The organism is Flexithrix dorotheae DSM 6795 (assembly GCF_000379765.1).
Taxonomy (GTDB): Bacteria; Bacteroidota; Bacteroidia; order Cytophagales; family Flammeovirgaceae; genus Flexithrix; species Flexithrix dorotheae.
Genome location: NZ_KB903476.1, coordinates 403,701 through 461,371, shown reverse-complemented (window position 1 = coordinate 461,371; position 57,671 = coordinate 403,701). Strand labels below are relative to the sequence as shown.

General features: G+C 35.5%; 36 protein-coding genes (1 of these 36 only partly in view). 18 read left to right on the top strand and 18 right to left on the bottom strand.

Translation table 11 applies throughout. The features are described from left to right. Positions 1 to 2,874: the 5' portion of a leucine-rich repeat domain-containing protein gene (locus A3EM_RS46525; RefSeq protein WP_052323402.1), read on the bottom strand. The gene continues 1,083 nt to the left of window position 1, outside the view; only the first 2,874 of its 3,957 coding nucleotides appear in the window; its start codon is at positions 2,872 to 2,874; its stop codon lies beyond the left edge, outside the window. 301 nt (positions 2,875 to 3,175) lie between these two features. Between A3EM_RS46525 and truA the strand changes: the two genes are divergently transcribed. Both truA and A3EM_RS0132500 read left to right on the top strand, forming a co-directional pair. Further along, a complete protein-coding gene (gene truA, locus A3EM_RS0132505) occupies positions 3,176 to 3,925 on the top strand; it encodes a tRNA pseudouridine(38-40) synthase TruA (protein ID WP_020532449.1) in 750 nt (249 codons plus the stop codon). A gap of 124 nt (positions 3,926 to 4,049) precedes the next feature. After that, the gene (locus tag A3EM_RS0132500; RefSeq protein ID WP_157638196.1) at positions 4,050 to 4,379 is read left to right on the top strand and encodes a hypothetical protein; all 330 of its coding nucleotides are present in this window, start codon (positions 4,050 to 4,052) and stop codon (positions 4,377 to 4,379) included. Between the two features lie 324 nt (positions 4,380 to 4,703). On the opposite strand, the gene A3EM_RS46520 is transcribed toward A3EM_RS0132500, so the two are convergent. After that, on the bottom strand, positions 4,704 to 8,468 hold the full coding sequence (locus A3EM_RS46520) for a PAS domain S-box protein (RefSeq protein WP_083925345.1): 3,765 nt from the start codon (positions 8,466 to 8,468) through the stop codon (positions 4,704 to 4,706). Between the two features lie 83 nt (positions 8,469 to 8,551). After that, complete coding sequence (locus A3EM_RS44305; protein WP_020532444.1) at positions 8,552 to 11,239, bottom strand: bifunctional acetate--CoA ligase family protein/GNAT family N-acetyltransferase; 2,688 nt, start codon at positions 11,237 to 11,239, stop codon at positions 8,552 to 8,554. A 117-nt stretch (positions 11,240 to 11,356) separates the two neighbouring features. On the opposite strand from A3EM_RS44305, the gene A3EM_RS0132475 reads away from it, so the two are divergent. From A3EM_RS0132475 to cydB, 3 genes are read left to right on the top strand one after another with little or no spacing between them, the layout of a single operon-like run. Then, positions 11,357 to 11,623, top strand: coding sequence for a hypothetical protein (locus A3EM_RS0132475; RefSeq protein ID WP_020532443.1), 267 nt, complete (start codon positions 11,357 to 11,359; stop codon positions 11,621 to 11,623). Beyond that, positions 11,613 to 13,004, top strand: a complete 1,392-nt coding sequence (locus tag A3EM_RS0132470; protein WP_020532442.1) for a cytochrome ubiquinol oxidase subunit I — start codon at positions 11,613 to 11,615, stop codon at positions 13,002 to 13,004. Before A3EM_RS0132475 ends, A3EM_RS0132470 begins: the two co-directional genes overlap by 11 nt. 58 nt (positions 13,005 to 13,062) lie before the next feature. Further along, positions 13,063 to 14,139: a cytochrome d ubiquinol oxidase subunit II gene (gene cydB, locus A3EM_RS0132465; RefSeq protein ID WP_020532441.1), complete on the top strand. Its 1,077-nt coding sequence runs from the start codon at positions 13,063 to 13,065 to the stop codon at positions 14,137 to 14,139. 42 nt (positions 14,140 to 14,181) lie between these two features. Here the strand turns inward: cydB and A3EM_RS44300 are convergent, their stop codons facing one another. The 3 genes from A3EM_RS44300 to A3EM_RS0132450 all read right to left on the bottom strand — a co-directional run bounded on the left by A3EM_RS44300 (position 14,182) and on the right by A3EM_RS0132450 (position 20,290). Beyond that, positions 14,182 to 17,733, bottom strand: a complete 3,552-nt coding sequence (locus tag A3EM_RS44300; protein ID WP_020532440.1) for a two-component regulator propeller domain-containing protein — start codon at positions 17,731 to 17,733, stop codon at positions 14,182 to 14,184. 275 nt (positions 17,734 to 18,008) lie between these two features. Then, the gene (locus tag A3EM_RS0132455) at positions 18,009 to 19,460 is read right to left on the bottom strand and encodes a hypothetical protein (RefSeq protein ID WP_020532439.1); all 1,452 of its coding nucleotides are present in this window, start codon (positions 19,458 to 19,460) and stop codon (positions 18,009 to 18,011) included. A 176-nt stretch (positions 19,461 to 19,636) separates the two neighbouring features. Then, positions 19,637 to 20,290: a hypothetical protein gene (locus A3EM_RS0132450; protein ID WP_020532438.1), complete on the bottom strand. Its 654-nt coding sequence runs from the start codon at positions 20,288 to 20,290 to the stop codon at positions 19,637 to 19,639. A 160-nt stretch (positions 20,291 to 20,450) separates the two neighbouring features. On the opposite strand from A3EM_RS0132450, the gene A3EM_RS44295 reads away from it, so the two are divergent. Then, on the top strand, positions 20,451 to 20,963 hold the full coding sequence (locus A3EM_RS44295; protein WP_020532437.1) for a C40 family peptidase: 513 nt from the start codon (positions 20,451 to 20,453) through the stop codon (positions 20,961 to 20,963). A gap of 253 nt (positions 20,964 to 21,216) precedes the next feature. Further along, entirely contained in the window at positions 21,217 to 21,723 is a 507-nt protein-coding gene (locus A3EM_RS0132440; protein WP_020532436.1) for a DUF892 family protein, read from the top strand. Positions 21,724 to 21,730: 7 nt separating this feature from the next. Here the strand turns inward: A3EM_RS0132440 and A3EM_RS0132435 are convergent, their stop codons facing one another. Then, positions 21,731 to 24,388 carry a TonB-dependent receptor gene (locus A3EM_RS0132435; protein ID WP_020532435.1) on the bottom strand — a complete coding sequence of 886 codons (2,658 nt, stop codon included), beginning with the start codon at positions 24,386 to 24,388 and terminating at the stop codon, positions 21,731 to 21,733. A 933-nt stretch (positions 24,389 to 25,321) separates the two neighbouring features. On the opposite strand from A3EM_RS0132435, the gene hisC reads away from it, so the two are divergent. The 3 genes from hisC (at position 25,322) to A3EM_RS0132420 (ending at position 29,078) form a co-directional block, all read left to right on the top strand. After that, entirely contained in the window at positions 25,322 to 26,431 is a 1,110-nt protein-coding gene (gene hisC / locus A3EM_RS0132430) for a histidinol-phosphate transaminase (protein WP_020532434.1), read from the top strand. Positions 26,432 to 26,809: 378 nt separating this feature from the next. Continuing rightward, positions 26,810 to 27,358 carry a DoxX family membrane protein gene (locus A3EM_RS0132425; protein ID WP_020532433.1) on the top strand — a complete coding sequence of 183 codons (549 nt, stop codon included), beginning with the start codon at positions 26,810 to 26,812 and terminating at the stop codon, positions 27,356 to 27,358. Positions 27,359 to 27,449: 91 nt separating this feature from the next. Continuing rightward, the gene (locus A3EM_RS0132420) at positions 27,450 to 29,078 is read left to right on the top strand and encodes a Gfo/Idh/MocA family oxidoreductase (protein ID WP_020532432.1); all 1,629 of its coding nucleotides are present in this window, start codon (positions 27,450 to 27,452) and stop codon (positions 29,076 to 29,078) included. A 62-nt stretch (positions 29,079 to 29,140) separates the two neighbouring features. Here the strand turns inward: A3EM_RS0132420 and A3EM_RS0132415 are convergent, their stop codons facing one another. Continuing rightward, positions 29,141 to 30,418, bottom strand: coding sequence for a Pycsar system effector family protein (locus A3EM_RS0132415; RefSeq protein ID WP_020532431.1), 1,278 nt, complete (start codon positions 30,416 to 30,418; stop codon positions 29,141 to 29,143). A 103-nt stretch (positions 30,419 to 30,521) separates the two neighbouring features. Next, positions 30,522 to 32,111, bottom strand: coding sequence for an amidohydrolase family protein (locus A3EM_RS0132410; RefSeq protein WP_026210716.1), 1,590 nt, complete (start codon positions 32,109 to 32,111; stop codon positions 30,522 to 30,524). Between the two features lie 137 nt (positions 32,112 to 32,248). Between A3EM_RS0132410 and A3EM_RS0132405 the strand changes: the two genes are divergently transcribed. Beyond that, a complete protein-coding gene (locus A3EM_RS0132405) occupies positions 32,249 to 32,434 on the top strand; it encodes a hypothetical protein (RefSeq protein WP_020532429.1) in 186 nt (61 codons plus the stop codon). 67 nt (positions 32,435 to 32,501) lie between these two features. On the opposite strand, the gene A3EM_RS0132400 is transcribed toward A3EM_RS0132405, so the two are convergent. From A3EM_RS0132400 to A3EM_RS0132365, 7 genes are all read right to left on the bottom strand, one after another. Next, on the bottom strand, positions 32,502 to 33,524 hold the full coding sequence (locus A3EM_RS0132400) for a lysylphosphatidylglycerol synthase transmembrane domain-containing protein (RefSeq protein ID WP_020532428.1): 1,023 nt from the start codon (positions 33,522 to 33,524) through the stop codon (positions 32,502 to 32,504). A 194-nt stretch (positions 33,525 to 33,718) separates the two neighbouring features. Continuing rightward, positions 33,719 to 34,120, bottom strand: coding sequence for a response regulator (locus tag A3EM_RS44290; RefSeq protein WP_020532427.1), 402 nt, complete (start codon positions 34,118 to 34,120; stop codon positions 33,719 to 33,721). A 123-nt stretch (positions 34,121 to 34,243) separates the two neighbouring features. Then, positions 34,244 to 37,300 (bottom strand): type ISP restriction/modification enzyme, encoded by a 3,057-nt coding sequence (locus A3EM_RS0132390; protein ID WP_020532426.1) that lies wholly within the window; start codon positions 37,298 to 37,300, stop codon positions 34,244 to 34,246. A gap of 204 nt (positions 37,301 to 37,504) precedes the next feature. Beyond that, the gene (locus tag A3EM_RS0132380; protein WP_020532424.1) at positions 37,505 to 38,959 is read right to left on the bottom strand and encodes a DUF4302 domain-containing protein; all 1,455 of its coding nucleotides are present in this window, start codon (positions 38,957 to 38,959) and stop codon (positions 37,505 to 37,507) included. Between the two features lie 107 nt (positions 38,960 to 39,066). Next, positions 39,067 to 39,936, bottom strand: a complete 870-nt coding sequence (locus A3EM_RS0132375) for a substrate import-associated zinc metallohydrolase lipoprotein (protein WP_020532423.1) — start codon at positions 39,934 to 39,936, stop codon at positions 39,067 to 39,069. A 47-nt stretch (positions 39,937 to 39,983) separates the two neighbouring features. Further along, positions 39,984 to 41,525: a RagB/SusD family nutrient uptake outer membrane protein gene (locus A3EM_RS0132370; RefSeq protein WP_169513446.1), complete on the bottom strand. Its 1,542-nt coding sequence runs from the start codon at positions 41,523 to 41,525 to the stop codon at positions 39,984 to 39,986. 42 nt (positions 41,526 to 41,567) lie between these two features. Next, entirely contained in the window at positions 41,568 to 44,900 is a 3,333-nt protein-coding gene (locus A3EM_RS0132365; RefSeq protein ID WP_020532421.1) for a SusC/RagA family TonB-linked outer membrane protein, read from the bottom strand. A 960-nt stretch (positions 44,901 to 45,860) separates the two neighbouring features. On the opposite strand from A3EM_RS0132365, the gene A3EM_RS0132360 reads away from it, so the two are divergent. From A3EM_RS0132360 to A3EM_RS46510, 6 genes are all read left to right on the top strand, one after another. Next, a complete protein-coding gene (locus A3EM_RS0132360; RefSeq protein ID WP_020532420.1) occupies positions 45,861 to 46,673 on the top strand; it encodes a PKD domain-containing protein in 813 nt (270 codons plus the stop codon). Positions 46,674 to 46,905: 232 nt separating this feature from the next. After that, positions 46,906 to 47,748 carry an acetyl-CoA carboxylase, carboxyltransferase subunit beta gene (gene accD, locus A3EM_RS0132355; protein WP_020532419.1) on the top strand — a complete coding sequence of 281 codons (843 nt, stop codon included), beginning with the start codon at positions 46,906 to 46,908 and terminating at the stop codon, positions 47,746 to 47,748. A 253-nt stretch (positions 47,749 to 48,001) separates the two neighbouring features. Next, the gene (gene rodA, locus A3EM_RS0132350) at positions 48,002 to 49,297 is read left to right on the top strand and encodes a rod shape-determining protein RodA (RefSeq protein ID WP_020532418.1); all 1,296 of its coding nucleotides are present in this window, start codon (positions 48,002 to 48,004) and stop codon (positions 49,295 to 49,297) included. Between the two features lie 452 nt (positions 49,298 to 49,749). Continuing rightward, positions 49,750 to 50,364, top strand: coding sequence for an RNA polymerase sigma factor (locus tag A3EM_RS44285; protein ID WP_020532416.1), 615 nt, complete (start codon positions 49,750 to 49,752; stop codon positions 50,362 to 50,364). A 222-nt stretch (positions 50,365 to 50,586) separates the two neighbouring features. After that, positions 50,587 to 51,315: a FecR family protein gene (locus A3EM_RS46515; protein WP_020532415.1), complete on the top strand. Its 729-nt coding sequence runs from the start codon at positions 50,587 to 50,589 to the stop codon at positions 51,313 to 51,315. A 16-nt stretch (positions 51,316 to 51,331) separates the two neighbouring features. Then, the gene (locus tag A3EM_RS46510) at positions 51,332 to 51,613 is read left to right on the top strand and encodes a FecR domain-containing protein (protein ID WP_020532414.1); all 282 of its coding nucleotides are present in this window, start codon (positions 51,332 to 51,334) and stop codon (positions 51,611 to 51,613) included. 82 nt (positions 51,614 to 51,695) lie between these two features. On the opposite strand, the gene A3EM_RS0132325 is transcribed toward A3EM_RS46510, so the two are convergent. Then, positions 51,696 to 55,664 carry an AAA domain-containing protein gene (locus A3EM_RS0132325; protein WP_020532413.1) on the bottom strand — a complete coding sequence of 1,323 codons (3,969 nt, stop codon included), beginning with the start codon at positions 55,662 to 55,664 and terminating at the stop codon, positions 51,696 to 51,698. A 296-nt stretch (positions 55,665 to 55,960) separates the two neighbouring features. Here A3EM_RS0132325 and recO point away from each other — a divergent pair, with 296 nt between their 5' ends. Continuing rightward, positions 55,961 to 56,644 carry a DNA repair protein RecO gene (gene recO / locus A3EM_RS0132320; protein WP_020532412.1) on the top strand — a complete coding sequence of 228 codons (684 nt, stop codon included), beginning with the start codon at positions 55,961 to 55,963 and terminating at the stop codon, positions 56,642 to 56,644. Here recO and A3EM_RS44275 read toward each other — a convergent pair. Then, the gene (locus A3EM_RS44275; protein ID WP_020532411.1) at positions 56,638 to 57,624 is read right to left on the bottom strand and encodes a glycosyltransferase family 9 protein; all 987 of its coding nucleotides are present in this window, start codon (positions 57,622 to 57,624) and stop codon (positions 56,638 to 56,640) included. The two genes, recO and A3EM_RS44275, sit on opposite strands and share 7 nt — an antisense overlap. Between the last annotated feature and the right edge of the window lie 47 nt (positions 57,625 to 57,671).

The window sequence follows — 57,671 nt, the reverse complement described above, 5'->3', positions numbered from 1 at the left end:
TTCGATATCCTGATAAGCTAATTCGGTTAATGGCCCGATGGTAGCTATTTCCTCAAAATTTGTATTTACTCCTTCGGATCTTTCAATGACGAATGAGTTTTCCTGGAAGTTGAAATTATATTCCCAGCTCAGGTCAATTCTTGAAGCGTTTATCGGTGTAGCCACCAGGTTTTTGGGTGGAGTATTGGGGTCCACCACATTACTTTCCTGAATGGTTATTGGATGACTTAATAATATCAGTTCTGGTAACAATGGATTGCTAACTTCACAAATATAAGTACCGGTATCAGTTGAAGTAAATGGAGTAAAAGTAAGTTTATTTGAACCATTTATGGTAGAGTAAAGCTCACCATTTTTAAACCACTTATAAGTGTTAGTGTTGATTTGTTCATCTATTCCCAAATCTACCGTGAAGTTTTCACCGGTTTCAACAATGTAGGTTTGAGCTTCGCCAATTTTTTCCTGAGGGGCATAGAAAAACTCAGTCAGGTTCAGTGGCTCGTAAGGTAATAAATCTTCAAAAGTGAAGTAATTTCCGGACAAACCCAGGTGAGTGAGCGGAAAAGCCGAAATATCTTGTAAGTCTTTAAATTTTCCATCTCTAATAAAAAACTTTTCAAGCTTTGTTAGATTAGGGATATTCGGAAAATCTTCTTCGAAACCTGATTCATTAAAATCAAAACCGAAAACCTGCAGATTTACCAACTGATTGATCTGGGTTGGGAAAGGTGGTTCAAAATTATTTCTGAACAAGTATAAATTGGTCAGATTAGTCAGGTTAAATAATTCTGCTGGAATTTGGCCAGTTAAATTATTTTCATTTAACCATAGAATTTTGAGTGAAGCCAGACCAGAAATTTGAGTAGGAATTTCTCCTGAAATATTATTCTTCCCCAAATTCAATTCTTCCAGTTGTTTGAAATCTCCAATTTCAATGGGAAGCGTTCCATTAAGATTGTTTTCTTCCAATTCAATTTTAATCACACAACCTTCGGCATTGGTGGTAATTCCAAACCATTCGTCTAGAGGAAGGTTGGAGTTCCAGTTAGTATTATTAGTCCAGTTATCGCCATCAAGGGCAGTGTAGAGGGCTTTTAGGGAGGCTTTATCATTATCGGTACAAAGCAACTCGCAAAATTTATCGGTTGGGTTTGCATCTGCAATGTTTGCCAGCCAGGTTTTAAATTCATCATTATCTGGGGCGCAAAGCTCAGTATCAAAAAAATGCAGTGTACCCAATTTGGTGAGCTGGGTTAGGGAATTGGGTAAAGGACCTGTCAGTTTTTTATTGTTATTTAAATAGATTTCTGACAATTCTGAAAGATTTCCCAAAAAATCGGGCGCAGCTCCATCTAAGTCATTAATTCCGACAGCGAAATATACACAACTTGTTAATGCGGCCAATGAGCCAGGAATCTGGCCTGTCAGGTTGTTTGACCAAAGGGAAAAGTTTTTAAGTTTAGTTAAATTCCCCAATTCGACAGGAATTGGTCCTGACAATAGGTTTTGATTGAGGTGCAAAAATTCCAGTGCAGTGAGTTGTCCTACACCAGTAGGAATATTCTGTTCTAATTGATTTCTGTCCAGATAAAGATGGGTGAGTTTGGTTAATTTTTGAATTTCATTAGGAATATTCCCGGAAATATTATTGTTACTAAGAATCAGTTTTTCAAGATTTTCAAAGTCTCCAATTTCTATTGGTAGATTTCCTGTAAGATTATTATTTTCCAATTCGATATTAATCACACAACCATCAGCATTGGTGGTAATTCCAAACCATTCGTTTAAGGGCAGGTTGGAGTTCCAGTTAGCATTATTGGTCCAATTATCGCCATCAAAGGCATTGTATAGGGCTTGCAGGGTTGCTTTGTCATTTACCTCACATGGGTTTTGGATTTGATTTACAGTAATTGTAATTTTTACTGTGGTCAGTTTAAGATCGATTTTATCTGTCGTAAGATTTCCTAATGCGTTTACCTTATCCTGAAAATCGGGGTTAATAATTTCGCAATAGTACTCGCCTGCATCTGCAGGGGCCAGATTAGCAAATGTCAGTTTATTGGAGCCATTAATATCCAAATAAAAGTTTCCATCCTTAAACCATTTGTATTGATTTGTCCCAACTCCATTATCAATACCTAAATCAATTTCCAAAGCATCTCCTGCATTCCCAGTATAGTTTTGAACTGTTGGTATTTCTTTTTGAGGAGCATAAAAGAAATGCGTTAAATTATTCAGTTCGGCAAAAGGCAGCAAATCTTCAAAAGTGAAAAAGTTGCCTGCCAATCCAATTTCTTTCAGATTCCCGGTGGGGAAATTGGCAGGAAGACCTGAAAGAACATGATTCCTCACATAAAATTTTTCCAGCTGGTTTAGATTATTAAGAGCGGGAATCGGATCTTCAATTCTAAAATTAGGGTTTTCCTGGTTATTGTCTAACCCAAAAACAACCAGGTTGGTAAGGTTATTTATTTCAGCAGGAACCGGACCAGTAAATTCATTATCCTGTAGGTAGAGATTTGTAAGTGTGGTTAATTCAAAAATGCTTTTCGGAATCTGGCCGGTAAACTTATTTTCATTTAACCAGAGTGATTTAATATTTGAAAAACCCTTTATGGCATCCGGAATAATATTTAGATTTAAATTACTGACATCAAGTTCTTTTACACAGCCATTTTCTACGTCTTTAACATAGTCCCAATCTGCTAAATTAGGAGGCTGGCTATCCCAGTTTCCGATTTTCCAACCCGCATTATTTAAATCCTTTAAGGTTTGCAGGTCCTGAGCAGGATTACATTGCCCAAATGATTGCACTGGAAGAATAATCTGAATACTAATAAATAGACAAAAATAAAGTAGTAACAGCCTTTGCATATGAGTAATTGAAAAAGTGATAATCAATTGAAAAAACAAGATGTAGGGTCAGGATAATTTCCCGGATTCTTTTGGTTAAAAAGATTTAGAAGTATTGTGAGTGATACTTAAAATTTATGAAAGGAGCTGATTGTCAGTTTAACAAACACCGATTGGTTCTTAACCAATTTAAGAAAATTCCTTCTAAACGCAATAGTATTATAGTCTTGATTTATTTACGCCACCAACACATTTGGGTTGATAGAATAAAGGTTTTTATTGTGTGCATTAACTTTTGTTATAGAACTATTAATTTTGAGGTGTGAGATATTTTTTAGAAATCGCTTACCACGGAGCAAATTTTCATGGTTGGCAGGTGCAGGATAATGCAAAAAGTGTTCAGGGAGAAATTAATGACAAACTCAGTAAATTATTGAGGGAGGATATCTTTGTGCATGGCAGTGGAAGAACTGATACCGGAGTTCATTGTGCCCAACAATATGCTCATTTCGATTCTTCTTCTCCATTTAATCCTGCGGATCTTCAGCATAAATTAAATGCCTTTTTAGATGAGGATATTTCCATTTTAAGCCTCAGAAAAGTAAAGGCTGAGGCACATGCCCGATTCGATGCGCTTAGTCGGGCATATGTTTACAAAATTGTACATCAAAAAAATCCTTTCACTACCGGATTGGCTTGTTTTTTTCCTCACAACCTGGATCTGTACCTGATGAATCAGGCTGCCGGGATTTTGTTACAATATTCTGATTATCAGGCCTTTTGTAAAACCAGAGTTGTGGTAAATAATTATCGCTGTTCCATTTCAGAAGCTTATTGGAAAAGTGATCAGGACCATACTGAATTCCATATCAAAGCCAATCGGTTTTTGAGAGGGATGGTCCGGTTGCTAACAGGGGCCATGTTACAGGTGGGAACCGGTAAGCTTACCCTATCCGAATTTGAAGAAAAGATACAATCCAAATCACAGGATTCTAACCGATATGCTGCTCCGGCCCATGGATTATATTTAGCTGAAGTTTGCTATCCTCCTGAGATTTTTTTAACAGACTAAACTATTAGTTGTTAATTCTATTCCCGATTACTCCGAAATTTTTCCGGTTCACTTCAAAACAGTTTTTCCTGGCCGTAAAAGTGTGCAAATTGCTTTTGTAAACAACAACAAAAGTGATTTAATCATGGAAACAATAGCAGAAGATTTGAAAAAAGTAATCATCATAGGAAAAGAAAAAACTACTAATCTTTTACAGGAAATTTTTAAACAAAGTAAGTTAGAGAATGGTTGGGACATTTCTACGCTTAACTTCTATAAAGATACTACTGAAGAAGGCAGTGATATGTTGCTGGAATTGATTAGTGGGATTGAGGCGATGGCGGGCCTGATTTATTTAAGAAATGGGAAAATTTTGCAATATGACCGATTGGTGATTGTGACTGATCCTCATCCTGATTTAAAAGAAATTGAACAGGCATTCGAAACAGGATGGAGGAAAGTTTATTGGTTTTAATCCTTATCAAAAATGCCCAAAAAGAACAAACCTTTAAATTTTGATAAAAAAAAATAATTCCAAATACCATAAGTGAAAATTAGCATTGTTGTTGTTAAAGACCGAATTCAGGCAAACACTGCAGTTAGTAATAAATTAGAAAATCAATCCAAAAAACAAAAAATGAACGAAAGCCTTTTTAAATCCAGAAAAATACAAACTCCAATTTCAAATGTAGCAGCATTTTTTAGTAAGCGTGGAACGTTTAATAGTAAAAACACCAAAATTGAGGATAACCAGTATAGGGAATTAAAGAAAAGGAAGATTTAAATCTTCCTTTTTTTGCTATATATTTCCTTTAGGAAATAAAATAATAAACTCTGTTCCTTCTCCTACCTTACTTTTTACTTCAATTTTACCTTTGTGTTGCTCGATAATTCCATGGGTGATGGATAGCCCGAGCCCGGTACCTTCCCCTACTTTTTTTGTGGTGAAAAATGGCTCAAATATTTTATCCAGAATGACTTTTGGCATACCTCTTCCAGTGTCTCTGACAGATACTTTCAGATAGTCTCCCTCGTCAATGGTTTTTATAAACAAATCTCCATTACCATCTATGGCCTGCACTGCATTGGAAAAGAGATTCATAAAAACCTGGTTAACTTTCCCTGGCATACACTTTATTGGGCCTACATCGGCAAATTCTTTATGTATGTTGATTCTGTCTTTAGTTTTATTTTTCAGTAAGGTTAAGCTGGATTCAATGGCATCAATAATATTCATGGGTTGGAAATCTCCCTCATCAGTTCTGGCAAAGCTTCTTAATCCTAATACTATTTCCGCAGTTCGGTCAGCTCCTTCTTCTATCCCTTCTAAAAGCACTTTTATTTCCTCAAATAAATATTCCATATCAAGGTCTTCAGCCAATTCCCATAATTTTTCCAAACCGTTTTTACTACCCTCGTTTGACTGATACAATTCAACCAGTTCCTGATAAAACTTATGAATATGATCAATATCCCGTTTCAGGGGATAGATATTTCCACTGATAAAATTAACCGGATTGTTAATTTCGTGGGCCACTCCCGCTGTAAGCTGGCCGAGTGAAGCCATTTTCTCTGAGTTTACAAGCTGTGTCTGGGTAGATTTTAATTCTTCATGTGTAAGTTGAAGATCTTTAAAAGCTTTATCTATTTTTTGTGTATAATCCAAAATTGCCGCTTCAGTTTCTTTTCTCTCGGTAATATCTGTTACAAGGCCCAGCATTCTTTTTGAACCATCTTGTTCTTCCTCTTCAATTAAGGCCCCTTTGGTTAATATCCATCGAAAACCTCCCTCAGGTTTTTTTACTCTATATTCTACTTCATATTTTGGGTGTTTTCCCGCAAGATAATCCTCAAAATATTGTTTTACCCGGTCCTTGTCTTCCTCTGCTAAAACTCTAAACCAGTCATCAATGGTAGCTCTGTGATGATCTTTTGGGTAACCGTGCATGAGGGCACATTTTTCATCCCATAAAGTATGGGTAAGGTCAGAATCCCAGGCACCCATATTGGCTGAGTCCATGGCAAATTTCAGTCGCTCTTCCTTTTCCCTCAATGCGGCATTGGTTGCACCCAGAGATTCCATCATGGTTGTAATTTCCTCGTTTTGTTGCTGGATCTCCTCGTTTTGAACTTGTATTTCCTTAAATTGTTCATCAATTTTTCTGGCTGCTTCCTTTTCGGCAGTAATATCTATAAATCCGAAAACAGTGGTAAGCTGGCCTTTAAAATTAAATATTTTACCTGAGGCGGAAATCCAGGGTTGTCTGCCATCGTTTTTCTTTACCTTAACCTGGAAATTATTTACTTCACTGTTTTTTGTAAGTGCTTCCACTACTTTTTGTCTATCTTCTTTATTGGCAAAAAGCTCTGGGGTACTCATTCCTACTAATTCCTCCCGATTAAGCCCAAAAAATTCGGCATATTTAGAATTCCCAAAAATGACTTTCTTTTGTTCCAGGTTTGTCATGACTATTGGAATAGGGATGGCTTCCAAAATGGCGTTTAGCCTTTCCTCGTTTTCTTTTATTTCCGTTTGTTGTGAGGAAATAAATTCATTTTGCTTTTTTAGCTGATCGTTATACTGTTTCAGTTCTTCGTTCTGGTCGTTAATTTTTTCGGTAGCAATTACCTGATCTGTAATATCGAACCTGATTGAAAGGTATTTTTCTGGTTTCCCCTCCGGATTCAGAAAAGGAACAATTGAGGTGTCAACCCAATAAATGTCTCCATTTTTTTTTCTATTTCTAATGACTCCCCTCCATACATTTCCACTGCCTATTGTCCGCCACATATCCTTAAAAAATTCTCGTGGATGAAAACCTGAATTGACGATACTGTGGTTTCTGCCCAATAATTCACTTTTTTCATAGCCGGATATTTCACAGAATTTTTCATTCGCATGAATAATATTTCCTTTTAAATCTGCAATGGCAACTATCGCACATAAATCAATAGCAGTGGTTTGTACCGAAAGGTTTTTATTTATATCCTCTATTTTTTCAATGTTTACAGAAAGTTCTTCATTCTGTTGCTGTATCTCTTCTTGTTGCTGAAGAATTTGTTCCTGTTGCTCTCTTAATTCATTATTTTTTAATTGTGTTTCTTTGTTGGCCAGGTCGAGTCGCTCCGCTTTTTCAATTATTTCTGCTCTTTGTTTTTTCAGAGCAATGGAAGTATTATTAAATGCTGCCGCTAATTCTCCCAGTTCATCTTTCGATTTTATGTCAATTTGCATTCCCAGTTCTCCTACGCTTAAAGCAGTGGTAGCCTCTGATAATTTTAAAACTGGCCTTGATATGGTTTGAGCTACTAAAAAAGATAAAATAAGGACAGTGGCTGCAGCAATTAGAAGTAGAATAAATAGTCTTCTTTTTACTTTTAAAACAGGTGCCAGTACTTCTTCCATATCCATTTCTGCCAATAACGCCCATTTTATACCGTAGCCCTCTACCAAAGTGAAGGAACTCAATACCCTCTGGCCTCGGTAATCGGTGATAATTTTGGTGTTTTCTATCCCATCAAATGCAGATTTTGCACCATCTGAATAAACCGGTTGTAAAAGAATAGTGGTACTTTGAAATTTAATTTCTTTCGATTTTTTTTCTCCATCTGAAGAAGTCATCTCGAAAAATTTATCCGGATCCTGTAAAAAGAACCTGGAATTACTTCTCATTTTAAAGTCTTCACCAATCAAATAGGCCTCCCCGGTTTTTCCCAATCCTTCGGCTTCCCACTCCCCGGCATTGGTCATAATATTGTCAATTTCCTGCACTGGCATTTGCATGATGAGTGTTCCTGTATTTTCTCCGTTTTCGTTGAAAATTGGCGTACCGATAAAGTTGGAAATCCGGGAATAGGAGGGGAGAAAAGGCTCACAATCACTCATGATCACTTCCGGGGTTTTGAGTGCTTTTACTTTTTTAAAAAGATTGCCTAATTGCGTATCTGCGTAAGGCCCGTTATAAAGGTTGGTCGCAAAGCAGGTTTCTTTAGTTACAGAGTAGAAAATGTATCCGGATGTATTGTCAATCAGATAGAGGTTATAATAATTCTCGAAGTTTTTATATTCAGTGAATATTTGATGAAACTTATTATGAACTTCCAGATATTTTTTCGCCTTTGATGATTGATTATGGTTATTCAAAAATAAGTTTTGGAAAAAAATAGTTTTAGGGTCCTGTGGAAAAAGAGTCTCTGAATGGATTTCCTGGCTTAAACCCTGAATAAAGGGGATGTATTTTGTATTATAATATTCCAGGAGATCTTCTTTATTTCCTTCTGTTAAATCAGAAGCCTCCACAGCTATGAAGGCTTCAAGAATTTCCTTGTAAGCATTTTTGGCAACCGGGCGGGAGCCTACGTAACTGGCTTCTTCGGCAAGGTCAACAAAATAATTGACAATGTCCCTTTTTCTGCTTTCCCGAATACTGGTGAGTTGATTGAAAACCTGTTCCTGAATGGTTTTAGGAAAACTGTAGTAAATATAAGATAGCGCCAAAACCATAGGAAATAGCCCGACTATAATAAAGAAAAATAGAAGTTTGGTCTTTATTTTTTTAAACATAAGTGACTCTAAAAAATGTAATAGTTGGTTTCAGTTTAAAATAAATAGGTGTTTTTATTACTGAAAATATGGCCAAAATGAATTTACAAATTCAGCCAGACTTTAGTGACCTGTTCCTCCAGATCCAGTTTAGTTTCAAACCCGAATTTTTTAACAATGGCAACCATGGCCTGATTTCCAATAAGGATATCAGCCAGTAATTTATCAATTTTTTCTAACTTGCTTATTTCAATAATTCTTCTGATAAGTTCGGTTCCCAACCCCATGCCATGCATATGATCTGAAATGGTGACACTAAATTCGGCCTCATTCAGAACCCTTGATTTTACAATTCTTCCCACACCTAATATTTTTTCATCTTCATGGCTTTTTTCTTCAGTAACTGCTACCAAAGCGATTTCTCTATCATAATCCACAAAACAAATTCTTGATAGTCTTTCGTGGGAAACCCTGTAGTCAAAACTGGCCTGGTGAAAATATCTTAAGTATACACTTTCATTGGATAATGTCTTGTGAAAATTGATGAAAAGGGGCTCATCTTCAGGTCTTATGGGTCTGATATTGATATCTACTCCATTTTTCATGGTCCACTTTTTACTATAATGCGAGGGATATGGACGAATAGCCAAAGGTGTCAGGTCATCAGGATTTGTTCCTGGCTCATGAAATTCAATTCGCGCATCCAGTACCACAATTTCATTTTGGGTAATGGCAAGGGGATCAATTTTGAAACTTTTAATTATGTTATTTTCCGCCACTACATGGCTGAACTTCACCATGATTTGTTCCAGTTCATCCACAATTAGGGGATTGAATGCGGGTTGATTTTTGAGTAAATGGAAAATTTTTATTTGTTCCAGCATCCGGTGAGCAAGCGTAGAATTAAGCGGAGGAAAACCAATGGCTCCATCTTCATAAAGCCCTATCACTTTTCCCGAATTTCCAAAATAAATCAGGGAACCAAATTGTTCGTCATATTCACTGCGCAAAATGGTTTCGAGCCCATTGTGGGTGAAAAACATTTTCTGAATGGTAACCCCTTTAAAACTTTGAGGACCAAAAATGTTGGTAAAATTAGATTTCAGCTGATTAAATGCCTTTCTGACTGATTTTTTACTATTGATATTCAAAATTACTCCACCATTAATTCGCTTATCCATTACTATTTCGGAATGAACTTTTATGGCAACCGGGAAGCCAATTTTTTTAGCCATCAAAACCGCCTGCATTTCACTTGTTGCCAATTCTGTATGGATAACGGGAATATCATACTTTTTTAAAACCTCCTTAGATTCATATTCAGTCATCCAGGTTCTGCCTGATTCACAGGCTGTTTCTATTTCTTTTATGGCCTGGATTTTTAAAATACTTTGTGTTTCCGAAGATTTAGGAAGCCTGGGAGTTTCATAAATTCCCTTGATATTAAAAGCATATTTCCACATGTAGTTAAAAACCCTTGTAGCAATATCCGGGAAAGGAAAAACCGGAATGTTTGCCTGGTTTAAAATTTCCCTTACTTCATTTACTTCATCACCACCCATTACACTTACAATGATGGGTTTCTTTTTCACCTGGGCAAAGTTTCTCAACCTTATTGCAATTTGGTTGAGGTCAATTTGTAATTGAGGAGTAATGATAATGAGTAAACCATCAAAATTATCTTCATTAAAAAATATTTCTACCACTTTTTCGAAAGAATTGGGTGTGGCATCTCTGTGAATATCCAGAGGGTTGGCCAATCTCCATTTTTCTGAAGCTTTTATCTTTCCAAGTGCCGTAATGGATTTAGGAGAAAGTTCGGCAAGGGTCCCTCTTCCATTGATTAGGGCATCCGTGGCCAAAACTGCCGGGCCTCCTGCATTGGAAATAATTCCCAATCTTTTGCCTTTTGTGATGGGCTGCTTGGCCAAAACTGAAGCCATATAGAACAGCTCTCCCAAAGTGTCTACACGCAATACACCACTTCTTCTGAAAGAGGCATCGTAATAGGAATCGTGATTAGCCAGTACTCCGGTATGGAAAACTGAAATTTGTGCTGCATCAAAAGATTTCCCCGTTTTTATTACAATTATAGGTTTGGTGTAAGCAACTTCCCGGGCAGCAGAAATGAATTTTCTGACGTTTACAATGCTTTCCATAAAAATAAGGACGGCTTTGGTATGAGGGTCATTTCCCAGGAAAAGTATTAAATCTCCCCATTCCAAATCTGCCATTGAACCTATAGAAATAAACTGGCTGAAACCAAAATTCTCTTTATTCCCCCAGTCCAGAATAGCATTGCATAATGCTCCACTTTGACTAATAAAAGCAATTTGACCGGGTTGTGCTTTTGCCCTTAAAATTGAAGCATTTAACCCGATGTGAGGGTTTAAAAAACCAACACAGTTTGGGCCTAATACACGGATATTATATTTGCGGGCATATATCATTAACTCTTCTTCTAAAAGGCCTTCTTCTATGTTTCCACTTACTTTAAATCCTTCAGTAACTATAATGGCATTTCGAATCCCTTTTTGTCCACAATCTTTGATTACACCTGGAACTTCTTTGGGAGGGATGGCTATGATGGCCAAATCGATTTGATTTTTGATTTTTTTTACATTTGAGTAGGATTTTTCTCCGAATACCTTGCTGTTATTAATATTTACAATGTAGAGTTTGGCTTCATAATCACTGCTTTTCAGATTTTCGTATAGTTTCCTACCTACACTGAATTTCTTTTCAGAGGCCCCGATAATTGCAATAGATTTAGGATGAAAAAATGTAAGCATAAAAAAATGAGCGGGAAACAGCCTTTGTTACTTTCCTAAAAGTAGATAAAAAAAGGATAAAACACAGCCTTCTTCCGGCACAAAAATACTTCGATTTTTTAGCAAGAATCAGACAAAATGTTAGTGAAAATAAAGGATGAAGTTTACCTTTGTTTCCACCTTTTTGGAGGAAAAATGAAAACAAACAGAACCCAAAAGTCCTTTTTAGCCGCACTCGGATTATTTCTAATCTATGGGATTTTTAGCAGGTCAGTTGGGTTTATTGCCTCAGATGAAAATGAAATAATTTTTAAAAAAGTATTAAAACTTGTAGCAGGTATTTCCTTCATTTTAATACTTCTCAGACTTTATTTTCAGCAAAAATCAAACAAGAATGAGCCTTGATGTAGAAATCCTTGCCCGATTCCAATTTGCCCTTACCATAATGTTTCATTACATATTTCCGCCATTTAGTATTGGAACGGGATTGTTGTTGGTGATCATGGAGTCGCTTTATGTAAGGACCAAAAACCCGGTTTATGAGAAAATGACCAGGTTTTGGATAAAAATTTTTGCCGCCAACTTTTCGATTGGAGTAGCCACAGGAATTGTGATGGAATTTGAATTTGGGACGAACTGGGCTACTTATTCAAGATATGTTGGAGATATTTTTGGTTCTCCTCTGGCTGCCGAAGGTATTTTTGCTTTTTTTCTTGAATCAGGCTTTTTAGCCATTTTGCTTTTTGGCTGGGATAAAGTTTCCCCAAGGGTTCATTTGTTTGCTACGTGTATGGTTGCACTTGGTTCCATTATGTCTGGCTTTTGGATTGTAGTGGCAAATTCATGGATGCAAACCCCAACGGCATTTCACATCGTTGGTGAAGGACTAAATGCAAGAGCCGAGATCACAGATTTTTGGGGAATGGTTTTTAATCCTTCTACTGTAATTCGCTTTACCCATACCATAGTCGGAGCATTTATTCAGGGCAGTTTTCTGGTAATAAGTGTTTCCGCTTATTATTTATTGAAGGAAAAACATTATGAAATAGCCAGAAGGTCGATGCGGATTTCATTAATTGTGGCATTTGTAGCCTCTGCATTTCAACCTGTTTTAGGCCATATTCATGCCCAGGAAGTGGCTGAATATCAGCCGGCCAAATTGGCTGCTTTCGAAGGGCATTATGAAACCCAAAAGCAGGCTCCACTTTATATCATAGGGGGAACTGATCCTGAAACAAAATCAACTTATGGAATTAAGGTGCCGGGAATGTTGAGTTTTCTAGTAGGAGATGATTTTGACCATGAAGTAAAAGGGTTGAACGAATTTCCCAGAGATGAATGGCCAAATGTTAGTTTGGTTTTCCAGACTTATCATGCTATGGTGGCTTTGGGGATGTATTTTATAGGGATTACGGCAATAGGAATTATCCTGATTTACCTAAAAAAATTGGCCACAAAAAAGTGGTTATTGAAAATTTTTGTGATTTCAGTGATTTTCCCCGTATTGGCCAACCAGTTTGGATGGATTTCAGCTGAGGCAGGGAGGCAGCCCTGGATCGTATATGGATTACTGAAAACCAGTGATGCTTTATCAAAATCAGTAGCCGCAGAAGAAGTTTTGATTTCCATCATCATGTTTATGATTGTATACATTCTGTTGTTTTTTGTGTGGATTTATATTTTAAACAAGGAAATAAAACATGGGCCGGAGGAAGTGGACCTTGATCAGGAAACTGACTACTACCACAGAAAAGAAAGGCTAGGTTTTTTTACCAGAAAAGATTAAAAATACTTTGAAAAGAATATAAAAAAGCAATTCAACTTTACTCAAAAAATCTTCAAATATGGATTATCAGGTTGCCTGGTATTTAATTGTAGGAATTTTACTAATAGGCTATGCCATTCTCGATGGCTTTGATTTAGGCGTGGGAATCTTGCATTTATTTTCAAAAACAGATCATGACCGAAGGATTTTTCTTAATTCCATAGGACCCGTTTGGGATGGAAATGAAGTATGGCTAATAACCGCAGGTGGGGCATTGTTTGCGGCATTCCCCGATGTTTATGCCACTGCCTTTTCCGGGTTTTACCTGCCTTTTCAAATTTTGCTGGTAGCCTTAATTTTCAGGGCAGTAGCTTTGGAATTCCGGAGTAAGGAGAAAATGAAATGGTGGCGAAATACCTGGGACAGGGCATTTGCCATTGCCTCAATAATTGCTTCATTACTCTTTGGAATTGCTATTGGGAATATCGTGATCGGGATGAAAATAGGAGCCGATAAAGAGTTTATGGGAAACTTTTTTAGTCATCTTAATGGGTACAGCCTTTTAACAGGTGTTTTTACCGTTTCCCTGTTTATGCTTCATGGAGCTGTTTACCTGATGAGAAAAACGGAAGGAGAATTACAAAATCTGGTGAGGAAATGGGCATTCCGGGCATTCTGGATATTTATCGTATTTTATTTTGTAGTAACTGCTTATACGCTTTACCTCAAGCCACAAATGGTGGCAAATTTCTCATTTGGAATGGTACAGGGGGATTTTGATAAACATCCACTAATAATAGATAATCAATATTTAATTTCCATTGTGGCCTGGTTGGTAGTTATTCTGAATTTTCTGGCAATTTTAAATATTCACCGGAATTTGGTGAAAAAGAATGAATTACCTGCTTTTATCTCTTCTGCATTATCTATTGCAGCATTAATCAGTTTATTTGCTTTGGGAATTTTTCCTAACTTAATGATTTCCAGTATTGATCCCGCTTATAGTCTGGATATTTATAATGCTTCTTCCTCACTAAAAACATTAAAAATAATGTTCTTTGTGGCATTAGTTGGGGTTCCTTTTGTATTGTCATATACTATTGCCATCTACTGGGTTTTTAGGGGAAAAACCAAATTGGGGGAGAATAGCTATTAAAAAAAGCCTTCTGTGGCTGGACCTCAGAAGGCTTCATTAACTTTATGCCCTAAGTCTTATTCCAATAACCAGAATATCATCTAATTGTCTTTCATTTCCCTTCCAATTCTCAAATTCATTGGCAAGGATAGATTTCTGTGTTTTTAAATCATGGTTATTGTTTTGTAATAGAAATTGCTTGAACTTTTTTGTCATATACTTTCTATTCTCAGGCCCTCCGATTTGGTCTGCATACCCATCAGAGGAAAGATAAATAGTTTGTTCCTTTTCAAGGTTAATGATATGATTGGTATAATTATGATCTTTAAATAATAAAGTGCCACCAATTGAGGCTTTGTCTCCTTTTATTTCATGAAATTCTTCATCCTTTATCAGATATAATGGTCTTTTTGCCCCTGCATATTCTAATTTTTTATTCTTAATATCGATGGAGCAAATTCCCATATCCATTCCATCTCTGTTTTTTACTTCTGCATTATCCTGTTTTAAGGCATTAATTACACCGATATTTAGAAACCTTAAAATTTCAGAGGGTTCAATTATTCCTTTGCTGTTCACAATTTCATTTAGCAGGGTATTGCCGATCATTGACATAAATGCCCCGGGAACTCCATGTCCGGTACAATCTACTGCGGCAATTATCAGCTTGCCATTCTTTTCGGTATACCAATAGAAATCACCACTTACAATATCCCTGGGTTGGTAAAATACAAATGACTCCGGTAAATTTTTATTAATGTTGATTGGAAGGATGGCTTCCTGAATTCTTTTGGCATAGAATATACTACTGGTTATATCAATATTCTTTTTTGTAAGCTCTTTGTTTTTTATTGAAATTTCATCTTTCTGAGCTAAAATTTCTTCATTTGCTTTTTCTACTCTTTCTTTTTCAATCTGAAGTTCTGAGGTTCTGATACTCACTTGTTTTTCCAGTTCCTGTTGTTTTTTATATAAACTTACCAGCCTGTGTTTTAAATATCCATAAATGATTGAACTTACCGTCAGCACAAGCAATAAATAAAACCACCATGTCTTCCAAAATGGAGGAGTGATGGTAATTTCAATAGCTACACCTTCTTCGTTCCAAAGCCCATCATTATTTGAAGCTTTTACTCTAAAGATGTATTTGCCAGGAGGTATGTTGGTATAATTGGCAAATTTCCTGGTCCCTGAATTCACCCAATTCTCTTCAAAGTTTTCCAGTTTATAAGCATATTGGTTTTTCTCTGCATGGGTAAAACTTAGCCCTACAAATTCGAATGAAAAGACATTGTCTGTATAAGGCAGGGTTATTTTTTCAGTTTCGGAAATATGATATTTCAATGGAGAGTCTTTAGTTCCTATTGGAACTTCAGTGTTGAAAAGCCTGAATTCTGTAATCACAATAGCAGGCAAGTTTTCATTATCCTTAATCCTTTTAGGGTAAAAAGAATTAAAACCATTAATTCCTCCAAACAACATTTCTCCAAATGGAGTTTTGAAAAAGGCACCTGGATTAAATTCATCACTTTGTAATCCATCCCGTTTGTCATATACTTTAAAGGTTTCTTTTTCAATATTGAATCTCGAAATTCCCTTATTTGTACTCAACCATAAATTCCCTTTATTGTCGTCAAGAATGCCATAAACGAAATTATTAGGAAGCCCGTCCTTATCAGAATAATTGGTGAAAGTTTCTTGTTCAGGGTCGAATTTGCTAAAACCGGTAGAAGTTCCAATCCAAATAATTCCAGCTTTATCTTCATGGAGACAAAATATAGCATTACTTGGCAAACTGTTCCCTTCGGCTTTCTGGTATCGGAAAAACTGTCCATTTTTAGGGTTAAATTTATTTAGGCCACCACCAAAAGTACCTATCCAAAAATTCCCCTTTTTATCCTTAATTATAGCTCTTACATCATTATGGCTAAGGCTATTTACATCATTTACATCATTGATATAACGCTTGAACTTATTTCCATCAAATTTATTAAGTCCACCTTCAGTACCTAACCACAGGTTGTTGAATTCATCCTCATAAATCACTCTAATAGTGTTATTACTTAAACTATCAGGATTATCAATTACCGCCTTGAAGTGGTAAAAAGTCTCGGTACGCAGATCAAGCTTATTTAATCCGCCATCTCCTGTTCCAATCCAAACGGTTTTATTCTTATCTCTATGTAAGGATAAAACCCTGTCGTTGCTTAGGTTTAATGGTTTTGGCTTTGGCTTGGATTTGGTTTTTTTTCGCCTCGATCTCCTTCTTTTTTTCTTTTTTGCCTTTTTTTCTGCTTCTTCCTTTAACTTTTGGGTTCTGCTTATCCCCTGATCAAAAATGTCTTTACTGGTGTATGCAGTATATTCCCCGGTTTTGGAATTGTACTTGTTTAAACCTCCATCAAAAGTTCCAATCCAGATTATACCGCTTCTTTCCTTGTATAGCATCTGCACATTGGAACTGGTTAGGGTATTTTGGAGGGTTGGGTCCTTTTGATAAAGTCTGAATCTGTTTGCTTCCTCACCTCCTTTACTAATTCCTGAATTAGTACCTACCCACAAAGAACCCATATGGTCACTTGACATTGATTTAATATTATTACTGATCAATGATTTGGGGTTGGAATCATCGTTCAGATACTTTTTGAAAATGATTCTTTTAAAATCAAATTTATTTATCCCGGCATCATCAGTTCCCACCCAGATATTGGAGGAATCGGTTTGAGTGATTGCCATTACAGAATTACTTGAAATAGAGTTTTCTCTTTTGGGATTATGGATATAGGAAACAATAGTTTCATTTTTTTCAAATGTTCTTTTTCCTTTTCTTAAAAATATTCTCTTTAACCCAGTGTTTGTCCCTACCCATATTTCTCCGTTAAAGCTTTCGTAAATTGTATTTATTTTTACACTTGTGCCATCATTGTCGATTAAGTACCTGATACTTTTTCCAGTTTCCGGATTAAACTTATTTAATCCATTTTCCTGGGTTCCAATCCATAAAAACCCAAATCTATCAGCAGTAATTGCAGTTATTCTATTGCTACTAAGGCTCTGTGGATTTCCAATTATATTTTGGAATAAGGTAAACTCAGGCTTTCCTGGCAGCCCGTTTGGAAATGAAATTTTGTTTATTCCTCCTTCTTGTGTGCCAATCCAGTAATTGCCTAAGGTATCCTGTTGAATGGCAGTAATGGCATTATCGCTTAAGCTATTGGAACTATTAGGATCTTTTTTAAAAGTTCTGAAATTTTGGAATTTATGATCGAATACACTTAATCCATTTTGAGTACCAATCCAGATTAATCCATTTTCATCCTCATAGATTGAATAAATGATATTATTGGAAATGGAGGTAGAATCCGAAGGGTCGTGAAAGTAAACTTTAAAGTTGCTCCCATCATACCGGTTTAATCCTCCCCTTGTACCAACCCAAATAAACCCCTTTTTATCTTGTAGAATACAGTTAATATGGCTTTGAGATAAACCTTTTTCCAGGGTTATGTTTTCAAAGGCAAATTTACTGTATTGGCCATAGGCAGACAGTTTTAAAAATATAAAAATTACAAATATTAGATAACGATATTGAGAACGAATTAGGAAATGGAATTTCATTTCAATTGTGGTGTATTTATGTTAGTTTTTTCGAAAAGGATATTCAAATAGATCGTGATTTTAAACACATTATCCAATTGGATTCCTTTAATATCATGCTCCTTTTATTACGATTTAAATGACCTTTAATTGGATGGGAGGTATAATTTAAACTTAAACTTTTGGGATTATTTAATTTTAAATGATTAACAATGTATAAAAGCAAAAAGGAGAATTCTAATTCTATAAAAATCTCCTTTTTGCTTTATTTGTAAATTTAGAATTCTAAAGCATTGCTAATTACTCACTTCAAATAAATATACTTTTTTTGTTTCCTGATTTTTGGAATCTGTGGGGACTATCTCCAATTTGAATTTGGTTCCTAATGAAGCATTATCAGGCACAACAAATGAAAATAAATTATGGTATTCAGATAGGTTGATTGGTAATTGAAGGAAATTTACTTCATTTACAAGCGGTGCTTCTACAGACGATTCTTCTGACCAGTATATTTTCAATGATTTTAAGAAATTCAATTCTTCCACTTTTCCATCGAAGGTGACAAAATCTCCTGGTTTTATTGGTGTATAGCCTGTGTCATTAAATGCTACAGCTGAGTTGCTAATGTAGGTATCTGTAATAATAATTAACGGAGGTTCATCCTCAATTACATTTATAATTATTTTGGTAATTTCGGATTCATTACCAATACTATCCTTAGCCATAATACTCACCTCTCTTACTTCCCCTATGGGAGCAGAAAGAGGGACATCAAACTCAAGATTTATAAAATCATTTAAATTTACAGGATCACTCGAATTGATGTTGGTGGATCCAAATAAGGAAAGGGGCTCAGCCTGAAGGTTATAATAAACGGAGGCTTCGGAGATAAATCGATTATCCTCAATTTTTAGTTCAGGGATTTTTAATTTTCCTCCTTGTGTTACAAAAACCCTGTTGAAGGAATTGAGCTTTGGATTTGATTTTATGACCTCAATTTTTGGAGACTGGTCATCACAATCCACCAAAATTTTAAATGTTTTTACAGATCTGTTTTCAAAGGTGTCTACAGCAATTATATGAAGATTGATAATAGTACTGTCCTGGGTGTCGGGAGGTATATTTACCTGATTGCCAAATAAAGTCGCTAAATCGAGTGAATCAGTAGAGTTTACTGAAAGGTTCTCTTTTCCATTATTCATTGAAAAACCAACCCTGTTTAATTTCAAATTGTCTTTTACATTCCCGGAAATATTAATAATTGAAGATCTACAGGCGATGTAAGTGGAATCATTTAATTGAGTAAGGCCTATAAGTAGTGAATCAAAAACCGGAAAACTGTTATCTGATTGCAGATTAAAAATTCGTCTTACCGTATCTGGGTTTCCTCCTTCGTCATATCCGAAAACTGTCAGAATATATTCTCCTACTTCTTTATATTCAGGTACAACTATCTTAAAATTAGGTTCTATTCGTCTTCCTCGTATATCGAAAGTATCCAAATAAAACCATGCATTGGGTCCCGGGGTGACTGTAGGAATTCTGTCAATTACAATACTACCGCTATCCAGTCCACTATTATCAGTAAATATAACTGAGAAATCTATTGTATCCTGGTAGAAATAAGTGGCTTGGATATCGAAATCATTTACTCGTGGTCCTACCTTATCTTCAATAGGGATGCAACTGGAAATAGCTAAAAAAACTAAAAACAAAAAAGGAATTGTTTTTATGCTCTTTTTAAACATATAGTTGAAAAAGAAAGATTCCATAAATTATTAATGCTTAATCGAATAAGAATTATTATCTAATAACTATTTGAACGGAAATTAATTATAGTGCTTGAAGAATAATTGAAAGGGCAAATAGATGGGCTGAAATAAAGAATAAGCGGGTTTTTAAGGGGAGGGGTTTTAAGGTATAATTAAGCATTTTCATTAAGGCTGGTGATATGGAATTTGTATTTTCCTGTTAAATCATTTCCCTCAATGTTTAATTTGGTTTTTCCACTTCCTACAAAATTAAAATGTTTTTTTCTCCAGGAACCATCTTTTTTTTCCATGAAAAGGGTGATTGAAACTTCTTCCCCTTTAGGTGTAAAAACTTTGCCTTCAATAAATTTTACCCCACCTCCTTTTTGTTCAGAAATTTTTTCTCTTTTGGTCACCTTAAAATTTGGCTTTTCTCCCTTTGAAGAATGAAGAATAGATATTTCCTTAAGGTTTAAGCCTGATTCCCCTTCCGAAGAATAATAAACTAAAGCGTAGTAATTTCCTGTAAACTCACATGATGACATATTAATAGGAATTTCCCCGGAACCTAATCTCTTGTAGGTTTTCTTCAGCCAATGGCCATCATATTTCTGGCAAAAAAGCACAACCTCTACCTCCTCATTTTTAATTCTGCTTTTTACATATGCTTTTTCGAAAGTCATACCTTTTTCCCCGCAAGGAGATGTCTTTTTACCAACTATCAGGACACGGGGTTTCAAATCTCCATCTCGAAAGGATGAGAGCATAATTCCTGCAAAAATTGCAAGAACAATAATGAAATATTTATGGATAGATTTTTCTGGCATTTTTTTTAATAATCAATTATTGGGAGATCAATTATATCGCCATAAAAGATGTTTGGACTCGAATTTTATTTAATAAATCTGAACTTAAATAAACGTGAATAAATCTCCTTAATCTTATTTTGTAATCTTTTTGATTGAAAATTCATAACCAAAAAACAAAATGAAAGTTTCCGCAATAGCAATAAGCCTGTTTTTTAGTATATGTGCTTTTCAATATAGTAAACCTGGATTTTTTATTGAAAATGATCGGGAGGATGTTGAAAGTATTAGGGATAACAAGGCGGATAGTATAGTGAATTTAGCCCAAAACTTTCTGGGTATTACTTATAAATATGGAGGAACAAGTCCAAAAGATGGTTTTGATTGCTCTGGGTTTGTTTATTACGTGATGAAAAATAATGAAATTGATGTACCCAGAACCAGTTCGGGCTATCAAAATTTCGGTAAGAATATAGCCATTGAAGAAGCTGAAAGAGGGGATATTATCCTGTTTAAAGGAACGGATCCTACAGTAGATAAAATTGGTCATGTTGGAATTGTCATCTCTCAAAAAGGAGAACCACTAAGGTTTATTCATTCCTCCTCTTCCAAAAAACACTATGGTATAGTGATAGCAGAATATTCCGAAAGTAATTATCCCAAAAGATTCAAAGGAATAAGAAGGGTATTCTGATTATCTGAAAAAGGTGTGTTTATTTTGAATAATGCCACTCTCCGAACTACTTAAAATAAATTTTTTTCCTCATTTTTTCTTTGACAAAAGTCATATTTATCAAAAATTCCCATCATTAATATTCCTTGATAAATCGGATAGCTTTATCCTGAAATAAAAAATAATCTCCTTTTAAGGATGATTTATTTGAAAGTGTTTTACCATTGGCTTTTTTTCTGTTTAACAGGAAAAAGGTGTATAAACTTCAAGGATTATGAAACCAATAAACAATTTAGAGGGGCTTTTTATAGAATTATTAAAAAACAGATATGATTCAGAACAACAACAGATAGAAGCTTTTCCTGAAATTATGGAGGAAGCCTCTTCAGTGGCATTAAAAAATGCTATTCAAACCAGTATCAACAGGTCTGAAATTCATTTTAAGAAGATTGTTAAAATATTTAATAAGTTAAGAGTAGATCCTGTTGATGATGTTTGTGAAGGTTGTTTGGTAATGATTAATGATGCCTGGAAACTCATCAGAAAGGCTGGAAACAAGGAAATAAAAGATGCGGCTTTAATTACTGCCATCCAGCATATTCATCATTACGATATCGCTGGCTACGGAACGCTAAGTGCATATGCCATTATTCTTGGGTATGATGAAATTGCTCACGAACTTCATGAAATGCTGGATGAAGAGAAAAGTCTTGACAAAATTCTAAAAGAAGTAGCCTTGGAAAGTGTAAATAAAAAGGCTAATAATGAAACCATGGTTTAAGTGTTCTCTAAAATTTAAAGTTGTAGGTAAATGAGGGTAGAATTGTAAAAAGGTAAAGTTTTACCGCTTCCGTTTTAGTACGGTCCACTTCGCTTTGCCTGAAAATGTATGCATAAGTGTTTTTCCTATTGTAGACATTATAAATTGAAAAATTAAAACTGCTTTCATTCTTATGTTCAGGAGACATCCTTCTGTAAAATGTAATGGATAAATCCAGACGGTGGACTGAAGGCAGTCTAAATCCATTTCTTGAAGTGTAAAATGGAACAATAAACCCATCTTTTTCATATTTTCCCACAGGGAAGGTGTAAGCCTGACCTGAGGAATAATTCCAATTTGCAGAAATATTTATAAAGTTGTTGGGTCGGTAATTGGTGAATATAGAAAAGTCGTGCAGCCTATCGAAGGAGGTAGGATAGGGGAGGTTACCATTGATGCCAAATATTTCCCTTTCTGCTTTGGAGTGTGTATAGCTTAGCCAACCGGTAAATTTCCCCTTATTCTTTTTTAGAAAAAACTCCAGGCCCATGGACTTCCCGTTACCAGATAAAATTTCTGTTTCGAGATGGTTGTTAAGTAACAAATTGGCCAATGGTTTGAAATCAATTTGGTTTTGCATTAATTTATAATAGGCCTCAATGGAAGCTTCATACATATTGCCTCCAAAATTTCGGAATAGTCCTAAAGCAACCTGATCAGCGATTTGTGGTTTAATATATTTATTTACCGGAGCCCACATATCGATGGGGCTGGGCACATTTGTATTGGATAATTGGTGAACGTATTGCCTGGTTCTATTATAAGAAAGTTTTATGGCATGTTGCTCATCTATTAAATATCTTACAGAAAGTCTTGGCTCCAAACCATGATAAAAATTATAATAATCCTTTCTTTCATAAAAAACCGAATCTACAATATTATTGACACTGGTTTCAGGGGAAATAACATCTTCAGTATCGTAAATATAGCCTATACCCGGACCTTTATTATCAAACCTTGAATACCTAAGGCCTATATTTACACCTACCTTAGAGGCAAGTTCAGTGGTATAACTTAAATAAACTCCGGATTCAATGCCATAGCTTGGTTCGATAAACTCTTCATTTATCACCGAATTTTTAATTAAAGGGACTATTTCACCAAAGAAATACCTGTGATGATTTAAATCAATTCCGAAGTCGAGAAAGTTTTTGGCATTTATATAATAGCTGAAATTGTATTTAGCCCCAATATTTCTGACATTATACTTAGTTCTGTAACCGAAATTCTCTACCAGATTTACCAATGATTTGGTTCTGAAAAAACTGGTATACAAGGTAAGGTTGGAGAAAAGCTTTGGGGAAAAAATGTGGTTCCATCTGGCTGAAATGGTTTGATTTCCCCAATTTACACCGTAGAAATCCTGGAAACCAAATTTGTCATTTCCAAAATAAGAAGAAATGGAGACCTTATTTTTTTGATTAAACTTGTAGTCAATTTTTCCATTAAAATCATAGAAATATAAGGAATTACCAGAAATGTTTTGATTGGGAATTGATTTAACCAGTAAATCGGCATAAGTCCTTCGGCCGGCAAAAACATAAGATCCTTTCCCCTTGTTAATTGGACCTTCAATTAGCAGGTTGGTTGAAATGCTGCCTATTCCTCCGGAAAAACCAAACTTTTTATAATTCCCTTCCTTTAGGCGTACATCCAACACAGAAGATAATCTTCCACCATATTTGGAGGAAATTCCACCTTTAGAAAATTCTACATCTTTGATAATAGCGGGATTAAATATGGAAAAAATTCCATAAAAATGGGAAGGATTAAGCACTGGAGCTTCATCAATTAAGATGAGATTTTGATCGGCCCCACCTCCTCTCACAAAAAAACCGACACTTCCTTCATTTCCGGATTGAACTCCGGGCAGCAACTGGATGGTTTTAATAACATCATTTTCCCCCATTAATGAAGGAACTTGTTTTATTTCTTTTGCACTTAACGAGAAGGAACTCATCTGAAGCTTTTCCACATTTCGATTTTCAAAATGAGTTTTGCCAGTTACGGTTATTTCTTCAAGTTGAGTTTCGTAGGGTTCCAGGGCAAAATCCAATCGCTGGTTTCTGTTAAGTCCTACTTTTTTTTGAAAAACCTTAAATCCCAAATAACTAATTTGTAATTCATAAACCCCTTCGGGTAATGGTAGGGAATAAAATCCATAGGAATTGGAAGAGGCTCCCGAATTTAAAGACTTCACCCAAATATTTACCCCTATTAGTTCTTCACCTGTACTGCTATCAGTGATCTTTCCATTCAGTATGTATTTTTTTGTTTTTTTTGGTTGGTTGGAAAGCACTATTTCATTTGCAAAAACCTGGTAAGAAATGTTGGTACTCAGGAACATTTCAGTTAAAATGAGTCTGAGGGTTTGGTGATCAAGTTTTAGGGTTATTCTTTGAGTAGGCAGGTAATCGGCACTGTATATAAAGGTTATTCCATTTTTATGGTTGATATCCTCAATTGCTTCCTGATAAGAGATATTATTCCAATCAATTGAAATCTCTTTATCTAAAATATCCTGAGTATAACCAATGGATGGAAGTATACACGACAGTATGCAGAAAATAAATGCCGGGTAGAATAAAGATAAAGGTTGAACAAGCTTTTGAAAAAAAATATACACACTATTTACCAGCTAGTTGGCAACCAGAAAATTAAGCATTTTTACTGAAAGATTGAAAACTTTTTAATATTCCGCAGAAATGTTTAAAATGATTCGAATGTATGAAAAAAACTTTCAAATACATCCTGATTCTATTTGGTGATGTGTTTTCAGAAAAGAAATTAAATCACCTATGTAATTTTTGTTGAAAAAAATCAAAGTTAATCTCAATATGGGAAATTAATTACCGTTATTAAACCAACAAAAGGGAAAATTAGGTATATTTAGACCCTGAATGGGAGTTTTAGTTCTGGCACAATAATTCCTTAAGATAATTTAAAATGTAATATTTTTATTACAAAAATGATTTTCCCCGGAAAATCATTCGTCTGAAGTCTGGATAGAACATTAATGAAACTATATAAAAAAGGTATTTTTGCCTCAACTTTACATTCATGATTATTATTAATTAGCGTTTTTTAGTTTAGTTATCTGTATGGGGTGTCAGAATTAGATCTGATGCCCTTTTTTTGTAAAGATTCAAAATCAAATAGTTTCCCCATAATGAAACAATTGAAATGTTTCAGAATCACAAGCCTCATTGCAGAAGTTATTATACTCTTATTTTGAAAATGAAAAGACCTATTTTTTGAAAGAGGAAATAATTTCAAACAGCTTCATTAAAAGGATTTCATTTTCTGCTTTAATAGGTGATTAGAAACCAATTCAGTATTTTTACCAATTATTTATTGAAGAAACCGCCACTTAAGAAGGAGGGATAGTTCCATTTGCACAATGGTACAAGTGGGACTTATTTAGGTTGAATTTTTACTGAATTGTCAGACAATGGAAAAAGATGGCAGTTTTGGAAGGGATTTGGAGAGATAAATTCTGAAAAGACAATTTTATTCCCGTCTAACAAAAACTCTTTTTTTAGGGCATAATTTGAGTGTAATGAAGATAAAATTACCTGAAAACATAGCTGCTGTAGAAAGCTATAAACCAGGCAAGTCCGTCAATAATGTATTTGAAGGATTAAATTTGAAAAGAACAGCAATTCTTAGCAGTAATGAAAATAACTTTGGCCCTTCTCCAAAGGCATTGGAAGCTATGACAGAGGCTATGGGGAAAGTTAATCTTTACCCTGAACCAAGTAGTGTATCGCTTAGGATAAAATTAGCAAAGCGACTAAATACTCAGCCGGAAAACCTCATTATAGGGAATGGTTCTGATGGAATTTTATCCACCATATTCAAGGCCTTTTTTTCCTCAGGAGATGAACTGATTTCTTCTAAGGGTTCATTTGTGGCAGTTAATGTGATGACCAAATTAAATAACATCCCATATATTCAGACTGAAATGCGGGATGGATATAAATTTGATTTGGATGCCATTGCCGAAAAAATTAACCCGAAAACCAAGGCAATCTATCTTTGTAATCCTAATAACCCAACCGGAACTATTATCAGCCAGAATGCTCTGGATAATTTTGTAAAAAAAGTTCCAGACCATATTCTGATAATTGTTGACGAAGCTTATTCGGAGTTTGCCAATAGCCTTACTGATAATTTTCCCGACAGTACTCAATATAATTTACCAAATCTCATCACACTAAGAACCTTTTCAAAAGCCTACGGACTGGCTGGAGTCCGATTAGGTTACGGCATTGCCCATGAGGAAATTGTTGCTACCCTGCTAAAGGTAAAACTTACTTTCGATCCTTCAATAGTGGCGCAGGCAGCGGGAATTGGAGCTTTGGATGATGATGAATTTTTGCAAAAAACCATTGCCAATAACCTGAATGGGATGCGTTTTTATAAGGAAAAATTTGCAGCAATGGGCTTAAAGTTTACACCCTCCTTTGGCAACTTTGTAATGGTAGATTTTGGGACGGAAGCAGCTGCGGGGCAGGTTTTTGAACAGCTTTTACAGAGAGGAGTGTTTGTGAGGCCTCTAAAGTTTTTCCAATTGCCTCATTGCCTTAGAATTTCAATAGGAACACCAGAAGAATGTGAACTATTGGTAGAAAAATTAGAAGAAGTTATGGTGTTAATTAACTTGTAGGAAATAAATTGTTTTTCTTTCGTATGAATTGATCTGAAATATTGATTTTCCCTCAAAGGCAAAGGAAGTGTTGCTTGAAAAGTCATTTTCTGAAATTAATTTTCAGAAAATGACTTTTTTATTTTTATTTATTCTTAAAGTATTGAGGCTGTTTTACAGAATATTTCTTTAAGAAATTCAATTTTATATTAGAAAAGTATCATTAAAATTTTTATATTTGATTAGTATCAAAATCTTTCATGACGCCAGTCATCCTTTTTTAAAGGAGTATTACTGAATTTTACCTGAGTTCAGTTTCTTATTCATTTCTAATTTCACTAGCATTTTCTGCCTTAGAAAATCTCAAATTATTACCAATAAAACAAAACTCCCAATTCTATGAAAACAGAATTAAAGAAAGCGGCAACTTTAAATTATACCAATGGTCAGGTTACCGCATTAGTAATTTTAAGGATGCTGATAGGCTGGCATCTGTTGTACGAAGGTGTAGTCAAATTATATAATCCATCCTGGTCGGCTGGTCCATTCCTCATGGATTCTAAAGGAATTTTTTCCCAGTTTTTCTTCGATCTCGCCAGCAATCCCGCTGTGCTTAATGTTGTTGATTTTCTAAATATATGGGGACTAATTGCCATTGGCCTCGGATTAATTCTTGGGTTATTCAATAAGGTAGCTGCAATTGCAGGAGCAATACTGCTAAGTTTGTATTACCTTTCACATCCTCCGTTTATCGGATTAAAGTATGCTCTTCCCAGCGAAGGTAGTTACCTCATTGTAAACAAAAACTTAATTGAAATTTTTGCGCTAATTGTTTTGGCAGTATTCCCTACCGGATTACAAATTGGTCTGGACAGGTTAATTGCATTGTCCAGGGGAAAATCTGTAGAACCGGTTGAAAATGAAGAGTTAGAAAAAGAAGCTGCCTAGCCACTAGGTTAATTCAGTTTGGATTTTTTCAAACCTGAGAGATTATCATTTTAAAATTTCGATTAAAAAAAAAATCAACTACCGACTAATCATGGAAAATAATAATAATTTAAATAATAGTGAAAAAAAGGGAATTGGCAGAAGAGACCTGATCAAAGGATTGGCTGCGGTTCCAGTATTGGGTGCTTTGGCTTTCAGTACTTCTAAAAAAAATGCTTACGATCAAAATTTAAAAAACAGCATCCTTAGAGAACTCAATATTGATGCTTCTACTCCACCCCCAACGGGGCCAATGGCAGGTGATCCTGTCCGACTTGGGATTATAGGTTATGGAATTAGAGGAAAGCAATTGGTGAAGGCGGCTGGTTTTATGGCCAGATCAGAAAAAGAAAAACTGCAAAAGTCTGCCCTAGAAAATCCCAATGATACCAGGTTAAAAGATTTTATGGAACAGGAAAATCTAAATGTGAGATTTACTGGTGTGTGTGATCTTTTTGATGTCCGTGCAGAAGAAGCTTTGGATACGGTGACAACAGATGACAATAAACCCAAACGTTTTGGAACCTATCAGGAAATGCTTGCCAGTCCGGATATTGACGGAGTAATCATTGCAACACCCGACCACTGGCATGCCCCGATTTCCATAGATGCCGCAAGGGCTGGTAAACATGTTTATGTGGAAAAATGTATGACACATAAAGTAAATGAAACTTATGAACTTTATGATGCTGTAAAAACTTCCGGAATTGTATTTCAGGTTGGTCATCAGCATCGGCAGACCCAGAGTTTTGTGACGGCTCGGGATGTGTTGAGGAAAAATGTTCTGGGGCACGTTTCCCTCGTTCAGGCATGTACCAACAGAAATTCCGATAATGGTGCCTGGCAATACAATATTCATGAGAAGGCCAGCCCTGAAACCATCGACTGGCAGCAGTTTTTAGGAAATGCCCCTCAAATTCCTTTTAATAAAGAACATTTCTTCCGATGGAGAAAGTGGTGGGAATATGGCTCTGGTTTGGCTGGAGATTTATTAACCCATGATTACGACAGGATCAACTGTCTTTTCAGAATGGGAATCCCTAAATCTGCCACTGCCTCGGGAGGAATTTATACGCATAAAGATGGCCGGGATGTACCGGATGTTTATCATGTGGTAATGGAATATCCAGATTTCCAAATGGGTACTTCACAGGAAAAGGGAAAAGAAAAAGGTTTTACTTTTATGTATAGTGCCACTTTGGGCAATCAGTTTGGAGGAAGGAATACCCTCTTAATGGGCCATGATGCTACTCTGGAGCTTCTTGGAAATACAATTACTGTTCATGCCGATCCAAGATCTACCAGGTATAAAGAAATGATTAAGGATAAAATGATTGATCCGGAAGTGCCATTATATTCTTATAATCCAATGGCAAATGGAGTTGATGGCGTAACCTCTGCCACAGCCAAATATTTTGCTAATAAGGGATTGTTATTTACTTATAGAAATGGAAAAAGAGTTGATTCTACTCACCTGCATATCAGAGAGTGGTTAAGTGGTATTCGAAATGGGACTAAAGTAAGTTGCGGAATTGAGGAGGGATTTGAAGAAGCCATTTCAGCCCACATGACTACATTGGCATTTAAATTAGGAAGGAAAATAGAGTGGGATGCTGATGCCAAAAAAATAATAAATGTAACGGAAGAGGAAATCAACCAATGTGATTTTATTACAATTTAATTTTGAGGTTAATACCATAAAAGCTACGCTAATTTTTAGTGTAGCTTTTTATTTTATAAGAGTTAGAACGTGTCTTCAATAATATCAGAGGGGTCAATAGGAGGGGTGGTAAGTCCCTGATTGTACATAAAAGTAGCCACTACAAAGGCAATGGAAGCAATGATTAGCCCAAACATAAATATGGTATAAGCTATTCGTAGATAATGATATTTTTTACCCAGAACTGCCCCAAGAAAATAAATGTCACGAATCATGCTTCCGTATAAATAATCGCTGTCATTTATCAATTCCCGCATTCCCCATTCAAAATCCGAAAGTTTCATTTTGTGAAAGTTTCCAAAAAATAGCAGGTTTGCCTTTTTATTCCGAATATCTTCCTCTTTAAACTTTCCCGAAGTTACATTTGGTCTGGTGGCTAAAATGGCAAATACAATGGAGGTTAAACAAACTATAAGAAGAATAACAGTAGGGATAATAAGGTGCGGATTACTATCCAGTTTTCTCATGAGTACACCAATAATAATGGTGATAATAATAGAATTCACTGAAATCATGATATTGGCTTTACTATCAGCCATTGAACTAAAATCTACATGATTTCGTGAAGTGGTTCTGAACATGGTTTCTATCCCTCTCTCAGGCCTGCCCTGTACTTTTTGAAGCTTCTTCTTCAAAGTTTTCAACTCCCGGGCGTCTACCCCTAATTCCTGTACAAGGAAATCGTCCTTTTTTTCATTCAGCTCCTTTAGTTTCTTTTTTATTTTCTTGGAGTTCTTTTTCTTTCTGGGTTGTAAGTTGGTTTTACCGTATTCAGTAAAATAATTATGTTCATCAATAAATTTTAGATTGTAATTGTACCACTCCTCGTCATTAAAATCTATGCTGCCCAGAGAATGCCATTCATTTCTTAAGGAGGCCATCTTACCCATAAACCCTTTTTTCCCCAGGTGAGCCAAGTCTGCATCACAAAGTACCTCTTCCACTAAATTTTGAGGAGATTGAGGCATTTTTGTGGCTTTAATCGCACTTTTTACCCTTGATAGCTTTTCTACTGGATAGCTGGTAGATTGAAGGAAATTTTCTGCAATGGTCTGGCTTTCTTCCTCATGTCCGTTCACCCTTTTGCTATGACCCGTATCGTGAAACCAAGCTGCAAGTTGCAAAATTTCCATCTCCTCTTCATTCAAGCCGTTTGCATTCCCAATTTCAATCGCAGCGGTTACGACTTCTTCCGTGTGTTCCGCATTGTGATATTCGAGATTTTTAGGCGTTTCGTCCTGTAAAATACGAAGTGCAAATGTTTTAGCGTCTTCTATTATCGAGTTCTTTACTGATTCCATCCGTGGAAATTATTGGAATTTGATTTTGGTTGCTATTTCAATAGATTGAGTACCAATGCCATTAAAACCATTATTAATAAAATCGTTCTAATTTAACATTTTTTTATTTTATACCCGGTTGCTTTAAAATGAATTCTTCTTCTTCTTTTGCCTGATCTACTATTTTTTTTACATCCGAAAGTAATTTTTTTGCATCGTAAATAATTCCATCTTTAATTGTGTATTTTACCCCTCCAACTCTTGTTACTTCATTATTTTCATTCAACTTAATGGCACCAGTTCCATATAAAACTTTTAAGTTTTGCAAAGGATTCTCCTCTATAATGATCATATCCGCAAGTTTTCCAATTTCAATAGATCCGATTTCCTGGTCTCTTCCCAACGCTTCTGCTCCTTTTAAAGTGGCAGCCCTGATAACCTCCAATGGATGAAAACCTGCTTCCCGAAGCAGTTCTAATTCCCTTATATAAGCGAAACCATATAATTGAAAAATAAACCCGGAATCCGAGCCTGTGGTTACTCTTCCTCCTCTGTTTTTATACTCATTTACAAAAGTCATCCAAAGCTTGTAATTTTCTTTCCAGGTTACCTCCTCTTCAGTGCCCCAATAGTGCCAGTGAGACCCATGTGAGATTCTACTGGGTTGATAAAATCTCCAAAGCGAAGGTAAAGTATAATCAGAGTGCCATTCTGCCAACCTTGCTCTCATCAGGTCTCTGTTCGCTTCGTAAATATTAAAAGTCGGATCGATGGTAAAATCGAGTGAGATTAATTCATCCATCACTTTATTCCATTTTTCAGAATAAGGAGGGGCTGCCTGCTTCCATAGTTTACCTGCTTCGCCAAACCTGTGTTGTTCGTTTTGGTAGTTATAATCCAGGGGATAATTTTGAATAGTTTTATCTGTAAAAAGCGCCTCAGGCAATCCATACCAGTGTTCCATGGAAGTTAATCCCATTTTAGCGGTATTAAGCACATTCAGCCAGGCCACATCAGTTTGTGCATGGTGACAAGCCGATCTTAATCCTAATATTTTTGCCTCTGAAAGGGCCGCTTCCATAATATCCGGACGGGCCCCAAAAAACTTAATTCCATCGGCTCCTTTTTTCGCAATCTCCTGTACCCAGGCCCTGGCCATTTTCGGATTTGAAATGGCACTTTTACTGCCCTGGCCAAAATAAGAATAAGCTTCTATTCTTGGAGCTGTGATGGTATTCTGCTCACTTTTCTTTTTATGTTCGAGGGTCCATTCCAATCCATTTCCTGCAGAGGGATCCCTGATGGTGGTGATCCCGTGAGCCATCCACAATTTAAAAACATATTCTGCACTTGTGCCCTGGCTCTTGCCACCAATATGACCGTGCATATCAATAAACCCAGGTAATAAATACATCCCTTCGGCCTCCAGAATTTCGGCATCACTATCGTATTTCTCCCGTTTTTTTTCGTCAATTGGTACTCCGGGATATCCCACCACTTTTATATCCTTAATCTTATTCTGTTCAACGATCACATCAACTGGACCAATTGGCGGTGAACCTGCTCCATTTATTAAGGTTACTCCCTGGATGATGAGCTGCTTATACGGACCACTGCCTTCTGCTCTTTCAGGAGATTTGGGCACTTCTGAAGATTGTGCAAACAAAGTAAAGACAAAGCTTGAAAAAAAGATAAGTAGCGTCAGCCTGATCATCATAAAATAATTTAGTCCAATGGAACAGATACTTCTGATCGAAATTTGTGAATTTTTAACATAAAATTGCCCAACTTTTGCCTTAGGCACCCGTAAACTAAATTAATTTTTTTTTACCAACAAATTAAACCAGCCCTATGCTCGAATACAGTAAAACAATCCTCGAAAAAGTTAGTTTTGATGTGAAATTATTTGAAAGAGAATTAGTAAAAGCAATTGATCATCTGATCGGGGAGGAAGTTAAAGATCTGAAAATTTGGTGTGAAACCAATTTTTTTGGTCACTATCAGGAATTAAGTTACCACTTTGTAAGAGCTAACTAAAAACACGATATATATTAACTTCTTTATTACCAAAACGGACTTATCGACTATCGGTAAGTCCGTTTTTTTATATGGTCTGTTTTTTAAGTGAAATTATAAAAAAACTTATTCCTCCGAGCACCAGGTAGAAAGCGGTCTGGAATCCATGTACGACTATGGATAATGCATTGCCATAAACCTCTCCGACCCCATAAAGCAAAACTGCCTGGGTAATCAAATAATGATAGGCGCCCATGCCTCCACCTTGGATTGGCAGAGATTTCCCTATACTGCCCATTACCATAAAAAATAGCCCGGCTCCAAGGGTAAGCCCTTTTGTTTCTTCAAAAGCAAAAAACCACAGGTATGTAGTTAAAAGATAGGTTACCCAGATGGTAATGGTAATAGTGATGAACAACCACTTTTTTTCTACTTTGGCAACAGAGGCTATCCCTATCCATATTTGTTGCAGAAATTGTATGATTCTTTTAAAAACAGGACTGGTTTTGATCCTGTTTTTAAAAATTAAAAAGACTGCAAATAACATGATGCTGGAAAGTAGACCTAAGATTAAAATGGTGGTAATTCCAGGTAAAGTGGAAAGGAAATGGGAGTAAAGTGGTAGAAAGATAATTTCATAGCAATACCCTGAAATGGTACTGAATTCCATAAGAGTAACAATGAAAATCAATATTAACAGGCATAATATGTCTATAGCTCTTTCAGTGACCACAGTCCCAAAAAGTGGTTTGAAAGGGACATTATTGGTTTTGTTGAGCAGTGCACATCTTGTTACTTCCCCAAGTCTGGGTACAGCATAATTTACCAGGTATCCACACATTAAGGCATATAAACTGTTTTTTATTCCGGGCCTGTAGCCAAGTGGTTTCATGAGCATTTGCCACCTGATGGTCCTGATAATATGACTAAAAAGAGAAACAACAAATACAGGAATAGCCCAAAAATAATTGGCAGATTTCAGTTGGTTGAAAACCTCGGAAAGATCCTGGTCCTTAAAGGCAAGATAAAGTAATACAAATCCCAAAGAAACGAAGGCCAAAAACTTCAATCCTTTAATTGGTTGATAGCCAGATAAAACTTGTGTTTTCAAATCGAAAGTTAAAAATTAAATTTTCCAGAAAAAATAAGCTGTCAATAATCAAAATAAGGCCTGAAAAAATTATTGTATATTCAACAGCAAAGTTCTATTTATTACGGGAAAGCAAAAAATTTCAACTTCTAATTTTAATCTTATTCACAAATTGATGGAAATTTAAACGGGAAGCGTTAATTGAAAAGAAAATTTTAATTGACTTCAATCATATTTAATAATCGGGATACAATTTTTTTATCCACTGGTTTTGAAATAAAACTTTCTACTGACCTGAAGGATAAGGCTTTTGCTTTATCTGCTGGATTGATAGAGGAAGAAATTACAATTACCTTGGTATGAGGTAACTTTTCACTGAATTCTTTTTCGAATTTATCCAAGAAATCAAACCCATTTACAAGAGGCATATGTAAATCCAAAAAAATTAATGGTGGTAAATGAAGGGAGTTTTTAAGATAAGTTATGGCTGAGGCGCCATTAAACTCGAATTGTATATTGATTTCATCTGTGATTTTCTCCACAAACTTGGATATAATAAGATTATCTATCCTATTGTCATCGACAATCAATAATTGCTTTTTGGGTAGTTTTTGCATGGTAGTTAGTATGGAAAAAACAGCATTAAGGTGTTTTTAACAAACTTCTGACAATGATTATACCAAATATAAAATACCAAAAATAATAAAAGGTAGAATTATTCCCATTTTGGGAAGCTGTGGCTATTTCTGGTTATTCAAAATTTTTTGAGTTTCTATACTAAGTGCAGATAACCTTGAAACATCGTTGATTAATTGGGCTTTCAACAAGGAGAAATCATAATGATAAAGGGGCTTCCAATTGGTGTTTTTCCTGATTCCCTTTTTTTTATAGTTTCTTACCAGAATTTCAAGAACTGAATAATTTCCCAATTTAAATTCCCAGGCTTTTGGAGGAATATTCCCCAATTCAAGATGGCTATCCACCAAAATGCTACCAAGGTTTTTATTAACTTTTAATACCGGTTTTTCCGAAACGTCCTGGGTTGAAATTTCCTCATTTTTACTAATTGGGAAGCCTGGAATTTCACTGTAATTCAAATGGAGATCCATTAGTTTTTTACCATTACTACTATATCTCCAAAAGTCTTGTTTTAAGGGAATTCTGGGGAAATTATTTTTTAATTCCTCCTGAAACTCCCCCTGAAAATCAGGATCGAGCAATATACCATAAATGTAATAGAAAATGTTCTGTTTGGTAAGCCAGGTTTGTTTTTGCTTTAGTTCTTCTATCTTTTTCCCAATGTTTAGCAATTCAGTTTTTGTTTCTGAAAGATAATTTTTGAGAGTGGTAATCATTTTTTTTCGCTCTTTCGCATCTTTGCCTAAAATCAGGAGTTTTTTTTCAAAACTCAAAATAATGTCTACAATTTCACGTGCCATTTCAGGATCAATAAGATCATTCTTATTGGCTTTTAAAATAGCTGCTATTTTTAAAGTAAATTTGTGAAGTACAGGTAGATTTTTGGAAAAAACGGAAATTTTTTCTGTCATTTCCTGTAAAAAAACAGACTTGTTTTTAGCTTCCTTAATCTGTGTTGTAATGATAGGAATATAAAATTCTTTAAACTGTTTTAAGCACCAATCTGTGATGTTTTCTTCAGTCTTTTCTGGATTTCTCCATAAAAATTGAGGGAAGCAAATGGTTTTTTCAAGAAAATCAAAAGTAGTAATTGCATCTGTTGCTAATACCTGAAAAGGGTTTTGACTGCCCGGGCCAGAAGTACAAATTAGCTGATTGGCAAAATCATCCTTTTCAATAGGGAAAATAGAAGGAAACTCTTGTAATTCCTTTCCCAAATCTTTTGAATAAACCATTTCTCTTTTTACAAATGGTTTGTAATATCCGGTTCGGACAGCAAAATCCTTTTGTTCACCATTTTGTTGAATTTGAAAAAGCTTATACTTTTTCTCCAAATCATCCTGATGAAATTTGATCAGGTATTGACTATCCTGTGGGAATATGCCTTTTGAATAGGTCTTGAAAATACATTTTCCCGGAGCTGCTGCTTCTGCAATCAATGGCAAAAAATCAAAGAATTTCTGCGAAAACCAATTGCCATTTTGAGGTTTAACTGTTTGAAAATCAATCTGCTCAAAAATCAGTGATTTAACTAAAGTCTGTTTTTCGAAAAAAGAATCGCATGAAGGCAATTGATAATATTCAATTAAAGCTTTTTTGGTGTTTTTTGGACTTTTCTGCAAAAAGCACAAGGTTGTATTTGTCCAAACAGATGCTGGTGCTGAATTATCCTGAAATTCGATTTTCCCCAGGTCAATCAGGTTGATTTTTGCAAATTCCTTTTCCAATGAAATTCTAAATCCATCGTATTTTTTTTCAGTGAAATATTTAGAAGGTAAAAGTGCTAAAATCAATCCTTTATCTGTAAGTTGGTCAGTAGCCCACCTGATGAATTTCAAGCCTGAATCAAATAGTGAATTGGAAGGTTCCTGACTATGGAAATAATAAGTGTCCTTAATCTTGTCATCTACTCCTTTTTTATCTTTTTGGAAATATTCGAAATGGAGAAACTCATTTTCTGGCAGTGAAAGAGAATTGCCACTAAAAGCAATGAAATCAAATTTATTTTTGCCTAAAGACACTGAATTAAAAACTTCCCCATTTCCTCCAAATAAATTTGTCTGCAAGCTATTGTCAGAGGAACCTGACATAGAGAGGGGGTTTAAGAATTCAGTTGGATTTTCATTAGTTAGGAGATGAATATAATAAGGAGCCAGACTGGATTGGAATCGGGAAAATTTAGCCTTATTACCCAATAACTTTTTCTCATTAATCAGATCAGGTGAAAGATTTAGAAATTGTGTATGTATTTCTTTTATTATTAAATTATCCAATGCCTTGGCACAAAACTCCAGAATTTCATTAGGGATTTCCTCCTGTCTTTTTTGTGACTTTTCCAGGAAAAAAACACCATAAAATTCATTTATAAAGTCCCTGAGAAACTTTCCTTTTAAAATTTTGTCCTCAATTCTATTTAAAGATTTTGCCACTTCGTTGAAATAGCTCTTCAGGTTTTCCCAGAGCGTGTATTTTCTTTGAACCTCAACTTCCTGATCCTTCCATACTTCCTGAAAATCCCTGAAAATGAAGTCCTTTTCAAGTCTTTGTTTGGGTAAATTGAGCTGATCGATAAAATTAGAAAGAATTAGGTGTTGAATAAGAAGATTGTGGACAAATACTGGAGTAATTTTAGGATGAAGTAGGTTTCGCAGTCTATTCACCAGCTCATTTCTTTTATTCCGGAATACCCGTTCACTTTTTGCCTTTTTTTCTATTTCCAGCAATAATTCAGATTTAAATTGTTCCAAATGCCGGACAATATTGGTTTTTTGTGCTTTTGCCTCAATGAATTGTTCGGACTCAAAATTGAAAAAATATTTGAGTGCTTTAAAAAAAAGGAATTTTTCGGCATATGATCCTGAGAGGATGGCCTCATTTTTTTGAAATAGGCAAAACCGGTCTAAGCTAAAAATGAGTTGATTTACATCAGAATTTTCAAATTGGTGCTCTGCGTTTGTGTCAGTATTAATCGAAAAACTTCCGATTTGAAAGCCGGTTTTTTGAAATAGATAACCTTGTGATTTGTTTTTGGAATCCTCAATGAAAACTACGGAATGGTAAGCCGCTAAAACGGAAATCAGGCCTTTAAGTGTAGTAGAAAAATTATCGGGATTTTCCTGAATTTTAGAGGCAAAGTATTTTACTATTTTTCTTGACATATTAAGAACTTATATAAAGCAATAAATTAGGATACCAATCATTCATGGCACCAATAAATTGCTTTTCGCCAATTACTTTACCCTATCAATTGTGGATCGCAAAAGTAACCATAAGTAGTAGAAATAAAATTAAAATATCTCGTAAAAATAAAAACACCGCCAGTAAAAGTGACGGTGTTCTTGAAACTGTGGGTATTTTTTTTATTATTTCACTAAAATAATTTCATTGAAATTGCAAGGATTAAATAGCCTGTAAACTGTTAAATCATCTATCGGGATATCAATGGCATAAAGATCATTTCCACCATCAAAAAGCTCATCTGTAATTTCCTTTATCTTCTCATCATCCCCTTCGTCAGGTGTTTTATCGAAGTAGTATTCATCCAGTAAATTAATGGTAATTTTATTTCCAACTGTGGTAGTTGGTTCAAATTTTCTCATTACAAGTCTGGAATTTCCTTCACTATCGATAAGTGAGAAACCCATTGCATAAAGTGGTTCTCCTTCTACTTCATAGCCATAATAGAAGATGAATCCTCCAAGGTCATTAAACTTTTCTTCAAATGAGGCCTCACCTGAAGCACCATTTCCACCTGTAGAAATAAAGAGCGGATTCACTGAGTAAAAATCGTCAGCTTGTGGAACAAAAGTAGCCCCTTTGTCATCCGCAAGGCTTGTTTCCATGGTGATGTTACCAATTCCGGGAATGGAACCGGTGTATTTTACCCCATCTTCAGGTTCCGTCATACAAAAATCAACTGTGGCCTCCGCAAAATCCGTAAGTGCAATAGATGTAATTTCAAAAGCCTTTCCTCCTACACTAAAAGAAACCGGAGTCTCAAAAATTATGGAATTGTTTTGTAAGGAATAAGCATAAAATTCTCTATCAAGGTTTACGGTTTGTCCTTCCAAAACTTCTTCTTCGGTAGTCCCAACCCCGGCAAATCTGGCTTCCACAATCCGACTTCCTGTGTAAAATCCGAAGAAGACAGAAAGGTCTTCCCCATTTACTGCCCCAGGTGCCAAAATATGTTGAACGATAGGTTCTCCTCCTAAAATAAATTGACCAGAACCCGGATCATAAATCCCAAAAGGTGTTGGACCAGCCATTTTATTCAACATTGTTGATACATCTTTGGCTAAAAGTTGGTCGTCTCCGGGATTCGCTCTTTCAAAAGTAATTACTGAAGGCACTCCAGTATCGGAAGCACTTTCGAAAACCAGTGTATTATTAGTAGTATCTTTTAATTTGAATACAAATTGGAATTCTCCACCGAATGTAGCCTGGTTCAGCTCAAATAAGTAATGAAATACTGCATAAGTTTCAAATACTAATTTTGTTTCATTAAGGATGTCAATTCTATAAGGAATGGTCTGATTAAAGAAATCCTGATCGTCCGTGGATACATCCGATTGGATAGTTACCTGGCCATTGGCATCAAATTTCAGTAAGACAGTGTAAACACCGGTTAAATCAGCCGGAACATAGGAAATTCTCCATCCATCAGCCGGGGCAATTAATTCATTAATTAATTCGGTTTTTGCTGCCTTTTGGCGACTTTCTACTGTTTCAATGTCCTCATTGGATTTATCCTCCTCGCATGCGCTTAAGGTGAGTACAAAAGAGATAACTAAAAAAATAAAGATTCTGTTGATCATAATTCTTACTTAAAAAGATGATAAGAAGTTATCTGTAAAATTTTCTTCAAATGCTTTAATTCCTGAAAGTATTGATGGAAATAAGCATTGAATTATTTTTGAAATAATTATAATAGCTTTTGCAATTCTTTTCTAAGCTCATCCAAATCTAAACCGGTAACATTGAGGTAGTGTTCTTTGATAGCCACCAGCTTTTGATTGATTTTTTCTTTTCCCTCATTCATTCTTTCACATTCGGCTGTATTACAATTTTCTTCAGGGGTTAAATATTTTTCCTCAAAATCTGTGAAATACACATAAAAGGCTACCAACTCGGCAAAATCCTCATTTGGGCTACTGGTGGCATATGGTGAAACAAAGCCTCTGGCAATAGCTTCATTTTCAGAGACATTGAACCATGATCCAGAACTGCTATATCCTTGTGGAGAAATTTTTTCGTAGTCAGTTGGAAGCTTGTATAATTGGTGAACTATATGGGCAAATTCGTGATAAATTGTACCTAGTTGCTGGTCTAACCATTCTTCATCTTCCGGGTCAATACTATTTACATTCAATAAAGTGATTCTGGCACCTGCATCCGCAGTTCCTAATAAAATTCCCCTTGAAGTATAAATTACCCCGCCTAAAAGGATAAATTCTGCAGGAACATGATCTCTGAAAAATTCATTGCCATTTTCCACAGCCAGGTAGGGACCAACCCAATATTTATCAATAAAGTCCAGCATTGGTTTTACATTTTCCAACCTGGGAGGAGTTACCCTTTGCCCCGGGCTTACGTACCTGTCTACAAATTTATATCGAATAGCTACCCCATATTCTTTAGTGAAATTATCCTCTATATATTGATCCAGTTCCGTGGGGTTCAAATCATCCTCTACATCAGTTTTGGGCACATTAATACTATCCTCAGGATAGCATCCTGAAAGAAAAACCAGGAATAGCGAAGCCGCCAGGAATATTATATTTGATGTTTTCATATTTCTTATTTGAATTAATTCGAATTCAAAAATGATTTTTTTGCTTTTTACCTTTCGTTTTGTTTTAAGCCTCCCACATCTATGGCAGACTGTGGAATAAGAATAACTTTTCTGGGGTCATCCTCTTCAAGCGTGATGGAAATGGAACCATCGATATTAAGATCATGGGTTACGGTTGTAGAGAAAAACTGGGGATTAACGCCTAATAGATCTCTGATTTTGGTCAGTCTTTTTAGGTCAAACCATCTTAAACCCTGCATGATAAATTCTTTCCTTCTTTCTAAATGGACATACAGAAATAATATAATTCTATCCACTGAGGAATCAGAGGTGGGTACACCATAAAATTCCCTCAAAACTTCCATATCTAAATCGGGGCGGCCTAAATATCTCTTTTTTACCAATGTTTCAAGATCCGCAAGTGCAAGGTTTAATTTACCCTGATAAATATAGGATTCTGCCCTGTTCAGTAAAACTTCTTCTCCTCTAAACCCAAGTGCAATATGATAAGGAAGACCAAAATTGGAGTTAATACTACTTCTTTCGAAAAGACTTTCATACCGAACTGGAAATAAAGCATTATCTCCTTTCACAAATGCTGGATTTTCCCTTTGGTCAGTATTGGAAAAGGGTCTGTTACTAAACAGGTTTCCATAAAGTTCTTCAGTTGGTCCGTATGATTCAAAAGTTCTGTGGAAATTAGATATTTTCCTAATTAATAGCAGATTAGCCTTTTCTTCAGGAGAGGAATATAACCTTGGGTAATCTTCAATGGAGGAACTTGCATTTCTGTATTCTTCGGAGTTAAAATCTCTCACAAAAGAAGTTGCACTACTTCCCAATAATGTATTGCTATACTCTTCACATTTTACAAAATCTCCTTTGTATAAATAAAACCTGGAAGCAAAAGCTAAAGCTGCATTTCTGTTGAAATGATATTTTCCCGAATTCTCAAAGAAGCTTTCATTTACCAGCTCTATTCCTTCCAGCATATCTTTTTCTACTTTAGCATATACTTCTTCTACTGTATTTCGCGTATAAGTTTTCAGAAAAACAGTTTCTGGCTCTTCTACATAGGGTACACCCAGGTCACTGTCTGCAGATTCTGCATCATAATGTTTGGCGAATAAATTCACCAAAATAAAATGAGCATAAGCTCTCGTGAGTAAAGCTTCAGATTTTACCGCACTTTTTCTGGATAATTCATCTTCTGTTTTGGCAGGCAAGTTTTCAAGTGCAGCTAAAACCTCATTGGCATGTGCTACGGATTCATAAGCATTATACCAATAGAATACAGGAGTATCCTGGTTTGTGGGATCAACCGTAACTTCCTCCCAGGAATATATTTGCTCATATTCATTTCTCAAGCTCGTTCCCCTGGTGAAGTTCACATCATCTGTCATCCAGTCAGTAAAAGCATAACTTGCAGCAGGATAAGCATTAGTCAATAACTGCGCAGACTTTTCAAGGTTATCAAGGGCTACCCTGTTGTCCGGAATTTCATCAAGATAATCATCACAGGAAACAACTGTGAGCAAGAGGATTATTAAGGCGAAATAACTAATATATTTTTTACTGTATATTTTCATTGGAAAAAAATCAAGTTTTTTCATTCTTAATCGAAATAAAAATTAAAGCCCAATATTTAAAGAAAAGGTTACTAATCTTGGGGTAGGCAAGGCCACACCACCAGCTGAAATAAACTCAGGGTCCTGGCCGTTCAGAGCGGGATCAGAATAGAGCAGTGCCAGGTTTTGGCCTTCAGCAGATAATCCCAGGCTGCCTAATTTTAAGGCATCTACAATTTTGGGGGGGAATGAATAAGACAAGCGAACCAGTTTAAGTCGAATGTGGTCTCCATCCACAATTCTCACATCACTTTTATTATATAAATTATAGGCATTACTATATTCACCGTTAAAAGCCAGTAAATCTTGATTGACAATTGCCGGAATATCAGTAATATTTTCATCTCCTGGAACTGACCATCTGTTGATCAATTCTCTTGGTAAGGCATCAAAATCAGTATAAGATGGGTAAAAGGCATCATTTAGTCTGATTTTATAATCGTATTTGTAGGTGAGTAATACATTAAGTGAAAGCCCTTTGTAGGTGAAGGTGTTGGTAAATCCTCCGGCTCCTCTTGGTTCTGCAGGACCTTCATATTTAAGAATTTCAGTTAAATTATTTCTTTGTTGAAGGTCAATGTCATACACTTTTTCCCCATCTTCATTAAAGAATTGTGGAATTCCCTGATTGTCAAGTCCGGCAAACTTGGCAGAATATAAACTGGATTTTGGACTACCTAACACAGCTGCTCCAGACTGAACCATGGCATCTACCAATCTTGGTCCAAAGTCTAATCTGGTTACTTCATCCCGGGTATATCCTAAGTTGAAATTAGATGTCCAGGTAAAGTCCTTTTTCCGAATGTTGGTGGTGGAAATGGCAATTTCATATCCTTCAGCTTCCAAATCGGCAAAGTTTCCAAATTTGAAGGTCTCACCTCCAATACCACTAGTTTGTACTATCCCAACCAGGTCAAAACCAAGCCTTTGGTAATAATTTAAAGTGGTATATATTCTACCATCGAAAAGTCCTACATCCAATCCTACATTAAACTCTTTCAATTTTTCCCAGGTAAGATCGGTATTGGTAAGGCTGGCAATATATAAATAAGGTTCAATATCCGTTGGGCGAACCGTTACGTCTGCTCTTAAATCAAGCAGGGCACTGGTTCCTGGGGGAAGATTTCCGGATAGACCGTAAGTGGCTCTCAATTTTAAGTCACTGATAAAATCAAAGTCCGACATGAAGTTTTCATTGTGTGCATTCCAGGCACCACTCACATTCCAGGTGGGCAGATACCTTGCTTGCTGACTATTTCCCAATTGGTTTGAACCATCATACCTTACGGTAAAATTGGCTATATATCTGGATTTATAAGAATATCCACCATTTAAAAACGCTCCAAAAAAACGATCTCTTTCTTCATTTAACGAATAATAATCAATGTTTTGAGCATTGAAAAATTCAATGATATTAGGATCGGTTATTACAATTCCACCATTTTCATAAAGCACACCAATTCCAGTAGTACTGGTTGCATTTCTGTCAGTATACCTTAATTCAGCACCACCGAGGGCATTAAATTCGTGTGTATCTCCTATTTTTTTATTCCAGTCGGCACTTATTCTACCATACATGTTCAGGAGGTCATTTTGATCTCTGTAATTGAATCCTCCCTGGGGTAACACAACCACTGGGTTCAACCCGGGATTGTCCGGATCTCTATACAATAATTGGTTGCTTTCCTGAATAAACTGTGTTCCATCTGCTCTATAGGCTTCTGCCTGATTGGATCTCTCATGAACAATGTGTTCCCGGTTGGTGCTGGCATATCTTCCCTGAATTACACTTTTTATAGAAAGATTGTTTACAGGTCGGACTTCAAAATCGGCTTGGGCAGAAATATCCGCTACATTTATTTTCATGTAATTGTACTCCAATTCCTCCAGGATGTTGAATGGGGCATAATTTCTTCTGAAATATTCCAAATCTCCATTTTCATCCCGGGGCCGGATCGACCTGCTGGTATTCAAAGCAAAGCTGAAAGGGTTGATGTCAAATCCCCTCACATATCTTCCAGAAAGTGGATCCAGTTCCCTGTTTCTGGTTCCAGGCGCTTTTTGATCCCTGTAACTACCAGAAAGTTTTAAACCGAAGGTAAAAGCATCGGAAATGAAGTATGTATTTTTTGCAGTACCTGTAATTCTTTTTACATCGTCAGCAATGGTTTGCCCCTGGTCGGTGAGGTAACTGATAGAATAATAATTATTCACCTTTTCAGTACCAGAAGAAAAACTTAGAGAATGTTGTTGTTGTAACCCAAAATCTCTGAACAATTCATCAAACCAATCGGTATTGGCATTTTCATATTGGTTTAAAAAGTCTTCATTGAGTTCGCCATAGGCTCCCCAGGGAATTTCGTGATTGGCTATTTTAGAAAACATTTTGCCAATTGCTCCATAGTTTTGAGCCCTTACAGAAGTTCCAATATCAATATGTCCTTTATCCACCAATTCCCTATAAACAGACATTTCTTCTCCAGAATTGAGAAAATTAAACTGGTTATAAGTAGGCCTTAGTTTTACAGAAAAGTTACCTGAATAATTTACCCTCAGCTTACCACTTTTCCCTTTTTTTGTACTGATGACTATGACCCCATTCGCTGCTCTGGCTCCGTAAAGGGCAGTAGCAGAGGCATCTTTCAATACCTGTACAGATTCAATATCACTTGGGTTGAGATTAGCCGTAGATGAACTGATAAGAGAACTGGAATTTCCGGAAACAATATCCTCAGCACTTACATTCACAAGGTCTTCCAGAATAACTCCATCAATCACAAATAAGGGTTGGTTATTTCCATTAATAGAGGCGTTTCCCCTTATTCTAATTTTAGGAGAAGATCCAAATGATCCTGAAGGATTTTCCACTGAAACACCAGCAACCTGTCCATCAAGCATTTTTCCTACATCAGTAGATCCTGCCATTTGAATATCCTTCATTTTTACCATCTCGGCTGAGCCTGTAAAAAGTTTCCTGTTTACCTCCTGAAATCCGGTCACAACTACTTCTTCAAGAATTTCGGATTCTTCGGCCATGGTAACAGAAAGGTTGGTTTCATTTCCAATTTTTTGGGAAATGGACTGCATGCCTACCATGCTGAAAATCAGGGTTGTGCCTGGCTCTGCCTGTATTTTGAATTGGCCGTCAAAATTTGTAACGGTTCCCTTACTGGTTCCTTCTACCACTACAGAAACACCCGGGAGTGGAAGTTTGTCCGCATCCACCACTGTTCCTGATATAGTGCCTTGATCCTGGGACAGGGCATTGGAAAGGGTGATAAGAACTATTGCCAGACTTAATAACAAGCGAACACTGGAAATTAAATTTTTAGACATTTTAAGTATTATATCTTAATAAATTGATGGAATTTTTCATCTGGTTTCTCAAAAATTCCAGATGAATTGAAAGGGAAACTTTTGTGATTAGAGAGACATTAAAAAGACAGGGAAAAACCTCTTGAATTTAAGCTAAAAAACATTTGAACTATGCGTTATTCAAATCTATAATGCACACATTTATCAGCCTAAATTAAGCGAATTTAAAACAAGTAAATTTTGTAATCTATCCCAATAATTTTTGATGAAACTCAACTTAAAAAGTCAACCTTAGAGTTTGGGTTGAAGTTTGGTTCCCCGGAGTTATTTCCGGGAAGTTTAAAGTAAAAAATCAGTTTAAAAAATAATTCAATAAAAAAATCGAATCTTTAAATACAATGCCCAAACATTGAATTTGTTATGTTAAAATTTAATTTTTTTACGAAATAATATCCATGCCAAAAATTGATGAACTTATGGCCTATTTTGCTATAAACCAATAGAATAATTAATTCCTTAACAGAAAAAGTGTAAGGAGAGGTTCACTACAAATAAATCATAAAAAAAATCAAAATTCTGGTAGTTGTAACTGATTTTTTTAGTAAAAAGAAATTTAATTAAAACAATTATTTAAGACAGTAAACCTGCCTGAAAATCTAATTAACTAACCTGATGCTGATTTCTCGTTTTCACTAATACATTTATTCTAAATTTTACCCTACTTTTTCTTCGAAAAAAAACTAAATATTAAAAAATGCCCTGATTTTGAGAGAAATAAATAAAAGATGTTAAAAAAATATAAATTATTATAATATATTTATTCCCTAATTGCTGATTGAATTAACCAAAACCTTCTACTGATAGCATTTCTGCCTGTTCGTCAAAATGCGCTGAACCTAATTCTGATTTTTCGTTTTTATTCATTTTTTACTCAGGGTTGGGTAGTTATTTTTAAGCGTTTACCTTTTTAAATTAAATCATATGAAGAATTTATTCAGAATACCTTTATTGTTATTGGGCCTGTCTGCCTTTTTCTTTTCTTGTGAAGACGAGCCGGATTTGGGACCACCGCCTGTGGTTGATTTCGAAGTATCAGCAAAAGTGGCAGAAATCGGAGAGTTATTAGCTTTTACTAACAATAGCACAGTGGAAAGTGGAACTCCAACATTTGAGTGGAATTTTGGAGATGGGGATTTAAGCGAAAAGGAAAGTCCGACTCACTTTTATAGTGATACAGGAACTTATGTGGTAACCTTAAAAGTGACTTCCGAAATGGGTGCTTCTGAAATGGTTGAACAAAATGTTAGAGTAGGGAGAAGATATCTGAAAAGCCTGGAATTGCTAAGTTGGGCTGATTCCAATATTGTGGATATAGTGGATGATACCATTGTTTGGGGACCATGGGATGAAGATGGGTCAGGGCCGGATATCTCCTGGGTAGTTTTTGGACCAGAGGGTATTGGGGATATTGATACCAGGGCTAATCCGGTGGCTGATGTTACCACTGGACCTGTGGTAATTGATATTACTGGAGATTATTTGTTAGCTAATTCCCTATATACAGTGGCTATTGTGGATGTAGATGATGTGAATAATGCCGATAGTATTGATATTATCGTAGTTCGAAACCAATCACTTAATCCTTTAAACCCAAACCTTACTTTACACGAAAATTCGGCAGGACAGTTTATTACAGGGAAAAACCCTGATACAGGTGAAGGGGCCGTTTTAATTGGAAATGATCCAAATCAACTTGATTTGGGTATTGGCTTTATGAACTTTGAAATCAGGTAGTTTTACCAATATAATTTGACAATGAAAGCATAGCTGGGAAGGCTGTGCTTTTTTTGTTTAAATAGTTTTGCTCTCAGAATCAAATAGTTGTGGGAAATGAACATAAATATAACTTTTCTCAACTACTTAATTCTCAAATAATTAAATATCTTTGCCCTCTATTCTCCAAGCGAATTTGGGGAAAAAATATCGTGTTTTATTGATCGTGAATCTGTATAATTAATAATAAATTATGTCGTGGTTTAAAAGAAAGGAAAAAGGAATTACTACCCCTACCAATGAAAAAAAAGATTCTCCTGATGGATTATGGGAAAAAATGCCAAGTGGTAAAATCATCCATAAGAAACAACTAAAGGAAAATGCCTATGTGTATCCTGATGATAACTACCATAAAAGAATTGGGTCTACAGAATATTTTGAAATTCTATTCGATAATAATGAATTTACTGAGCTGGATGCGAATCTTACTTCGAATGATCCACTCAAATTTACAGATTCCAAATCCTACCCTGAAAGAATAAAGGATAGCCAGAAGAAAACGGGATTGAAGGATGCGGCAAGAACGGCTCATGGAAAAATAAATGGATTGCCATTAGTAGTTTGTTGTATGGATTTTTCCTTTATTGGGGGATCAATGGGTTCTGTAGTTGGAGAAAAAGTTGCCAGAGCTATTGATTATGCCTTAAAAACCAAAACTCCTTTTCTGATGATTTCTAAATCTGGAGGAGCCAGAATGATGGAAGCGGGTTTATCCTTAATGCAAATGGCAAAAACTTCGGCTAAGCTGGCCTTACTTTCTGAAGCTAAAGTTCCCTATATTTCCTTGATGACAGATCCTACTACAGGTGGAGTCACTGCCTCTTTTGCCATGCTGGGGGATTTTAATATTGCCGAACCAGGTGCCCTAATTGGTTTTGCCGGGCCGAGGGTAATTAGAGAGACCATTGGGAAAGATTTGCCAAAAGGATTTCAAAGTGCTGAATTTTTACTTGAGCATGGATTTATTGATTTTATAGTAAACAGAGTAGAATTAAAAACTAAAATTACCACTTTATTGCAATTACTGGCAAACTAAAAAGGAATCCTGTTGCTGAGCAGTTGCGCTCATCAACTGATTTTTTGGAATAAAACTTGACTGAAAATAAGCGAAGGTTTGGTAATTTAAATATGTGCTGACTTTCAAAATACTACGCCTGCTAGTCAGGCGTTGCTTTTTTATCCCTGTTAGGAAAAGTTGATGATAAAATTTTTTAGCGTCCGGAGCAGGGTAGTTTTTGTATTGGAATGATAGAAACATCTAATATTTTCCATTTTTTTAGCTTTGATTAATGCGATCTCAAAATAGATTATCCCAAACAATTGACTGGCCTACAATACTTATTTATCTGGCAATGGTTTTCTTTGGCTGGATAAATATTTATGCTGCTGTTTATGATCCGGATATTCAGCAGGGTATTTTTAATACCAATTACAATGCTGGTAAACAATTCGTTTGGTTTAGTCTTAGTCTTGTTTTGATTATCGCTGTTCTGGTGATGGACTTTAAGTTCTATGATACCTTTGCACTTCCAATTTATGGAGTGGTCATGCTTTCCCTTATATTAGTATTGCTTTTTGGACGGGAAGTAGCAGGTTCTAAATCATGGTTTGATTTGGGAGGAATTAGAATACAGCCGGCAGAATTTGCAAAATTGGCTACAGGCCTTGCTATCGCCAAGCTTTTAAGCTATTCTGGTAAAAAGCTGGACAATATTCCCACTTTTCTCACCATGCTGGCTTTAATTTCATTTCCCGCTGCTTTAATTATCCTTCAGGGAGACACAGGCTCGGCATTGGTTTTTGCCTCATTTATAATTGTGTTTTACAGAGAAGGGTTTCCCGGTTTTATCATTGCGCTTGGATTGATGTTCGTAGTCTTTTTCATCATTACTTTGTTTTTCAGGGGAGAAGATTTTAATATATTAATCTGGTCGATTGTGGCATTGGGATTAATTATTGGAGCGGCATTATTCCTGCTCTCCAAGAAAAAGAAATTACAAAAGGCATTATTCTCTGTATTGGTGTCCTTTTTATTAATTGGAATGGCCTATAGTGTGGATTATGTCATGAAAAATGTACTAAAGCCTCACCAGAGTAAGCGGATAGAGTTTTTGGTAGATCCTGATATTGATCCGATGGGAATTGGCTGGCAGGTTACCCAATCCAAAATTGCCATTGGTTCAGGTGGACTAATAGGTAAAGGGTTTTTAAAAGGTACTCAAACCAAATTTGATTTTGTACCGGATCAGAGTACTGATTTTATTTTTTGTACAGTAGGGGAAGAAAGAGGATGGATAGGGAGTCTTATTGTGATAGGATTATTCATAGCTTTGTTTTTTAGGATCATGTTTATCGCAGAAAGGCAAAAGTCCCGGTTTACCAGAATTTACGGCTATTCTGTGTTGGGAATATTCTTTTTCCATTTCATGGTGAATATCGGGATGACTATTGGTCTTTTTCCCGTAATCGGTATTCCCTTGCCATTCTTTAGCTATGGGGGGTCCTCACTATGGTCTTTCACAATTCTTTTATTTATTTTGATAAAGCTGGATGCGCACAGAATGCAAATACTTGCCAGATCTTAACAATGAGGTAATAAAAATTTTGCTGGAATAAGAAAGATTTACCTGTCTTCTAAATTTGATATTCGAATTGTTTCCAATAACCAATTTTAATTTTTATTTTTCGGGATTATAGAGGTTTATTCCGAATAAGAATTAGAATAGCAAAACTTGATTTGAATCCTCAGGGAAAACCAAATATTTATAATTATTTCCCTGAAAAAACTGAGGTCATCAGGTTTTACCCTATCTTGAGGAAAGGATAAAATTTTATTCATTCGAAATTTTTCGTTTATTTTAATTTTGGGCTTTTTTAACAACTGGTGACTTTAATTATAAGCGGGAATTTCAGAAATTTAAACCAATATTCCTGTTTGATGCTCATACTTATAGTATCGTACTATTTTTGTTCAAATGCTTATTATGCATTTATTTTGATATAAATAGAAATTGATTTTCCATTGACATCCCTAAGATTGAAAGCGTATAAAGAAGAGGAACTGATTGCCAAAGTACAACAGGGTGATCAGAAGGCCTGGAAAGAAATTGTGAAAAGGTATTATAATCCTCTTTATGTGTATATCCTTGGAATGGTGAAGATTGAAGATCTTGCTGAAGAATTGGTTCAGGATATTTTTGTGAATTTTTGGCAAAAAAGAGAATCCATTCAAATAAACAGTTCATTAAAAGCCTACCTGTACAGATCCTCCAGAAATCACACCTTGAATTACCTTAAAAGACGAAAGTTTGAAAAGGAGTATCAAAAAAAACTCGCTCAAACCTCAATTAATTTCCATAATGATACCGAAGACAAATACAATTATTCTGAATTAAGCAAGAAGCTTCATGAAGCTATTGAAGCCCTTCCTGCACAATGCCAGGAAATATTTAAGTTGAGCCGGTTTGAAGAATTGACTTATAAAGAAATTGCAGAATCCTTAAATATTCCTGTAAGAAGAGTTCATTATCAAATTGGAATTGCCCTCAAGGAATTGAAGATTAAATTAAAAGGATTATTAAATGATGATTTTATCCCTGTTATTTTATTCTTTATAATTTGTAACTTTATAAATATTATGGATAAAATTTGACTTAATCTGATTTTAGATTGTCCTATATAATACTAGGTATAGTTGAACTAATTAACAAGAGCATTAGTTAAGCAAATTTGGGTTATTTTCCTTAAATTGAGACTTACTAATGTTTGTTTTAAATTTAATACTGCTGTGTATTTTATAACCGAACCTTAGTAATTTTTTCAACTTTTAATATAAAAAAGAATATATGATTTGAACTTTACAAATGAATAAGTTATGAGTAAGTTAGACTGGACACTAATCGCCCAGTATTTGACCGGTGCCTGTTCAAAGGATGAAAAGGATAAATTTATTAGCCTTGTGGACTCTGATCAGGAATTTAAAGAATCTTATTATAAAGCCGCTCAAGTTTGGGAAGAATCAGATCACCTATTGGATGCAAACCAATATTATAAATCTGAGCCTGAAATTGATGTCCGCATTGAAAAAATGATGGGTTTAATTGACAAACCCATTGAACAGAAAAGGAGAAAACTTCTACCTTTTAAACCTTCCAGAATTGCTGCATCTGTTATTATCCTTTTGGGAATATTTAGTGGAATTTACTTTTACACTACCCCAAATAATAACAGAGAGTTTTCCTACATTCATAAAACAACGGATAGAGGTGAAATGGAAAGAATTACACTTTCTGATGGAACCAAGGTTTGGCTTAATGTAGATAGTAAATTGGGGTATCCAAGTAATTTTACAGGGAATAATCGTCAGGTAGAATTGGTAGGTGAAGCGTATTTTGAGGTTGCTGAAGATTCTGCCAGGCCATTTGTGGTGATTGCCGGGAAAACTATTACAAAAGTTTTGGGAACCTCATTCAACCTGAATGCTTATCCTAATGAGGAGAATATTACCCTTACTGTAGCTTCCGGAAGAGTAGGTTTTCTTACCAATTCTCAATCGAAATCTCCAAAGGAAGATATTTATTTACTTAATCCTAATCAGGTATAATGTTTCCTCTAAAAAGGTGGAGACTTCTTCCAAAATAGAAAGTGAACAGGATATTGCCTGGAAAAACAGAAGGTTAGTATTTAAGAATACAAAGATGTATGAAGTGGTGAAAGTTTTGGAAAGATGGTATGATGTGGAAATTACTGTTACTGATAGGGAAATTTTGGAAAGAACATTAACCGCAGAGTTTAGTGATAAAACGGTTGACCATGTGCTTAAAATGATATCACCGGTGGTAGACGCCAAATATGAAAAGAAAGGGAAAAGGGTGTTATTAAGGCGATCACACAATCAATAAAAATATTTTTCAAGTTTTTTAGAGGGCTGAAATGTACAATCATTTCAGCCTTTTTTATTTCCACAAATCTACAAAATAACTATTACCCAAGATACTTCTCCATTTCACTAAGGAAGTTTTCCTTGTTTTTCCAAAAGTGGCGACTATAGAATCTTCGGTAAGTCCAGTTTTTATCTCTTAAAGTAATCTGGGAATAGCCGTGAGCATCTTTAGTGGAAATACTTTGGAAATAGTAATTATCATCAGTAAGAAGTAATCTTATTTCATTCGATTTATCCAGATTAAGATCGGCAAATGGCAAGGTTGAAGAAAGTGAAAGATTGCCAAAAATAGTCTGAATCTTATTCTTCAAAAACCATTCGGAGCGATTGTTCCCATCAGGTTTGATTGTCGGACTGTATTTCCCCTCATGAATATTTAAGGCATATTGTAAATAATCTTTTAAAAGTTTTGGACCTTCATTTTTCAAATCATCCACCTTTAGTTGAGAAGGATATATACTACTCACAATTATTACTTTCTCTCTTGCCCTCGTTACGGCTACATTAAGTCTGTTTTCCCCTTTTTCCTGATTCAGGCTACCAAACTGAAGTCTAAATTTTCCCGTAGGAGAGGGGGCGTAGCCAATCGAAAATATGATAATATCCCTTTCATCTCCCTGTACATTTTCAATGTTTTTTACAAAAAGTTCGCTCCCATAATTTACCTGAGCTTCCTCGAGTAAATCCTGAATTAATTCCTGTTGTTTGAAATTGAAAGTAATTACACCTATATTTTCTACATTATTTTCAGCATAACTTTTTATCAATTCCACTACTTTTTGGGCCTCTGCCAAATTTATGTTATTCTCCCATACCCCATCCATTTTGATGTAGGAAATGGCAGATTCCTGCTTTAAAAACTCATTATAATCCGGGATTAATCTTAATTCTCCCTGGTAAAAATTCTGATTTGAAAAATCGATCAAATCTAAAGATTTACTTCTATAATGGCCTAATAGGGGAATTTGCTGAACATATTGTTTGCCCAAATCCAAAAGTGAATCTACTTCCAGAGCGGTTTCCCCATCCATTTCTTCTTCCCATCGGGGTTGGTAAAGGTCATATGGGGCCAGTTGCTTATCATCTCCGGTAATCACCACTTGTTTTCCCCGATACATGGCCGGAATACCTCTTTCTGCAAAACACTGGGATGCTTCATCGAAAATTACCAGATCAAAAAATTCCTCCATTGGGAAAACGGCAGATACCGATTCGGGTGAGGCCATCCAGCAGGGAACAAGGTTTAGTAATTCGTGGGAAAAGTTTTGTATGAGTTTTCTTATTGGCCAAATATTTCGCTTTTTACTTACCTGATGTTTCAAATCCCGATAAGTTACCATATTGTTCAGACGGTTATACTCCACCTCTTTATAAGTTCTTTCCCTCACTTTTAATAGGGCAATTTCGCTACTCAGGTCAATTTTAATGTTGATGTTTTCTTTGAGCTTTTCTTCAAGTTGCACCAGCTTTTCGGAAGAAACCGAACGCAATACAGGATATTTAGCCTCAATATGATTTATCCAGGCAATTCGGATACTATTGTCATAAATACTGGCTGATCTTCCCTTTTCCAGTTTTCCGAAATCTTCCAGCAGTCTATTTATAATCAGGTTTTCATCAGAGTTGAGATTTTCTTTGAGTTTATCAAATTCGCATAAAGAATCGAAGTCTTCCTCAAGGGATGCTATTAATTTATCTGTGGGAATACTTCCGTTTAGAATTCCATTTATTTGCTTTATAGAAAGAAACCTGGACCAGTCTTCTTTTACCAAAAGGTGGTTTTGAACTATATTCAGCAAACGGTTAATTTTTTTATAAATCTCATCGAAACTTGCCTCTTCCAGTTCAAGGTATTTTATACCATTTCTCAGAGAATTATAAATCTGTTTGGCATTTACAGCTTTCAGGTGCAGATCAAACCATTTTTGTAGTTCTTCTAAATTTCTGTTTTCAGGAATGTCTATCAGCCAGGGGGAATCGGACAATGAAGATAAATAATGTTCGAGATTCATCCTGTTGTCCAGTTTTATAATTAATGTATTTATAGGCTTGCGGGTATCTTCTAACCCATTGGCTTTTATCAATTCATCAACTTTTGCTTTTTCTTTTGAAAACAGGTTATATATTATTTTTCTAAACCATTGTCGGTTAGCTTGTTTGGCACGCTGCAATAATCCCTGCACATTTCCAATTTCTTTTCGGTCAACAGTGGCCTCAATACCTTCCACCCCAAAAGTATTGAGGGTGTTTTTTTTCATATTGGCTAACCATAAAAAGTCTGTATTTGAATACTTCAGATCATTTTTAAAATAGTTGAACACCACTGGTTCTTCTAATATTTCAAGTAGTTTCAGGAAATCCTCTTTTCTATGATGAATCCAGTCAAATTCATCGAGTTCCAGTTTCATGCTAATGATCTCCTCCACCTGCTGAGTCACCTCCTCAAAATAAGGTTTTATGGAATTGATTTTTTCAATGATCAATCGTTGATCATCAATTTGAAAGTCTTTGAAAGATACCCTGTTTGCCCAGAAATAACTCGAAATATCCAGCTTACTGTAGTAAGTGGCATAATTATCAATTTTTCGCATCACCTCATGATGATTGGAAAAAGGAAAGTTGGGATATTCCCTTCTCAGACTGATAGTCGGGAAATTTATATCACTGGTGAGGTATAATTCTTTTATGGAAATGCCGCATTCTGCAATATCAAAAAGTGCCGATTTAAATTCGTCAAGCTCCTCTACTATTTGGTCGATCTCTCGGCTTACTTTCAGAAAGTTTCTTTCCAGATAAATGGTATCGAGACTATTGTTTTCAGTCTGGAATCTTTCTAAAAGTTCGATTTGCCGGTTAATTTTTTCATAAATTAATTTCCTGTCATTTTTAAAATCGTGAATTAAAGCAGCAAAATCGTCAAACTTTTTCAGGCCCAACCTCTGGTAAACTACATCCAAGGCTGCCTTTTTTTGGCAAACGACCAACACATTTTTACCCTTAGCAATCTGATCTACAATTAAATTGCAAATCAGCTGGGATTTCCCGCTTCCCGGAGGACCCTGAATAACCAGAGACTCTCCACCTTTCACCGCTTTAATGGCTTTTTCTTGGGAAGCATCAATAGGGTATGGGGTAATTAACTCCTCTTCGTGTGAAGCCTTACCCACAAAGGTATCGTGAACCATCGGTTGATTTTTTAATTCATCAGCCGAAAGGAAGAAATCTTCCAGATCTTTTATCCTTTCGGATTTGATCAGGAAATCGTAATCAGGCATGAGATAAGAACCTGCTTCGGGGAAAATCCCCAATACAGCCTCCTGCATTAGGATTAATTCACCTGTCTCAGTCTGGTTTTTAAAGTCCGCCTTTGAATAATTAGTGAAAGCGGTGAGTGTATCTTCAAAAGTTTTCTGGCTAAAATTTAGTTCTAAGGGGGAATTCTTTAAGAGGTTGTAAAGTTCGGTTCGGAAGTCCTGGCTGTCAATGGCAGAGTAGTTAAAGTCATAATCAAGAAAACTTTCATCAAAATTCACATGATTATAGTGGGAAAAAGCCAGTAGAAAGGTTTTGTTAAATGACACGCCCACATCTTTTCTAATAGCAATTACCCAGGAATTGTTTTCAATTTTTAATTCTACCGGAAAAAATAAAAGAGGGCAACGAATTAGAGAATCGTCCAGCATTTTACCATGCACGAAGGGATAACCAACATATAAATCTTTTGCTCCTCGTTCCTCAAATATAAATTTATCGGTACGAAAAATATTCCTTAGCTGATGACTGGTGGTATTGGAATCTTTATCACGGCTGTCAATCGTACTACAAAGTTTTGTTTTCTTTTTAGAAGAAATCAGGTCTTCAATCAGATCGAACGAGGGCCGGTTATCCAGAAAATCAAAATCATGAAGATCAATAAACTGACTTTTAATTAACCTGAGCAGCAACAGAGATCTGTTTTTAGCAGTTAGGTTTGTCAGTCTTTTCTGATATATTTTGAGTGTTTCGTGCAATTTCTATGGATGTTAAAAAGGTGGACTCGATTTACTAAAATAAAAACTACAACTTCATTTTGAAAGGAAGACAATTTCCATCAGTAAAAAGATTCAGCTCCTTTTCTAAGTATAAATGATTAGGTTAAATCCACCTTGACTTTAAACAAATATAAGAATTTTACTATTTGAAAAAAGCAGGCCAATTACCATAAGTTAGAAAAAAGAAGGTGATATTTATACATTATTTAGTTTTGCAATTTATACCAATAAGAAATTGGGAAAATTCTTTTGTTCCCCCATTTTTTTGAAAAATAATGCTTTTTAAAACAAGAGGTTTAGTCCTGAATTTTGTGAAATATAAGGAAACATCCATAATTGCCAGAATCTATACGGAAGAATTTGGGTTAAAATCCTATATCATTAATGGAGTGAGGAGTAAGCGATCGAAAGTGAATAAAATAGCATTGTATCAGCCACTTACTTTATTGGATCTGGTAATTTATAATAAAGAAAGACGTGATATTAACAGAATTTCCGAAGCAAAGATTCATTATCCCTATCAGTCCATTATTTTCGATTTTAAAAAAATTACCATCTCTATTTTTCTTACAGAGGTGCTGAGCAAAACTTTAAAAGAAGAAGAGAAAAATACAGCATTATTCGAGTTTTTGTCAACCAGTTTACAAACTTTTGACCATCTGCCAGCTGACTTTGAGAATTTCCATTTGCAGTTTATGCTAAAACTTTCCCGCTACCTCGGTTTTACCATTGACACCCACCACGACCTTACTCACCAGAGAATACAACACTCAGATCACTTTGGGAGTAGTGAGATTATTGATCAAATGCTTCAGATGCCCTATACGGGTAAAATTCTCACAAATTATAAAACAAGGAACCTTATTCTGGACAAATTGCTTGGGTTTTACCAATTTCACTTCGAAAATTTTAAGGAAGTAAAATCACATGAAATATTAAGGGAATTAATTCATCAGTGAAAATTGAAGGATTCCATAATTTTTTTTGCTACCATTTCCGGAGTGATTAAAGTTACATCATCCGATTCCATCCCTTTTCCCACTACTTCATCTGCTTCAATAAATGTTGCTTTTTCTCCTATGGGCGCCCATCTACCCGGATGCATGGGTCTGTTGGAAGGATAAATCCCAAGAGCAAATTTACCCAGACCAGCGGCAATGTGTAGTGGACCAGTACTGCAGGCAATCAGGCCATTTGTTAAATCGATAAAGTTGATAAATTCTTTAAGAGAAAACTTCCCTGTGACATCAAACACATTTTCCAGTTTAAAAATCTCTGTGTTTTCATCTTTTATTTTTTGCCCTTCTTCTTTGGTGCCTGATATAAAAAAATTGAATTTTTCTTTTGGTAAAAGTTCAGCCAGATTTTGGTAGCTTTTCATGGGCCATTCTCTGGCACTTCCTTTCGATTTCGGATGCAATACAAGATTAATTTTATCGGAATTGATCAGATTTTCTATTTCCGGTTTGCCCAGTGGTTTGGCTTTTAAATTATAATATTGGGCAAGGTCTTTTTGTTGAACTTCTGTGTGAAGATTCAAACCTTTCAATAGTTTAAAGTTCAATTGAGCTTCGTGTAAGTGGGATTTTTTCCTGGAAAAATTAACAAGTTTGTTACAGTATAACCAGTGAAAAATTCGGTGACTGGTTCCAATTCTTATTTTTATGTGGCTTTTTTTGGCAATTTTAGCTAATTCTTTATCCGGGAAAACAAAAATAATAGCATCAGCATCAGGAAGCTCCCCTTTATCTATTATTTTTTCTCTATCCAGAAAACTGTCCACATTTTGGCAGGTGTTAATTACAGATTCAGTATATTTTTTTCCTATAAATAAAATTTTTAACTCAGGATATTTTAACTTTAAAAATCCAGTGAGTGGTAGGGTTAAAATGACATCGCCCAAATTATCAGTTCTACTAATTATAACTTTTTTTAACATCTGAATCAAATATGTAGTCGTACATTTCTTTAGGGGTTTCTAACTTT

Coding starts and splice junctions, on each gene's coding strand:
- A3EM_RS0132500 (WP_157638196.1), top strand. CDS start 4,050: ATGGAAACAATAGCAGAAGATTTGAAAAAAGTAATCATCATAGGAAAA.
- A3EM_RS46520 (WP_083925345.1), bottom strand. CDS start 8,468: ATGTTTAAAAAAATAAAGACCAAACTTCTATTTTTCTTTATTATAGTC.
- A3EM_RS44305 (WP_020532444.1), bottom strand. CDS start 11,239: ATGCTTACATTTTTTCATCCTAAATCTATTGCAATTATCGGGGCCTCT.
- A3EM_RS0132475 (WP_020532443.1), top strand. CDS start 11,357: ATGTTAGTGAAAATAAAGGATGAAGTTTACCTTTGTTTCCACCTTTTT.
- A3EM_RS0132470 (WP_020532442.1), top strand. CDS start 11,613: ATGAGCCTTGATGTAGAAATCCTTGCCCGATTCCAATTTGCCCTTACC.
- cydB (WP_020532441.1), top strand. CDS start 13,063: ATGGATTATCAGGTTGCCTGGTATTTAATTGTAGGAATTTTACTAATA.
- A3EM_RS44300 (WP_020532440.1), bottom strand. CDS start 17,733: ATGAAATTCCATTTCCTAATTCGTTCTCAATATCGTTATCTAATATTT.
- A3EM_RS0132455 (WP_020532439.1), bottom strand. CDS start 19,460: ATGTTTAAAAAGAGCATAAAAACAATTCCTTTTTTGTTTTTAGTTTTT.
- A3EM_RS0132450 (WP_020532438.1), bottom strand. CDS start 20,290: ATGCCAGAAAAATCTATCCATAAATATTTCATTATTGTTCTTGCAATT.
- A3EM_RS44295 (WP_020532437.1), top strand. CDS start 20,451: ATGAAAGTTTCCGCAATAGCAATAAGCCTGTTTTTTAGTATATGTGCT.
- A3EM_RS0132440 (WP_020532436.1), top strand. CDS start 21,217: ATGAAACCAATAAACAATTTAGAGGGGCTTTTTATAGAATTATTAAAA.
- hisC (WP_020532434.1), top strand. CDS start 25,322: ATGAAGATAAAATTACCTGAAAACATAGCTGCTGTAGAAAGCTATAAA.
- A3EM_RS0132425 (WP_020532433.1), top strand. CDS start 26,810: ATGAAAACAGAATTAAAGAAAGCGGCAACTTTAAATTATACCAATGGT.
- A3EM_RS0132420 (WP_020532432.1), top strand. CDS start 27,450: ATGGAAAATAATAATAATTTAAATAATAGTGAAAAAAAGGGAATTGGC.
- A3EM_RS0132415 (WP_020532431.1), bottom strand. CDS start 30,418: ATGGAATCAGTAAAGAACTCGATAATAGAAGACGCTAAAACATTTGCA.
- A3EM_RS0132410 (WP_026210716.1), bottom strand. CDS start 32,111: ATGATCAGGCTGACGCTACTTATCTTTTTTTCAAGCTTTGTCTTTACT.
- A3EM_RS0132405 (WP_020532429.1), top strand. CDS start 32,249: ATGCTCGAATACAGTAAAACAATCCTCGAAAAAGTTAGTTTTGATGTG.
- A3EM_RS44290 (WP_020532427.1), bottom strand. CDS start 34,120: ATGCAAAAACTACCCAAAAAGCAATTATTGATTGTCGATGACAATAGG.
- A3EM_RS0132390 (WP_020532426.1), bottom strand. CDS start 37,300: ATGTCAAGAAAAATAGTAAAATACTTTGCCTCTAAAATTCAGGAAAAT.
- A3EM_RS0132380 (WP_020532424.1), bottom strand. CDS start 38,959: ATGATCAACAGAATCTTTATTTTTTTAGTTATCTCTTTTGTACTCACC.
- A3EM_RS0132375 (WP_020532423.1), bottom strand. CDS start 39,936: ATGAAAACATCAAATATAATATTCCTGGCGGCTTCGCTATTCCTGGTT.
- A3EM_RS0132370 (WP_169513446.1), bottom strand. CDS start 41,525: ATGAAAATATACAGTAAAAAATATATTAGTTATTTCGCCTTAATAATC.
- A3EM_RS0132365 (WP_020532421.1), bottom strand. CDS start 44,900: ATGTCTAAAAATTTAATTTCCAGTGTTCGCTTGTTATTAAGTCTGGCA.
- A3EM_RS0132360 (WP_020532420.1), top strand. CDS start 45,861: ATGAAGAATTTATTCAGAATACCTTTATTGTTATTGGGCCTGTCTGCC.
- accD (WP_020532419.1), top strand. CDS start 46,906: ATGTCGTGGTTTAAAAGAAAGGAAAAAGGAATTACTACCCCTACCAAT.
- rodA (WP_020532418.1), top strand. CDS start 48,002: ATGCGATCTCAAAATAGATTATCCCAAACAATTGACTGGCCTACAATA.
- A3EM_RS46515 (WP_020532415.1), top strand. CDS start 50,587: ATGAGTAAGTTAGACTGGACACTAATCGCCCAGTATTTGACCGGTGCC.
- recO (WP_020532412.1), top strand. CDS start 55,961: ATGCTTTTTAAAACAAGAGGTTTAGTCCTGAATTTTGTGAAATATAAG.
- A3EM_RS44275 (WP_020532411.1), bottom strand. CDS start 57,624: ATGTTAAAAAAAGTTATAATTAGTAGAACTGATAATTTGGGCGATGTC.